Annotated in this window: 43 protein-coding genes; 33 read left to right on the top strand and 10 right to left on the bottom strand. The window is 30.1% G+C overall.

From position 1 onward, the window contains the following. The 3 genes from HMPREF2578_RS01500 to HMPREF2578_RS01490 all read left to right on the top strand — a co-directional run. Positions 1-1,541 (top strand): 3'-5' exonuclease (locus HMPREF2578_RS01500; protein ID WP_070508218.1); only part of this gene is annotated, 1,541 nt, incomplete at its 5' end. Positions 1,542-1,544: 3 nt separating this feature from the next. After that, on the top strand, positions 1,545-3,548 hold the full coding sequence (ligA, locus tag HMPREF2578_RS01495; RefSeq protein ID WP_017175244.1) for an NAD-dependent DNA ligase LigA: 2,004 nt from the start codon (positions 1,545-1,547) through the stop codon (positions 3,546-3,548). Between the two features lie 11 nt (positions 3,549-3,559). After that, positions 3,560-4,759, top strand: coding sequence for a CamS family sex pheromone protein (locus HMPREF2578_RS01490; RefSeq protein WP_017175243.1), 1,200 nt, complete (start codon positions 3,560-3,562; stop codon positions 4,757-4,759). A gap of 59 nt (positions 4,760-4,818) precedes the next feature. On the opposite strand, the gene putP is transcribed toward HMPREF2578_RS01490, so the two are convergent. Next, positions 4,819-6,357, bottom strand: a complete 1,539-nt coding sequence (gene putP / locus HMPREF2578_RS01485; protein ID WP_049379620.1) for a sodium/proline symporter PutP — start codon at positions 6,355-6,357, stop codon at positions 4,819-4,821. Positions 6,358-6,778: 421 nt separating this feature from the next. On the opposite strand from putP, the gene gatC reads away from it, so the two are divergent. The 7 genes from gatC (at position 6,779) to dinB (ending at position 14,571) form a co-directional block, all read left to right on the top strand. Then, the gene (gene gatC, locus HMPREF2578_RS01480) at positions 6,779-7,081 is read left to right on the top strand and encodes an Asp-tRNA(Asn)/Glu-tRNA(Gln) amidotransferase subunit GatC (RefSeq protein WP_002450027.1); all 303 of its coding nucleotides are present in this window, start codon (positions 6,779-6,781) and stop codon (positions 7,079-7,081) included. Position 7,082: 1 nt separating this feature from the next. Then, positions 7,083-8,540 (top strand): Asp-tRNA(Asn)/Glu-tRNA(Gln) amidotransferase subunit GatA, encoded by a 1,458-nt coding sequence (gene gatA, locus HMPREF2578_RS01475; protein ID WP_048761656.1) that lies wholly within the window; start codon positions 7,083-7,085, stop codon positions 8,538-8,540. Positions 8,541-8,552: 12 nt separating this feature from the next. Beyond that, positions 8,553-9,980: an Asp-tRNA(Asn)/Glu-tRNA(Gln) amidotransferase subunit GatB gene (gene gatB, locus HMPREF2578_RS01470; protein WP_017175240.1), complete on the top strand. Its 1,428-nt coding sequence runs from the start codon at positions 8,553-8,555 to the stop codon at positions 9,978-9,980. 313 nt (positions 9,981-10,293) lie between these two features. Then, on the top strand, positions 10,294-11,214 hold the full coding sequence (locus HMPREF2578_RS01465; protein ID WP_048761651.1) for a diacylglycerol kinase: 921 nt from the start codon (positions 10,294-10,296) through the stop codon (positions 11,212-11,214). 131 nt (positions 11,215-11,345) lie between these two features. Further along, entirely contained in the window at positions 11,346-12,707 is a 1,362-nt protein-coding gene (rlmD, locus tag HMPREF2578_RS01460; RefSeq protein WP_070468361.1) for a 23S rRNA (uracil(1939)-C(5))-methyltransferase RlmD, read from the top strand. 136 nt (positions 12,708-12,843) lie between these two features. Continuing rightward, positions 12,844-13,392 (top strand): DUF3267 domain-containing protein, encoded by a 549-nt coding sequence (locus tag HMPREF2578_RS01455; protein ID WP_017175237.1) that lies wholly within the window; start codon positions 12,844-12,846, stop codon positions 13,390-13,392. Positions 13,393-13,500: 108 nt separating this feature from the next. Then, positions 13,501-14,571, top strand: coding sequence for a DNA polymerase IV (dinB, locus tag HMPREF2578_RS01450; RefSeq protein WP_049382581.1), 1,071 nt, complete (start codon positions 13,501-13,503; stop codon positions 14,569-14,571). 27 nt (positions 14,572-14,598) lie between these two features. Here dinB and HMPREF2578_RS01445 read toward each other — a convergent pair whose 3' ends face one another. Continuing rightward, the gene (locus tag HMPREF2578_RS01445; protein WP_017175235.1) at positions 14,599-15,156 is read right to left on the bottom strand and encodes a 3'-5' exonuclease; all 558 of its coding nucleotides are present in this window, start codon (positions 15,154-15,156) and stop codon (positions 14,599-14,601) included. A gap of 239 nt (positions 15,157-15,395) precedes the next feature. Here HMPREF2578_RS01445 and HMPREF2578_RS01440 point away from each other — a divergent pair, with 239 nt between their 5' ends. Together HMPREF2578_RS01440 and HMPREF2578_RS01435 are read left to right on the top strand one after the other, a co-directional pair. Then, on the top strand, positions 15,396-16,706 hold the full coding sequence (locus HMPREF2578_RS01440) for a lipid II isoglutaminyl synthase subunit MurT (protein ID WP_049415628.1): 1,311 nt from the start codon (positions 15,396-15,398) through the stop codon (positions 16,704-16,706). Between the two features lie 2 nt (positions 16,707-16,708). Then, a complete protein-coding gene (locus HMPREF2578_RS01435; protein ID WP_070508217.1) occupies positions 16,709-17,425 on the top strand; it encodes a lipid II isoglutaminyl synthase subunit GatD in 717 nt (238 codons plus the stop codon). A gap of 48 nt (positions 17,426-17,473) precedes the next feature. On the opposite strand, the gene HMPREF2578_RS01430 is transcribed toward HMPREF2578_RS01435, so the two are convergent. Continuing rightward, positions 17,474-18,463: an FUSC family protein gene (locus HMPREF2578_RS01430; protein ID WP_048761636.1), complete on the bottom strand. Its 990-nt coding sequence runs from the start codon at positions 18,461-18,463 to the stop codon at positions 17,474-17,476. Between the two features lie 173 nt (positions 18,464-18,636). Between HMPREF2578_RS01430 and map the strand changes: the two genes are divergently transcribed. From map to vraR, 5 genes are all read left to right on the top strand, one after another. Further along, positions 18,637-19,389, top strand: coding sequence for a type I methionyl aminopeptidase (map, locus tag HMPREF2578_RS01425; protein WP_017175231.1), 753 nt, complete (start codon positions 18,637-18,639; stop codon positions 19,387-19,389). Positions 19,390-20,065: 676 nt separating this feature from the next. Then, positions 20,066-20,452 (top strand): hypothetical protein, encoded by a 387-nt coding sequence (locus HMPREF2578_RS01420; protein ID WP_017175230.1) that lies wholly within the window; start codon positions 20,066-20,068, stop codon positions 20,450-20,452. 21 nt (positions 20,453-20,473) lie between these two features. After that, positions 20,474-21,175, top strand: coding sequence for a cell wall-active antibiotics response protein VraT (gene liaF / locus HMPREF2578_RS01415; protein WP_017175229.1), 702 nt, complete (start codon positions 20,474-20,476; stop codon positions 21,173-21,175). Next, on the top strand, positions 21,172-22,206 hold the full coding sequence (locus tag HMPREF2578_RS01410; protein ID WP_017175228.1) for a sensor histidine kinase VraS: 1,035 nt from the start codon (positions 21,172-21,174) through the stop codon (positions 22,204-22,206). The genes liaF and HMPREF2578_RS01410 overlap by 4 nt, the downstream gene beginning before the upstream one ends. A gap of 1 nt (position 22,207) precedes the next feature. Continuing rightward, positions 22,208-22,837, top strand: a complete 630-nt coding sequence (vraR, locus tag HMPREF2578_RS01405; protein WP_002450048.1) for a response regulator transcription factor VraR — start codon at positions 22,208-22,210, stop codon at positions 22,835-22,837. A 78-nt stretch (positions 22,838-22,915) separates the two neighbouring features. Here the strand turns inward: vraR and HMPREF2578_RS01400 are convergent, their stop codons facing one another. The 3 genes from HMPREF2578_RS01400 to HMPREF2578_RS01390 form a co-directional block, all read right to left on the bottom strand. Next, positions 22,916-24,076 (bottom strand): YihY/virulence factor BrkB family protein, encoded by a 1,161-nt coding sequence (locus HMPREF2578_RS01400; protein WP_070508216.1) that lies wholly within the window; start codon positions 24,074-24,076, stop codon positions 22,916-22,918. A 134-nt stretch (positions 24,077-24,210) separates the two neighbouring features. Continuing rightward, positions 24,211-24,492, bottom strand: coding sequence for a hypothetical protein (locus tag HMPREF2578_RS01395; protein WP_002450075.1), 282 nt, complete (start codon positions 24,490-24,492; stop codon positions 24,211-24,213). Positions 24,493-24,497: 5 nt separating this feature from the next. Further along, positions 24,498-24,962 (bottom strand): low molecular weight protein-tyrosine-phosphatase, encoded by a 465-nt coding sequence (locus HMPREF2578_RS01390; protein ID WP_017175226.1) that lies wholly within the window; start codon positions 24,960-24,962, stop codon positions 24,498-24,500. A gap of 141 nt (positions 24,963-25,103) precedes the next feature. Between HMPREF2578_RS01390 and HMPREF2578_RS01385 the strand changes: the two genes are divergently transcribed. Genes HMPREF2578_RS01385 through HMPREF2578_RS01375 form a run of 3 tightly spaced genes read left to right on the top strand, consistent with a single transcriptional unit; the run spans position 25,104 to position 27,135 of the window. Beyond that, positions 25,104-25,310 carry a DUF1128 domain-containing protein gene (locus tag HMPREF2578_RS01385; protein WP_002450082.1) on the top strand — a complete coding sequence of 69 codons (207 nt, stop codon included), beginning with the start codon at positions 25,104-25,106 and terminating at the stop codon, positions 25,308-25,310. Positions 25,311-25,321: 11 nt separating this feature from the next. Beyond that, a complete protein-coding gene (locus HMPREF2578_RS01380) occupies positions 25,322-26,569 on the top strand; it encodes an aminopeptidase (protein WP_017175225.1) in 1,248 nt (415 codons plus the stop codon). 32 nt (positions 26,570-26,601) lie between these two features. Continuing rightward, a complete protein-coding gene (locus HMPREF2578_RS01375; protein ID WP_017175224.1) occupies positions 26,602-27,135 on the top strand; it encodes an acyl-CoA thioesterase in 534 nt (177 codons plus the stop codon). Between the two features lie 302 nt (positions 27,136-27,437). Here HMPREF2578_RS01375 and yfkAB read toward each other — a convergent pair whose 3' ends face one another. Next, positions 27,438-28,583 (bottom strand): radical SAM/CxCxxxxC motif protein YfkAB, encoded by a 1,146-nt coding sequence (gene yfkAB, locus HMPREF2578_RS01370; RefSeq protein WP_017175223.1) that lies wholly within the window; start codon positions 28,581-28,583, stop codon positions 27,438-27,440. Positions 28,584-28,726: 143 nt separating this feature from the next. Here yfkAB and HMPREF2578_RS10950 point away from each other — a divergent pair, with 143 nt between their 5' ends. From HMPREF2578_RS10950 to HMPREF2578_RS01340, 7 genes are all read left to right on the top strand, one after another. Continuing rightward, positions 28,727-28,888, top strand: coding sequence for an SE1561 family protein (locus tag HMPREF2578_RS10950; protein WP_002450046.1), 162 nt, complete (start codon positions 28,727-28,729; stop codon positions 28,886-28,888). Between the two features lie 108 nt (positions 28,889-28,996). Next, positions 28,997-29,515: a type 1 glutamine amidotransferase domain-containing protein gene (locus tag HMPREF2578_RS01365; protein ID WP_017175222.1), complete on the top strand. Its 519-nt coding sequence runs from the start codon at positions 28,997-28,999 to the stop codon at positions 29,513-29,515. 451 nt (positions 29,516-29,966) lie between these two features. Next, positions 29,967-30,779, top strand: a complete 813-nt coding sequence (sgtB, locus tag HMPREF2578_RS01360) for a monofunctional peptidoglycan glycosyltransferase SgtB (RefSeq protein WP_017175221.1) — start codon at positions 29,967-29,969, stop codon at positions 30,777-30,779. Positions 30,780-30,947: 168 nt separating this feature from the next. After that, positions 30,948-31,751 carry a recombination regulator RecX gene (recX, locus tag HMPREF2578_RS01355; protein ID WP_017175220.1) on the top strand — a complete coding sequence of 268 codons (804 nt, stop codon included), beginning with the start codon at positions 30,948-30,950 and terminating at the stop codon, positions 31,749-31,751. Continuing rightward, complete coding sequence (locus HMPREF2578_RS01350) at positions 31,744-32,058, top strand: YfhH family protein (protein ID WP_002455132.1); 315 nt, start codon at positions 31,744-31,746, stop codon at positions 32,056-32,058. The genes recX and HMPREF2578_RS01350 overlap by 8 nt, the downstream gene beginning before the upstream one ends. A 15-nt stretch (positions 32,059-32,073) precedes the next feature. Next, complete coding sequence (locus HMPREF2578_RS01345) at positions 32,074-33,591, top strand: ATP-binding cassette domain-containing protein (RefSeq protein ID WP_017175219.1); 1,518 nt, start codon at positions 32,074-32,076, stop codon at positions 33,589-33,591. Further along, complete coding sequence (locus tag HMPREF2578_RS01340) at positions 33,570-34,364, top strand: hypothetical protein (RefSeq protein WP_017175218.1); 795 nt, start codon at positions 33,570-33,572, stop codon at positions 34,362-34,364. The genes HMPREF2578_RS01345 and HMPREF2578_RS01340 overlap by 22 nt, the downstream gene beginning before the upstream one ends. A gap of 117 nt (positions 34,365-34,481) precedes the next feature. Here the strand turns inward: HMPREF2578_RS01340 and HMPREF2578_RS01335 are convergent, their stop codons facing one another. Next, positions 34,482-35,459: a metal-dependent hydrolase gene (locus HMPREF2578_RS01335; RefSeq protein ID WP_017175217.1), complete on the bottom strand. Its 978-nt coding sequence runs from the start codon at positions 35,457-35,459 to the stop codon at positions 34,482-34,484. A 135-nt stretch (positions 35,460-35,594) separates the two neighbouring features. On the opposite strand from HMPREF2578_RS01335, the gene mutY reads away from it, so the two are divergent. The 3 genes from mutY (at position 35,595) to HMPREF2578_RS01320 (ending at position 39,167) form a co-directional block, all read left to right on the top strand. Further along, positions 35,595-36,641 carry an A/G-specific adenine glycosylase gene (mutY, locus tag HMPREF2578_RS01330; protein ID WP_017175216.1) on the top strand — a complete coding sequence of 349 codons (1,047 nt, stop codon included), beginning with the start codon at positions 35,595-35,597 and terminating at the stop codon, positions 36,639-36,641. Between the two features lie 92 nt (positions 36,642-36,733). Beyond that, positions 36,734-37,276, top strand: a complete 543-nt coding sequence (locus HMPREF2578_RS01325; RefSeq protein WP_017175215.1) for a nucleoside tri-diphosphate phosphatase — start codon at positions 36,734-36,736, stop codon at positions 37,274-37,276. A 154-nt stretch (positions 37,277-37,430) separates the two neighbouring features. Further along, positions 37,431-39,167, top strand: coding sequence for an ABC transporter ATP-binding protein (locus HMPREF2578_RS01320; protein WP_017175214.1), 1,737 nt, complete (start codon positions 37,431-37,433; stop codon positions 39,165-39,167). 77 nt (positions 39,168-39,244) lie between these two features. Here HMPREF2578_RS01320 and HMPREF2578_RS01315 read toward each other — a convergent pair whose 3' ends face one another. Next, entirely contained in the window at positions 39,245-40,339 is a 1,095-nt protein-coding gene (locus tag HMPREF2578_RS01315) for an FUSC family protein (protein ID WP_017175213.1), read from the bottom strand. Positions 40,340-40,493: 154 nt separating this feature from the next. Next, entirely contained in the window at positions 40,494-41,783 is a 1,290-nt protein-coding gene (locus HMPREF2578_RS01310) for a glutamate-1-semialdehyde 2,1-aminomutase (RefSeq protein ID WP_017175212.1), read from the bottom strand. A gap of 80 nt (positions 41,784-41,863) precedes the next feature. On the opposite strand from HMPREF2578_RS01310, the gene HMPREF2578_RS01305 reads away from it, so the two are divergent. The 3 genes from HMPREF2578_RS01305 to perR all read left to right on the top strand — a co-directional run bounded on the left by HMPREF2578_RS01305 (position 41,864) and on the right by perR (position 43,820). Further along, a complete protein-coding gene (locus tag HMPREF2578_RS01305) occupies positions 41,864-42,319 on the top strand; it encodes a peroxiredoxin (RefSeq protein WP_017175211.1) in 456 nt (151 codons plus the stop codon). 5 nt (positions 42,320-42,324) lie between these two features. After that, positions 42,325-43,275 carry a phosphoglycerate dehydrogenase gene (locus HMPREF2578_RS01300; RefSeq protein WP_017175210.1) on the top strand — a complete coding sequence of 317 codons (951 nt, stop codon included), beginning with the start codon at positions 42,325-42,327 and terminating at the stop codon, positions 43,273-43,275. Positions 43,276-43,370: 95 nt separating this feature from the next. After that, a complete protein-coding gene (gene perR / locus HMPREF2578_RS01295) occupies positions 43,371-43,820 on the top strand; it encodes a peroxide-responsive transcriptional repressor PerR (RefSeq protein WP_017175209.1) in 450 nt (149 codons plus the stop codon). Positions 43,821-44,301 lie beyond the last annotated feature (481 nt).

Below are 44,301 nucleotides of genomic sequence, written 5' to 3'. Positions count from 1 at the left end.
TAGATGAGTATCAAGATACAAATAAAGCACAATATACACTTGTTAAATTACTTGCAAGTAAATTTAAAAATTTATGTGTTGTAGGTGATTCTGATCAATCAATATATGGATGGCGTGGTGCAGATATTCAAAATATATTATCTTTCGAGGAAGACTATCCTGAAGCAAAGACCATTTTCCTAGAACAAAATTATCGATCAACAAAAACCATTTTAACAGCTGCAAATGAAGTGATTAAACATAATACTGAACGGAAGCCTAAAGGGTTATGGACTGCAAATAATGGTGGAGAAAAGATTAAATATTATGAAGCGATGACTGAACGTGACGAAGCAGAATATGTAGTTCGTGAAATTATTAAACATCGTAAGTCTGGAAAAGACTATAATGATATGGCAATTTTGTATCGAACAAATGCACAATCACGTGTGTTAGAAGAAACATTTATGAAATCAAATATTCCTTATACGATGGTTGGAGGCCAAAAGTTCTATGATCGTAAAGAAATCAAAGATCTATTAAGTTATTTAAGAATAGTAGCAAATAGTAATGATGATATTAGTCTTCAAAGAATTATTAATGTTCCTAAAAGAGGGATAGGACCATCATCAGTTGATAAAATTCAACGATATGCACTAGATAACAATATTAGTATGTTTGATGCATTAGGAGAAGTGGATTTTATAGGGCTCTCTAAAAAAGTAACTCAAGAATGTATACAATTTTATGAAATGGTTCAAAACTTAATTAAAGAACAAGAATTTTTAGAAATTAGTGAGATTGTTGAGGAAATACTTGAAAAATCAGGATATCGTCAAATGTTAGAACATGAACAAACAATTGAATCACGTAGTCGTCTTGAAAATATTGATGAATTTATGTCTGTACCTAAAGACTATGAAAAAGATACACCTTTAGAAGAACAATCATTGATTAACTTTTTAACTGATTTATCACTTGTCGCAGATATTGATGAAGCACAAATTGATAGTGGTGTAACGTTAATGACCATGCATTCTGCAAAGGGATTAGAGTTCCCAATTGTATTCTTAATGGGTATGGAAGAATCACTTTTCCCTCATATTAGAGCAATTAAAAGTGATGACGAACATGAGATGGAAGAAGAAAGACGAATTTGTTATGTAGCCATCACACGTGCAGAAGAAGTGTTATATATTACACATGCAACTTCTCGTATGTTATTTGGACGTTCACAAGCAAATCTACCATCACGCTTCTTAAAAGAAATTCCTGAAGAATTATTAGAAACACCAGCAAAATCAAAACGACAAACAATCACTTCTAAGTCAACTACATCGTCAAAACGTGGTTTTAGTAAACGTACGACTTCTACTAAAAAACAAGTATCTGCTTCAGATTGGAAGGTAGGAGATAAAGTGACACATAAATCATGGGGCGAAGGTATGGTGAGTAATGTAAGTGAAAAAAATGGCTCTGTTGAATTAGATATTATATTTAAATCTGAAGGTCCTAAGCGTTTATTAGCTCAATTTGCGCCTATCGAAAAAAAGGAGGATTAGTAAATGGATAACATTCAAAATCGTGTCAATGAACTGCATGATTTATTAAATCAATATAGTTACGAATATTATATAAAAGATAATCCTTCTGTACCTGATAGTGAATATGACAAATTATTACGTGAATTAATTGACATTGAAAATGCACATCCTGAACTAAAAACTGACGATTCTCCAACAGTTAGGGTTGGTGGAGAAGCTCAATCATCATTTGAAAAAGTAAATCACGAAACACCTATGCTTAGTTTAGGTAATGCTTTTAATGAAGAAGAACTAAGACGTTTTGATGAACGTATTCGAGAACATATTGGTAAAGTGGAATATATGTGTGAGCTAAAAATTGATGGTTTAGCAGTTTCTTTAAAGTATGAAGATGGACGATTTGTGCAGGGATTAACGCGAGGAGATGGTACCACAGGAGAAGATATTACAGAAAATCTACGTACTATTCATGCGATTCCTCTTAAAATTAAAGAACCTTTAAATGTCGAAGTTCGTGGAGAAGCATATATGCCACGTCGTTCCTTTATGAGATTGAATGATGAGAGAGAAAAAAATGAAGAACAACCATTTGCTAATCCACGTAATGCAGCAGCAGGTTCTTTAAGACAATTAGATCCTAAATTAGCTGCTAAACGTAAACTAAGTGTCTTTTTATATAGTGTAAATGATTTTACAGATTTTAACGCTACTACTCAAAGTGATGCATTAGATGAATTAGATCGTTTAGGTTTTAAAACTAATCATGAACGTGCACGCGTAGAAGATATAGAGGGTGTACTAGAATATATTAAAAAGTGGACTAAACAACGTGAACAGTTATCTTATGATATTGATGGAATTGTTATTAAAGTGAATGATCTTGATCAACAAGACGAAATGGGATTTACTCAAAAATCTCCACGTTGGGCAATAGCTTATAAGTTTCCAGCCGAAGAAGTTGTCACAGAACTTAAAGATATTGAATTAAGTATAGGACGTACTGGCGTCGTTACACCGACAGCCATTTTAGAACCTATTCGTGTTGCGGGTACTACAGTTTCAAGAGCATCGCTTCATAATGAAGATTTAATTAAAGAACGTGATATTAGAATCGGTGATAGCGTTATAGTGAAAAAAGCTGGAGATATTATTCCTGAAGTCGTAAGAAGTATTATTGACCGTCGTCCAAATGATGCAAAACCATACCGTATGCCAACGCATTGTCCAAGTTGTGGTCATGAATTAGTGCGTATTGAAGGAGAGGTTGCGCTTAGATGTATCAATCCAAAATGCCAAGCTCAACTTGTGGAAGGATTGATTCATTTTGTTTCTCGACAAGCGATGAATATAGACGGACTAGGAAATAAAATTATTCAGCAACTGTATCATCATCAACTTATTAAAGATGTAGGTGATATTTTCTATTTAACTAAAGAAGATTTATTGCCTTTAGAACGAATGGGTACAAAAAAAGTAGAAAACTTATTAAGCGCTATTGAACATGCAAAACAAAATTCTTTAGAACATTTATTATTTGGTTTAGGTATACGACATCTTGGCGCCAAAGCAAGTCAAATTTTAGCAGAGAAATTTGAAACCATGGATCGTTTACTTAAAGTAACAGAAGAAGAACTGATAGCGATTCATGATATTGGAGATAAATTAGCACAATCTGTAGTAACGTATCTAGATAATGAGGATATTAAAGCACTTATTGAAAAATTAAAAGATAAAAATGTCAACATGACATATAAAGGTGTTAAATCCTCTGAAATTGAAGGACATCCAGAATTTCAAAATAAGACTATTGTTCTTACTGGAAAATTACAACAAATGACACGTAAAGAAGCAACAACATGGTTAGAAATGCAAGGTGCTAAAGTAACAAGTAGTGTAACTAAAAGTACAGATTTAGTAATAGCTGGTGAAGATGCTGGCTCAAAATTGTCTAAAGCTGAACAATTTGGTACAGAAATATGGTCCGAATCACAATTTATTGAAAAACAAAATGAAATATCAGAATAGAGGAGAACGTAATGAAGCGGTTATTATTATTAGTTATAACGTCGCTTATGATATTGACAGCGTGTGGCAATGGGAATGATAAAAATAGTCAGTCAAATAATAAGCAACAAGAACAAAATTCAAATAATGTAAAAACAGTTGCCACTGATCAAGAAGTTCAAGGAGATAATTATCGTACAATCTTACCATTTAAAGAAAGCCAAGCTCGTGGAGTATTACAAGATAATATGGCTAATAGCTATAACGGTGAAGATTTCGAAAATGGTTTATTACATCTAAGTAAGTCTGTATTTCCAACTGATAATTTTTTATATCAAGATGGGCAGTATTTAGACAAAAATACAGTTAACGCATATTTAAATCCCAAGTATTCTAAAGACGAAATTGATAATATGAGTGAAAGTGAAAAGGAATCAAAAAAAGCTACTGAAAATTTAGGTCTTAATCCATCACATGATGGAGAAACTAAACCAGAAAAAATAGCAGAAAGTTCTCCTGCTTATTTATCTAATATCTTAGAACAAGATTTTTATGATACAAATGATACAAAAGGAAAAACAATTAAAGGCATAACAATTGGTCTTGCTATGAATAGTGTCTATTATTATCAAAAAGAAAAAGATGGAGAAACATATAGCAAATCGCTAGATAATAAAGAAATTGAAAAACAAGGTAAAGCAATGGCTCAAGAGTTACTTACACGCCTTAGAGCAAATAAAGATTTGAAAAATATTCCAATTCACTTTGCAATATATGTTCAATCGAGTCAAGATGCAATTACGCCAGGACACTTTATTGCTAATACTACTGTTGATGACAAACAAACTAAAATTAATAAATGGAATAAAATTGATGAGATTTCAGCACTTTTACCTTCAACAGAAGCAGAAAAATATGACAAAAATCTAAATAATAATTTTAAGCAATTTAATGATGATCTTCAATCTTATTTCTCTAATTTTACTCAAGCAATTGGAAAAGTGAAATTTGTAGATAAGAAACCTAATAAACTAGTGATTGATTTGCCAATCGATTACTATGGTCAAGCTGAAACAATAGGAATTACACAATATGTAACAGAACAAGCTAAGAAATATTTTGATAATATAGATAGTTACGAAATTCGTATAAAAGATGGTAACAATTCAAGAGCACTTATTAGTAAAACAAAAGATGACAAAGACCCACAAGTCCATATTTATAGTAATTAATCAAAAAGAGGTTGTGACACGTCGTGTCACAGCCTCTTTTTGATATTCAATAAATTAATTTATTTTTCGCGAACAATGGTTTTAACTTGATTTAACTGTTGTTCAATAGAATAGTTTGATTTATAGGTGAAGATGCTAACAAGGTATGTAACGATTACACTACTAATAAAACCAGGTATAATTTCATACATACCAAATAGTTCATTAATATTAGCAAGTGGTTTAACCCAGACAATCCAAATAATGACTACGAGAGCTCCAGCAATCATACCACTTATCGCACCCGCACGTGTTAGTTTTTTCCAATATAAAGAAAAAAGAACAAGTGGACTAAACGCTGCACCAAAACCAGCCCAAGCATTTCCGACTAGGTTTAATATAGTGTCATTAGGAGACCAAGCAATAGCAAGAGCTACAATGGCCACAGCTAACACAGATAATCTGCCTACAAGTACAAATTCTTTTTGATGTGACTGAGCATGTTCTTCACCGCGAATGAGCTTATAGAAATCTTCTGTAAGTGAGCTTGAAGTCACTAATAATTGTGAAGAAATTGTACTCATAATAGCAGCTAGAATGGCAGCAAGTAAGAATCCACCTACTAAAGGATGGAAAAGAACTTGGCTCATTATAATAAATAATGTTTCTGGATCGTCCATTTTAATATGATTTTTCGAAATAAAAGCAATTCCAGTTAACCCTACACCCACAGCTCCAAGTAAACCTACAATCATCCAACTTATTCCTAAGCGTCGTGCTTTAGGTAAAAGTTTGTGAGATTTAATAGACATAAATCGTACAATAATATGAGGCTGACCAAAATAACCTAATCCCCATGCAAATAATGAAATCATACCTAAAAAAGTAGTGCCTCTAAATAAATCCATATTAGTTGGTTTCATTTCAGCTACTTGATGGAATGTATCCCATCCACTAAGTTGCATCAAAGCAACTATTGGTACCATTACCATTGCGATAAGCATAATAACCCCTTGGAAAAAGTCAGTAATAGAAACAGCTAAATATCCTCCGAAAAAGGTATATAAAATGACAATAATTGCGACTGAAATAAGTCCCCAATGATAATTTAATCCAAATGCGCTTTCGAATAATTTACCTCCAGAAACGAAGCCAGAGTGCGTATATAAAGTGAAAAAAATAACAATAATAAGACCAGAAATAATTTTAATGATATTATGTTTATCATTAAGACGATTTTTGAAAAAATCAGGGAGCGTAATTGCATCTCCAGCAACTTCTGTATATACTCTAAGCCTTGGTGCAACAACTAGATAGTTAACATAGGCACCAATAGTTAAACCAATCGTAATCCATATTGCCGATAAACCTGTGCTATAAACTGACCCTGGAAGTCCCATAATCATCCAACCACTCATATCTGAAGCACCGGCTGATAAAGCAGTAATATATGGGCCTATATTTCTCCCACCTAACATATACTCACTTAAATTGCCGGTTGCCTGTTTATAACCATAGTAACCAATCACTAGCAGAATAATAAAATAGATTGCAATCATAATATAAGTCTGCCAGCTTGTGTTAGCATGAGTACCTAAATTTGCACCTAATACAAACATTGTAATTACCCCCTTTAAAACTTTTAAATTTATATTTTTCAACAACATTGTACTGAAAAAAGAAATGACGATTTTTAAATTAGTTACATGTAATATTATACAATGATATTTATAGATTAGAGAAGTAAAATTTTATCTATAAATAACAGTTTATTTCAATATAATGATAAGCGTTAACAAGAATTATAGTATAGATAAAAAATAATTCATTTTATTATATAACGTTAATATTAATAAATTATTAATAGAAATTAATGTATATTTATAGATAACTATATAAATGAGTTACATAAGAAAGTTATTTTAATACTTAACTTTGCTAAGAATAGTTAATACACTGAGTATAATAAATATTTAGATTTTTAACTGAAAATTTGATACAATTTTATGATGAATGAGTAATAAGGAGGCTTTTTTAATAATGACTAAAGTTACACGCGAAGAAGTTGAACATATAGCACATTTAGCAAGACTTCAAATTTCTCCTGAAGAAACTGAAGAAATGGCTAATACACTTGAAAGTATCTTAGATTTTGCAAAGCAAAATGATTCAGCAGATACTGAAGGTGTGGAACCAACATATCATGTCTTAGATTTACAAAATGTGTTACGTGATGATAAAGCAATCGAGGGTATTCCTCAAGAACTTGCATTAAAAAATGCGAAAGAAACAGAAGACGGTCAATTTAAAGTACCAGCTATCATGAATGAGGAGGACGCTTAAGATGAGTATTCGTTATGAATCTGTTGAAACACTTTCAGAAATGATTAAGAGTAAAAAAATTAAACCTTCTGAAGTAGTTAAAGATATTTATGATGCTATTGAAGAAACAGATCCAACAATTAAATCATTTTTAGCTTTGGATAAAGAAAATGCAATTAAAAAAGCTAAAGAATTAGATGAGTTACAAGCTAAAGATCAATTTGAAGGTAAATTATTTGGAATCCCAATGGGAATTAAAGATAATATTATCACTAAAGATGTCGAAACAACTTGTGCAAGTAAAATGTTAGAAGGTTTTGTACCGATTTATGAATCAACAGTGATGAATAAATTACATCAAGAAAATGCAGTGTTAATCGGCAAATTAAATATGGATGAATTTGCAATGGGTGGTTCTACAGAAACATCTTATTTCAAAAAAACTGTCAATCCATTCGATCATCAAGCAGTTCCAGGAGGATCTTCTGGAGGTTCAGCTGCAGCAGTAGCAGCAGGACTAGTACCATTTAGTTTAGGGTCTGATACTGGTGGATCAATCAGACAACCAGCTGCATATTGTGGTGTAGTAGGTATGAAACCTACATATGGCCGTGTATCACGTTTTGGTTTAGTTGCTTTTGCATCTTCATTAGATCAAATTGGGCCAATCACTCGTAATGTTAAAGATAATGCGATGGTATTAGAAGCAATTGCAGGTGCAGACAAAAATGACTCTACAAGTGCACCGGTTGAAGACGTTGATTTTACTTCTGAAATTGGTAAAGATATCAAAGGTCTTAAAATTGCACTTCCTAAAGAATACTTAGGAGAAGGTGTTAGTGAGGAAGTAAAAACCTCTGTAAAACAAGCAGTAGAAACATTAAAGTCACTTGGTGCAGAAGTTGATGAAGTATCATTACCAAACACTAAATATGGTATTCCTTCTTATTATGTAATTGCATCATCTGAAGCATCTGCAAACTTAGCACGTTTCGATGGTATTCGTTATGGCTATCATTCAAAAGAAGCGCAAACATTAGAAGAATTATACAAAATGTCTCGTTCTGAAGGCTTTGGAGACGAAGTTAAACGTCGTATCTTCTTAGGTACATTCGCATTAAGTTCTGGTTATTATGATGCATTTTATAATAAATCTCAAAAAGTTAGAACATTAATTAAAAATGACTTCGATAAAGTATTCGAAAATTATGATGTTGTTGTAGGACCTACAGCTCCAACAACAGCGTTTAATTTAGGCGAAGAAATTGATGATCCTTTAACAATGTATGCAAATGACTTATTAACTACGCCTGTTAACTTAGCTGGTTTACCTGGCATTTCTGTGCCATGTGGCCAATCAAACGGACGTCCAATAGGTTTACAATTTATTGGTAAACCATTTGATGAGAAAACATTATATCGTGTGGCATATCAATATGAAACACAATTTAACTTACACGACGCATACGAAAAATTATAAGGAGTGGAAATAATGCATTTTGAAACAGTTATCGGACTTGAAGTTCACGTTGAATTAAAAACAGACTCAAAAATGTTCTCTCCATCACCAGCGCATTTTGGGGCTGAACCTAACTCAAACACTAATGTTATTGATTTAGCTTATCCGGGTGTCTTACCTGTTGTAAATAGAAGAGCAGTAGATTGGGCGATGCGTGCGTCAATGGCTCTAAACATGGACATTGCTACAAATTCTAAATTTGATCGCAAAAACTATTTTTATCCAGATAATCCGAAAGCATATCAAATTTCTCAATTTGATCAACCAATCGGTGAAAATGGATATATTGATATTGAAGTTGATGGTGAAACGAAACGTATTGGTATTACTCGTCTTCATATGGAAGAAGATGCTGGTAAATCAACTCATAAAGATGGTTACTCTTTAGTAGACTTAAACCGTCAAGGTACACCATTAATAGAGATTGTATCTGAACCAGATATTCGTTCTCCTAAAGAAGCATATGCTTATTTAGAAAAATTACGTTCAATTATCCAATATACTGGTGTATCTGATTGTAAAATGGAAGAAGGTTCACTACGTTGTGACGCTAATATCTCATTACGTCCTTACGGTCAAAAAGAATTCGGTACTAAAACTGAATTGAAAAATCTAAACTCATTTAACTATGTTAGAAAAGGTTTAGAATACGAAGAAAAACGTCAAGAAGAAGAATTATTAAACGGTGGTACGATTGGTCAAGAAACACGTCGTTTTGATGAATCTACTGGTAAAACTATTTTAATGCGAGTTAAAGAAGGTTCTGATGATTATCGTTACTTCCCAGAACCAGATATTGTACCTTTATATGTCGATGATGAGTGGAAAGAACGTGTGCGACAAACCATTCCAGAATTGCCTGACGAACGTAAAGCTAAATATGTTAATGAACTAGGCTTACCTGAATATGATGCACATGTATTAACCCTTACTAAAGAAATGTCTGATTTCTTTGAAGGTGCGATTGAACATGGCGCAGATGTTAAACTAACATCTAACTGGTTGATGGGTGGCGTTAATGAATATCTTAATAAAAATCAAGTAGATTTAGAAGATACAAAATTAACTCCTGAAAATCTTGCTGGAATGATTAAGCTTATTGAAGATGGAACAATGAGTAGTAAAATTGCCAAAAAAGTATTCCCAGAATTAGCTGAAAATGGTGGAGATGCTAAACAAATTATGGAAGATAAAGGTTTAGTTCAAATCTCAGATGAAGCTACACTATTAAAATTTGTTAATGAAGCTTTAGATAATAATCCACAATCTGTTGAAGATTATAAAAATGGTAAAGGCAAAGCTATGGGCTTCTTAGTGGGTCAAATTATGAAAGCTTCAAAAGGTCAAGCTAATCCTCAAAAAGTCAATCAATTATTAAAACAAGAATTGGATAAAAGATAATAGCTCATCTCATATGAGGTATTAAATATAAGTTTAAGATAAACTGTTCACAAAGTGTTTGAGATTGTGAACAGTTTTTTATTCATATTTCTAAAGAAAAGGATATTGGATTTCAATAGGATAGATAAGCAAAGTATTTAGTTTGTTCCTAGTGTCAAAAGAATGAGATATTCTTTACTTCGGTTAGTTTATTACAACAATTGTACAACAAAATGATACCTACAAAAATTTAAAAGAATGGGTATAAATACTTTTAACTCATTCATAAATCATTTAATATAGTGTTATGTAATAAAAAGTAGAGGGATAACTTATGAGAAAACGAGCAAGAATCATTTATAATCCAACTTCTGGAAAGGAGCTATTTAAACGCACTTTACCAGATGTTTTAATAAAATTAGAACGTGCAGGTTATGAAACAAGTGCTTATGCAACTGAACGAGAAGGAGATGCTACACTTGAAGCGGAACGTGCACTTGAACAAAACTATGATATTATTATAGCCGCTGGCGGTGATGGCACTTTAAATGAAGTTGTAAATGGAATTGCTGAACAACCCAATAGACCTAAATTAGGTATTATACCTATGGGTACAGTGAATGATTTTGGACGAGCTTTACATTTACCAAATGATATTATGGGTGCAGTAGATGTTATTATTAAAGGTCATACGACAAAAGTAGATATTGGAAAAATGAATAACCGATATTTTATAAATTTAGCTGCTGGAGGTAAGCTCACGCAAGTATCCTATGAAACACCTAGTCGCTTAAAATCTATTGTTGGACCTTTTGCATATTATATAAAAGGTTTCGAAATGTTGCCGCAAATGAAGGCAGTCGATTTGAGAATTGAATATGATAATGAGGTATTCCAAGGAGAAGCACTATTATTCTTACTAGGGCTTACCAATTCAATGGCAGGCTTTGAAAAACTTGTACCTGATGCTAAGTTAGATGATGGGTATTATACTTTAATTATCGTTGAGAAAGCAAACTTAGCTGAATTAGGCCATATCATGACATTAGCTTCTAGAGGTGAACATACCAAACATCCTAAAGTAATATATAAAAAAGCAAAATCAATTAATATTTCATCATTTACAGATATGCAATTAAATGTAGATGGAGAATATGGTGGTAAATTACCTGCAAACTTTTTAAATTTAAAACAGCATATTGAAGTTTGTACGCCTAAAGATATTTATAATGATGAGCTATCTGAAAATCATTAAAGTATTTAAGAATTAAACGAATTAGGGAAAATGAAATAAGAAGTTAAAAAGAGGTTATCTATAATTTCTGGTTTGAAAAGGTAAGAAGTTATACGTACCTCTTTTTCATATGGAGTGAAAAAATAATAGTGATGATTAATAAAAATGATGTAATAAAAGGAAAAGTGATAGATTTAACGCATGAAGGACATGGTGTGATTAAATTAGATCGTTATCCTATTTTTGTTCCTAATGTGTTAATTGATGAAGAAGTAGAGTTTAAGGTAATTAAAGTAAAGAAAAACTTTGCTATTGGTAAACTATTAAAAGTACTAAAACAAAGTGAGCAAAGAGTAACACCTCCTTGTATATATTATGAGAAATGTGGAGGATGCCAGTTACAACATATGTCTTATGAATCTCAGCTAAAAATGAAAAAACAACAAGTTGTTAATTTATTTCATAAAAAGGCGAAATTAGAGGAAACAGTGATTCACGATACTATTGGTATGAATCATCCATGGCGGTATAGAAATAAATCCCAGCTTCCTGTAGGTAAAGATAAAAATAATAAAACGATAATGGGATATTATCGTCAAAGAAGTCATGACATCATTGATATGGATAGTTGCTTAATTCAAGATGAAAAACAACAAGAACTAATGAATGATATAAAACAGTGGTTAAATGAATTGAATGTAAGCATTTATAATGAAAAAAATAAAAAAGGGTTATTACGTCATGTAGTCATTCGAACAAGTCATTATACAAATGAAGTTATGATTATATTTGTAACAAATGGTTCTAAATTTAAAGAAGCTGAAACGCTAGTACATAGACTAACAGAGGTATATCCTGACATAACAAGTATTAAACAAAATATTAATAATTCACATTCAAATGTCATAATGGGTAAGCAATCGATGACTTTATATGGAAAAGATAAAATTACAGATAAGTTAAGTGAAACTATTTTTGAAATTAGTGATCAATCGTTTTATCAAATTAATTCTGTTCAAACAGAAAAATTATATCAGAAAGCTATTGACTATGCTCAATTAAGTGGAAATGAAATTGTTTTAGATACATATTGTGGTATAGGAACGATTGGGCTTTACATGGCACCAGTGACTAAACATGTATATGGTGTCGAAATTGTGCCATCAGCTATTGAAGATGCCAAGCAAAATGCTTTAATTAATCATTTTGATAATACAACGTTCGAATGTGGTAAAGCAGAAGAAGTGATAATTGAATGGAAACAAAAAGGAATAGAACCTGATGTTATCATGGTCGATCCTCCACGAAAAGGATGCGATCAAGTCTTTATAGAAACATTATTAGAGTTAGCCCCTAAGCGCATTATCTATATTTCATGTAATCCTTCAACACAACAAAGAGATGCTCAACTTTTAGCTAATCTATATCATTTAAAAGAAATAACACCAGTCGATATGTTTCCACATACAACACATATTGAAACTGTGGCCTTATTCGAAAGAAAAACAGTGTAATTAAATTAAAGTAAATGAGGAGAAGTTTATTAAAATAAGATTACAAAGGGTTTAAGTTATTTATAATCGCTTTCATTCTAACACTTCTACATGTATACTATGAAAGAGTTTTAGTGAAATGAGTGGAGGTTGACAGATGCACAAAATTGATTTATCACACAATCGAATCAAAATATCAAAATTACTTACCATTCAAGTTGTTATGATGTTATTTGCAATTTTATTTACATATAAGTGGGCAGTTAATTATGTTGATATTATTGAACAACGTTTTTTGACAAATGTCATTTATGGAATACTTGGTTTTATTGGAGTATTAATTATTCACGAATTAATACATAAATGTTTATTTTTTATCTTTTCTAAAGGACAGAAACCACAATTTAAATATAAAAATGGAATTTTGCTCATTTATTTGTCATCTAAATACTTTAATAAATGGCAATTTTGTGCAGTCATGCTTGCACCATTAGTAATCATTACAATAGGGTTAATGATTTCATTTTACCACTTTGCTTACTCTTCTATTATATTTATATCAAGCATACACATCGGATATTGTTTGATTGATATATATCTAGCAGGTATAACAATTATTAACAAATTTAAATATATTCGTTCTACTGATGAAGGTATCTTTATGTATCATCATTTGCCTATATCTATAAATAATGACTATGAATAAACATCTGCATAAGTCTTAATATTATTATAAATGCATTTATAAAGTGTTTTCTTTTAGGGTGCAGTATAATAGTATTGAGGCTTATTTTATTTAAAAAGGAGTGAGACAATGACAGAAAGGAGAATCGTTCATATTGATATGGATTGTTTCTACGCTCAGGTAGAAATGAGAGATAATCCTAAATTACAAGGAAAACCTGTCATTGTAGGTGGAAAAGCAAGTCATCGAGGAGTCGTTTCAACCGCTTCATATGAAGCACGTAAATATGGTGTTCATTCAGCAATGCCTATGTCGCAAGCACATAAACTATGTCCAAATGGGTACTATGTTAGAGCAAGATTTGATGTATATCGTGAAGTTTCAAGTAAGATAATGGAAATTTTTAAACAGTATACTGAAATTGTAGAACCTTTAGCACTAGATGAAGCGTATTTAGATATTACTCATTTAGTTAAACCTCATCGATCAGCATCAAAAATTGCTTCAAACATACGTAAAGATATCTTCAATAAAACAGGTTTAACGTCTTCTGCTGGTGTTTCTTATAATAAATATTTAGCTAAATTAGCTAGTGGAATGAATAAGCCTAATGGAATGATGGTTATTCATTATCAGAATGTGCATGACATACTAATGAACTTAGATATAGGTGATTTTCCAGGCGTTGGAAAAGCTTCTAAAAAAATCATGCATGAACATGATATTTATACTGGTAAAGATTTATATAGCAAATCGGAATTTGAATTGATTCGCTGGTTTGGAAAAAAAGGACGAGGACTTTATCAAAAAGCAAGAGGCATTGATGATAGTGAAGTAAAAGTAAGTAGGATTCGTAAGTCAGTAGGAACCGAACGTACTTTTTCAACAGATATTAATGATGATAAAGAGATTCTACAAAAAATATGGGAACTTTCTCGTAAAACATCTGAACGATTAACTCAATTGCAAAAGTCTGGCACAACAGTTACTGTCAAAATTAAAACGCATCGCTTTGAAACTTATTCTAAACAAAGAAGTTTGAGAGAAGCGGTAAGTAAAGACATTGATATTTATAATATAGCTTATGATTTATATCATGAATTAAAAGACCCTGATGTACCTATCAGATTAATTGGTGTTACAGTAGGTCATCTAGAGCAATCAACATATCAAAATATGACCATTTATGATTTCATTTAAAGATAGAAATAGATAAGATGTTTTAAATTATCTATTTCTATCTTTTAAATTTTTACCATGAAATTGAAGCACACTTTGTAAGCTATCATAGTGTTTTAATAATCTATAAGTAATCATTGCGCAAGCTTTTGCGTCATTCAGGGCATCATGATGGCCATGAAAATTTAAGTTGTAATGGTTCATTAGATGTTTTAATCCATATCGATAAGCTTTGATCGTACGTCTAGCAAGTTGATATGAGCAGAAATAGGTAAGTGAGGGAACAGCTATGTTTAAATGTTTTAAGCTTTGATGTAATACACCCATATCAAAAGCAGCATTATGTGCCACTACGGGTAATTGATTTATAAATTGCAACATATATGGAAAGACTTCTTTAAAATCTGGCGCACCTTTAACATCCTCAGGATGAATACCATGAACATGAATATTTGTTTCCGAAAAATAGTCATGAGGATTAACAAGCGTGTAAAACGTTTCGACTATTTCGTTATCTACTACTTTTACCATGCCAACAGAACAAATACTTGTTCTTTTTTTATTTGCAGTTTCAAAATCCAAAGCTATAAATGAATTTTTAAGCATTCTATATTCCTTTCTAAATATTTAAAATGAATTATTCACAGTTTAACAGAAAGTACGATTTAAATATAAATAATTGCTTTTTTCATAATCTATAGATAACAGAGTAAAAAATAGATACGGAATTTAAAGGGAAAAAGTTATAATTAGAAGTGTATTTTGTTACTTTTAATTAAGAATATTTTTTGTTACTTTAGATACATGATATAATTACTCGAGTGAATTATGCGAGGAGGAAAGACATGAGACAATGGACAGCAACACACTTGGCTAAACTAGCACGCAAGATAAGTATCGCAGCAGGAAAAAAAGGAACTGATTTACCAGGTCAAATTGCTCGCAAAGTAGATCAAAATATTTTACGAAAGTTAGCTTCACAAGTTGATGATATTGTTTTTATCAGTGGAACAAATGGTAAAACAACAACTTCTAATTTGATTGGGCACACTTTAAAAGCAAATAATATTGAAATTATACATAATAATGAAGGTGCTAACATGGCTGCTGGAATTACTTCGGCATTCATCATGAAAAATGTAAAAGATATTAAAGTAGCGGTCATTGAAATTGATGAGGGTTCAATTCCAAAAGTATTAAAAGAAGTTACACCTTCAATGATGGTATTTACTAATTTCTTTCGTGACCAAATGGATCGATTTGGTGAAATTGATATTATGGTTAATAATATTGCAAAATCAATTAGTAATAAAGGGATTAAATTAATTTTAAATGCCGATGATCCATTTGTAAGTCGTTTGAAAATAGCGAGTGATACAATTGTATATTACGGAATGAAAGCCCATGCACATGAATTTGAACAAAGTACTATGAATGAAAGTAAATATTGTCCGAATTGTGGTAGATTATTAACTTATGATTATACCCATTATAATCAATTAGGACATTATCATTGTGAATGTGGATTTAAGCGTGAAACACCTAAATATGAAGTTTCACAATTTGAGGTGCAACCATTTATTGATATGGATGTGAACGATGCGCACTTTGAAATGAAAATTGCTGGTGATTTTAATGCTTTTAATGCACTTGCTGCATATTCAGTATTAAAAGAGTTAGGCTTAAATAATGATGCAATTCGTAAAGGATTTAAAACATACACTTCAAATAATGGTCGAATGCAATACTTTAAGCGTGGTCAAAAAGAAGCAATGATTAATTTAGCTAAAAATCCTGCTGGCATGAATGTGAGTCTATCAGTCGGAGATCAACTTAAAGAAAAAAAAGTATATGTTATCAGTCTGAATGATAATGCTGCTGATGGCAGAGATACATCTTGGATTTACGATGCGGATTTTGAAAAGTTACGTAATCAAAATATAGAAAAAATTATTGTAACGGGTACAAGAGCAGAAGAATTACAACTTAGACTGAAATTAGCTGAAGTAGATGTTCCAATTATTTTAGAGAAAGATATTTATAAAGCTACAGCTTTAACTATGAATTATGCAGGCTTTACAGTAGCGATTCCAAATTATACGTCACTTTCACCTATGTTAGAACAACTTAATCGCTCATTTGCAGGAGGACGTTAGATATGTACGAATTAACAGTTTTTCATTTTATGTCGGACAAATTAAATTTATATAGTGATATAGGAAATATTATTGCTTTAAAACAGAGAGCAAAAAAACGCAATATTAATTTAAAAGTTATCGAAATTAATGAAACTGAGGGAGTTACATTAGAAAATTGCGATATTTTCTTTATTGGTGGGGGTAGTGATAGAGAACAAAGTATCGCTACTAAAGAGTTAAGTAAAATTAAAACAATATTAAAAGATGCAATAGAAGATGGAATGCCAGGTTTAACCATTTGTGGTGGATATCAATTTTTAGGTACTAAATATATTACTCCTGATGGTACAGAGTTAGAAGGACTTGGAATTTTAGACTTTTATACAAAATCAAAAACAGATCGTTTAACAGGGGATATCGTAATTAAAAGTGATACATTTGGAACAATAGTAGGTTTTGAAAATCACGGTGGTCGTACATATCATAACTTTGATACATTAGGTCATGTGGTAACTGGGTATGGAAATAATGATGATGATAAAAAAGAAGGTATTCATTATAAAAACTTATTAGGAACTTACCTGCATGGCCCTATATTACCGAAAAATCATGAACTTACTGATTATTTATTAGAGAAGGCATGTGAACGTAAAGGGATTCCATTTACACCTAAACAGTTAGATAATCCTGAAGAAGAAGCTGCGAAATATGTTATTATTGAACGTTCAGAAAAATAAAAAAACGTTGGATGACTTGAATTATTTCAATTCATCCAACGTTTTTTTTTATGCTTTAACAAATCGATTATCTAGTAAATTATAGATAAGTAAAATTTCATAAATAACATGACTCTTAATTTGATTCTTATCGAATTCTTCTAATATTTTGACTGAAGATTTTAAAGTAGATACAGACTTAGATTCTCTTTTAAAAACTCCATCTAAAGGAATATTGTTGATACTATTACTAATTTTTATAATTGCCATTTTTTCCTCAGTAGTAAAACAAATATTTACGTTTTTTGGTAAATAAATAATATTTGATAAATGTGTAGCAAGAAGTCTATCAATATATGCTCTATTTGACATATCTTTTAATTGTTTCCATTTATCTTCGTTATTTTTATGATAGCGTAATTCATCTCGTTGATAATTCATTAAAGTATCTGTTTTTTTATTCATATCAGATAAGGTTGCTAATGATGTATTACTATTATCTGAATCAAATTTTCCTAATAATAATTCATGACATCTAGAAGCGAATAGTTCATACAAATTATTTTCTGAATGAATTAAGTTCTCTTCGATTTGATGATAATATTTAGGCGGTAATACGAAAAAATTTACTAATCCAGCAGTTACTAGACCAATTAAAGCTGTTAAGAGTCTTGAGAAAAAATTAAAAAGATAGGCTTCATGAATACCAGGTATCATAGCAACTGAAGTTAATACTGCAACAGTTGTACCAACTTGGAGATTTAATTTTGTACACGCTAAAATAGTAAAAATAGCACTAAAGGTGTAAGTAAATGGAGATTGATCGCCGAAGATATAAGTAAAAATAACTGCAAACAATGCACCTATGACGGTAGCAGGAAGTCGACGATAACCTTTTCGTAAAGAAGCTTTAGCAGTTGGTTCAATCGAAACAATTGCTGTTAAAATAGCAAATATAGGAGTTAAGTTTAATAGTAAACAAAATAAAGTTGTTAGAAAAGTAGCTAGACCCGTTTTTATTGTTCTAGCGCCTATAATATGTTTATACCATTGATTCATATTGTTAAATCCTCTCAAAGAACGAACGTGATGATTATAATGTTAGAATAAGTTTAATATCAAGTTTGATGTAGTGAGACATCAAGTCAGTAGATATTACATTTCTTATTTAGTATATCAAAAAATTTTTGGTATAATAAGGTGGAATATTTTTTAAAAAGGAACGGGATAATATGATTGTAAAAACAGATGAAGAATTACAAGCGTTAAAAGAAATAGGATATATATGTGCAAAAGTGCGAGATACAATGCAAGAAGCAACTAAACCTGGTATTACTACAAAAGAATTAGACAATATCGCTAAAGAATTATTTGAAGAACATGGTGCAATCTCAGCACCTATTCATGATGAAAAATTCCCAGGTCAAACTTGTATTAGTGTTAATGAAGAAGTCGCTCATGGAATACCTGGTAAACGTGTTATTCGTGAAGGGGACTTAGTTAATATAGATGTTTCAGCATTAAAAAATGGATATTATGCAGATACTGGCATTTCTTTTGTAGTAGGAGAAGCGGATAACCCTTTAAAACAAAAAGTATGTGATGTAGCACTTGAAGCATTTGATGCAGCAATGGCTAAAGTAAAACCAGGTACAAAACTAAGTAATATTGGTAAAGCGGTACATGCTACAGCACGTAAAAATGATTTAACTGTTATTAAAAATTTAACAGGTCATGGTGTAGGACAATCTTTACATGAAGCGCCAAGTCATGTTATGAATTATTATGATCCTAAAGATAAGACGCTTTTAAAAGAAGGCGTAGTCATTGCAGTAGAACCTTTTATTTCATCTAAAGCAACATTTGTTACTGAAGGCAAAAATGACTGGGCATTTGAAACTAAAGATAAAAGCTTTGTGGCCCAAATTGAGCATACTGTCATTGTTACGAAAGATGGTCCGATGTTAACAACAAAAATTGATTAAGAAAAATGAAGTTGAAAAGAAGTCATTTTGATGTCGTCGTCCCATACTGATAATGATTCCACAACATAGAGATGTTCCATAAAGAACGTCTCTATGTTGGGATTCAGCGTCTCTGATGATGTTGAAAAAACTTGTGATAAAATGTATTTTCAAGAATTATTAGTATATTAAAAAGAGTCCGGAACATAAAGTTTCTGGATAAATGAAAAAAGACAATTTCTATGCCTAAGACAACAATGATGTCTTAGGCTTTTTTATGACCAACGTTGTTCTACTTTGCCAAATTTCCAAATAAGAGTGGACATAAAACATGTAATCAAAAATAAAGCTACCAAAAAATAGCTTAATTAGTCAAAGCGAATCGACTGAACAATATTACAAAATACACATTTTACTGAAACACCTAAAAGAATAGACTTTAAAAACACAACACCAAATAATAAATAGTTAGTATCAGCGATAAATGAAAAACTAAATTTGAACATGTGAAGTAAAAAATGTTTAAGATATATGGATACCACCTTAAATCACTCTTTTCAATAGTATTCAACTCATATCCTTATTTTTAAATTAAAATTAATCGTACTTAAGTATGAGAAGAAAATGGTTCCTAGGACTATATTAAGTAAGATTCCACTCATTTATAATAAAGTTTAGTAAACAACGAGGTGGTTCTATGAATTATTTAGATTTATATTTACAACACTTTTTAAAAATAATTATAAAAAATAATATTAATGATTATCGTTCATTATTAGATGATAAGCTTCAGAGTATGGAACGATATATAAAATATTTAAAAAATAAAAAAGAAAAAATCAATACTTTAATTGACAGTTTATCTGCTACACTAGAGAATAAGTATATTGATATGATAAATATGTACAATATAAAGAATGCTCAGGAAGTTCATAATAATGAAATAGATTTATTAAAACAACGATTAGATAAATTTGAAGCATATTATGCCAAAATTGAAGCTAGTATTCATCGTTGTACGAAAGAACGTATTGCTGCAGAAGAACAATATGCAATAATTGAACAAATGAGTTATGTAGCTTAATTAAAATCAGGAGGCGACACATTGACACGTAAATATATATCTACTGAATTATTAATTATTTTTACAGCGCTAATGATTATCGCTAACTTTTATTACATCTTTTTTGAAAAAATTGGATATTTATTTATTTTATTATTAGGATGTATATTAATTTATGTAGGGTACCTTTACTTTCATAAAGTAAGAGGGTTATTGGCGTTTTGGATAGGAGCACTACTCATAGCGTTTACCTTGTTATCCAACAAATATACGATTATTATTTTATTTATATTTTTAGTAATAATCATTATTAGATACTTAGTTTTTAAATTTAAACCTTTGAAGATTGTGGCCTCGGAAGAAGAAGTGACCTCTCCTCAATTTATTAAACAACGTTGGCTAGGTGAACAACGTACTCCAGTATATGTATATAAATGGGAAGATGTGCAAATTCAACATGGGGTTGGAGATATTCATATTGATATGACAAAAGCAGCAAACATCAAAGAAAATAATACGATTGTAGTTAGACATATTTTAGGTAAAGTACAACTGATTGTTCCAGTTAATTATAATATTAATCTTCACATGGCATCATTTTATGGTACCGCTTATATAAATGGAGAAGCATATAAAGTAGAAAATAATCATGTCCAAGTAGAAGAAAAACCGAAAGAAGAAAATTATAGTGTAAATATATATGTATCAACATTTATTGGTGATGTTGAGGTGATTTATCGATGAATCACTATTTAAGAGCAATAGGATCCATGCTTATTTTAGTGTATAGCATGCTAACTGCGTTTTTATTTATAGATAAAGTTTTTGTAAATATTATATATTTTCAAGGAATGTTCTATACTCAAATATTTGGTATACCTGTGTTTCTATTTCTTAATTTAGTGATTATTTTACTTTGTATTATCGTTGGCTCTGTATTAGCTTATAAAATAAATCAGCAAAATGATTGGATAAAGAATCAAATTGAACACGCCATTGAAGGTGAAACGGTAGGTATTAATGATAAAAACATAGAACTATATAATGAAACAATTGATATTTATCAAATGTTAGTGCCTTTAAATCAAGAATTACAGCGATTAAGAATCAAAACTCAAAATTTAACAAATGAAAACTACAATATGAATGACATTAAAGTAAAAAAAATTATAGAAGATGAGCGTCAGCGTTTAGCAAGGGAATTACACGATTCAGTAAGTCAACAACTTTTCGCAGCAAGTATGATGTTATCAGCGATAAAAGAAACAGAACTAGAACCACCCCTTAACCAACAAATTCCAGTACTTGAGAAAATGATACAAGAATCTCAATTAGAGATGCGAGCGCTGTTACTACATTTGCGACCTTTAGGACTCAAGGATAAATCATTAGGGGAAGGTATTAAAGATTTAGTCATTGATTTACAAAAGAAAGTACCTATGAAAGTCATTTATGATATACAAGATTTTAAAGTGCCTAAAGGAATTGAAGATCATCTATTTCGAATTACACAAGAGGCAATTTCAAATACATTAAGACATTCTGATGGAACTAAAGTGACAGTCGAATTATTTAATCATCAAGATTATTTATTATTAAGAATTCAAGATAATGGTAAAGGCTTTAACGTAGATGAAAAAGTAGAACAAAGTTATGGATTGAAAAATATGAGAGAACGTGCATTAGAAATAGGTGCAACGTTTCATATCGTATCTCTACCAGATTCAGGAACTAGAATAGAGGTAAAAGCACCTTTAACGAAAGAGGAGGGTTAATATGACGATTAAAGTATTATTTGTAGACGATCATGAAATGGTTAGAATTGGTATTTCAAGTTATTTATCTACTCAATCTGATATTGAAGTAGTAGGAGAAGGATCATCAGGAAAAGAGGCAATTGAAAAAGCACATACGTTAAATCCTGATTTAATTTTAATGGATTTGTTAATGAATGATATGGACGGTGTAGAAGCGACGACACAAATAAAAAAAGATTTGCCTCATATCAAAGTAGTCATGTTAACAAGTTTTATAGAAGATAAAGAAGTATATAGAGCACTTGATGCAGGGGTGGATAGTTATATATTAAAAACGACAAGTGCCAGTGATATTGCAGAAGCAGTTAGAAAAACATATCGTGGAGAATCTGTATTCGAGCCAGAAGTTTTAGTAAAAATGAGAAATAGAATGAAGAAGAAAGCAGAATTATATGAAATGCTCACTGAACGTGAAATGGAAATATTGTTATTAATTGCTAAAGGCTATTCTAATCAAGAAATTGCCAGTGCTTCACATATTACAATTAAAACAGTAAAAACACATGTGAGTAATATTTTAAGTAAACTAGAGGTACAAGATAGAACACAAGCGGTTATTTATGCATTCCAACATAATTTAATTCAATAATAAAAAGCTCCTTATAAAGAAGTCAAAAAATGACTATCTCATAAGGAGGTTTTTCGTTAAAAGTTTTCTTTTCTATAGCTATTTATCTTTATCAAATTTATCTTTAATTTTATCAACAAAAGAGTCTTGTTCACTATGTTTATCATTGGGTGTAGGATCCACATCATAATTTTTTTCATATTTAGATGATGCTGTAGAATCGTATTCATATTTTGTATTCTCATTGTAATGATTTTCATTATTATCATCATGTTTTAAGGCAGCTTCTTCAGGTGTAGAACCTTTAATGACATGTCTTTGATGAATAATTGCATTAATTTCAGCACCAATAATGATAATGAAACATGTAATGTAAATCCATAGTAATAAAATGATGATTCCAGCAAGACTACCATATGTTTTAGAATAGTTGCCAAAGTTAGATAAATACCAACCAAATGCAAATGATCCTAATAACCATACAATAGAAGTAAAGATTGCACCAGGATATACAGATTTAAACTTAGTTTTAACGTTAGGTGCTACTGAATATAATGTTAAGAATAAAATAATAATAACAATAAGTGGTAACAATATACGCACTAAATCAAATATCCAAGCGACTTGTTGATCTAAACCTAACGGACCAAATAGATGATCTTTAATAAAATTACCAAATGTAGGTAATGTTAGAGCGATAGCTAATACAATAGCCATAACAATTGTAAACAAAATGCTTAATAATTTAAGAACAATAGGATTACGAGCATCTTCAACATCATAAGCAACATTAAATGAATTCATAATTGCTGTCATACCATTTGATGCTGACCAAATAGCTAAAATCAAACCAACTGATAATAAGCTACCACTAGAGTTACTTGTAATATCTTTAAAAATTTTAGTAACAACGTCAGCAGTCTCAGCAGGAGCATTTTGACTAACTAAGTCTTTAATTTGCTGAGGATCAATTTGGAATAATGGTAATAAAGTTAATAAAAAGATTAACATTGGGAATAAAGCTAATACAAAGTGATACGTCATTTGAGCCGCTAAACCTGAAGCATCATCTTTACCAATACGATAAATAAGATAAGATAAAAAATTAGAATTTTTAGTGTATTTTGCAGGTTTATTCAACCTAGAAACGAAAAAAACTTGTTTATCTTTTTTAGGCTTCTTTGATTGAAATTCCTGAGGTTCTACGTATGTACGATCAACCTTTATTTTCTCTTTATTTTCTGTCTCTTTTTCCTTAATAGAGTTAAGGTACTTAGAGTTTGATTGATTTTTTTTTTGACATAGGCGTCTCCTTAAAAATTAATTCTAAAATAAAGGCAAAACTACCTAAGTAAAAAGGAATTTTGCCTTTATTTTCTGTCAATTATATTTGATTAGCTAAGACGATTGTTTTTACGATTTACAAATGTATCTTTAGCATCTTTAATTGATTTTTCTAATTCTGGATTATTACGACGAATTTCTTCGATCGTATCTTTCCAATACAATACTTCATTTTTAATTGAAGTAATTTTAGAAGGTTTACGAGAACGATTACCTTCTTTAATGTCTTTGAATGATTGTACTAATGCATTACGTGTTGATTTATCTGCTAAAGTAGCAGCTCCACCAACGATAGCACCAATAATAATACCTGGAACAAATTTGTTTTCCATTTTAGTTACCCCTCTTTCAAATTAGTATCTTTAACGATGAAATCTATTAAATTGTCACAAGATGATTGTACCATGTCATATACACCTTCAAAATTATTTGTGTAATAAGGATCAGGCACATCAGTCTCTTCCATGTTACTAAATTCTAGCAATTTGAACAATTGACCTTTAAGATTGGGATTAATTGATTTAATATTATCCACATTACTTTGGTCCATAGCGATAATATAATCAAAATCATCATCAGGTTCAAATAATTCACTAACAATACCATCAAAAGGTATATGGTGTTGTTTCAGAATTTTTTGAGTACCTTGATGAGGAGGTTCACCTAAATTCCAACGTCCAGTACCCCTAGAATGTACAATAACATCAGAAATACCGCGTTCTTTTAATCGTTGACGCATGATTGCTTCAGCCATTGTAGAACGACAAATATTTCCAAGACATACAAAAGCTACATCTACCATCTTGTACTCCTCCAAACTTTAATATATAAACTATTTTATAGTTATTTTTAACATTTATAAAGCCATAATTTTACTAATTTCTATAAAAGTTTAATAAATTTTTATACTTTGATAAAATATGATAATAAAGAGGTGAAACAAATGGCACAGAATAATGAACAAATGATTAAAAATATTCGAAAAAAATTAAATATTGTAAATCAATCTTTAATTAATCCAGAAAAATTTAAAGATACAGATACAAAGGATATTAAAGACATTCATGATTTTGTTATGTCTAAAGATTCATTTTCACCAAGTGAAATTACAGCAATTGCTGATGAATTAGGTAATTTACGTCACGAGTAAGGAGAATTTAAATGGCCAATCAAGATTATCAAGACAAATTAAAACAATATGCAGAATTATTAGTAAAGGTAGGTATGAACGTTCAACAAAATCAACCTGTGTTTATAAGAACTTCTGTAGAAACTATAGAATTAACGCGCTTAATTGTCGAAGTAGCCTATAAAGAAGGCGCTTCAGATGTAAGAGTGGTATATACAGATCCTATTTTAGAACGCTTAAAATATGAAAATGAAGCTGTTGATTATTTTGAAAATCATGCTGTTAAAGCTTATGATGTTGAAGAGCGTATGGATTATGCTCGTAGAGGAGCAGCGAATTTAGCACTTATTTCCGGTGATCCAGATTTATTAAATGGCATTGATGCAGAAAAATTAAAAGCGTCTCAGTTTAATTATGGACAAGCATTCAAAGGGTATATGGAAGGTAGCCAAAAAAATGCATTTCCATGGGTAGTAGCTGCATTTCCATCTAAAGCATGGGCAAAACGTGTATATCCTAATTTGCCTGAAGAAGAAGCATACAGTCAATTTATCGATGAAGTATTCGAAATTGTACGTGTGGATGGAAATGACCCAATAACAAATTGGGAGCAACATGTGAAATCTCTAAGTGTACATGCAAATAAACTTCAAGAAAAAAATTATAAGGCATTACATTATATGTCTGAAGGCACTGATTTAACAGTAGGACTACCAAAAGGACATATTTGGGAAGATGCAACAAGCTATGTAAATGGAAATCAACAACCATTTATTGCTAACATCCCAACGGAAGAAGTATTTACTGCACCAGATAGAAATCATGTAGATGGCTATGTAACTAATAAATTACCATTAAGTTATAATGGTAATATTATTGATGGATTCACTTTAACATTTAAAAATGGTGAAATTATCGATGTTAAAGCAGAAAAAGGTGAAGAAGTTTTAAAAGATTTAATTAGCACAGATGAAGGCTCTAAGCGATTAGGAGAAGTTGCTCTAGTTCCAGATGATTCGCCAATTTCAAATCGTAATACTATCTTTTATAATACTCTATTTGATGAAAATGCATCTTGTCATCTTGCTATTGGTTCAGCCTACGGGTTTAATATTAAAGGTGGCACAGAAATGTCTACTGAAGAAAAAATAGCAAGTGGGTTAAATGATTCTAATGTTCATGTGGATTTTATGATTGGAAGTTCAGATCTAACGATATATGGTATTTTACAAGACGGCTCTAAAGAATTAGTTTTCGAAAATGGGAATTGGGCACAATAACTCATTTAAATTAGGAATAGGAGAAATAAAGTATGTCAAATTCTCAAGTTAATAAAAAATCTATGTCTGAATCAAAAAGTATTAAAACACGACAAGTATTTCCTCAAGATACCAATCATCACCATACAATGTTTGGTGGATCATTGATGGCTAATATTGATGAAATAGCTGCAATTACAGCTATGAAACATGCGAATGCACAAGTGGTTACTGCTTCTACTGACTCGGTGGATTTTTTAAGACCTATAAAAACAGGGGATATTACGTCTTATGAAGCAATGGTAAGTTACGCAGGATCAAGTTCAATGGAAATTTGTGTGCAAATTATTATTGAAGATGTGCTAAATAAGGAAAGACATTTAGCAGCATTGAGCTTTTTAACATTTGTTGCCCTAGATGAAAATGGAAAACCAACACGTATTCCTAAAGTGTACCCTGAAACTAAAATAGAAAAGTGGTTCTATGAAGGAGCACCAAAACGTGTTCAACGAAGAAAAGAACGACGTGAAGAAAGTAAAAAAACCATTGAATTTTTATCTGAAGCACAGCACATAGAAGATATTTAAGATTTATAATAAAAGTCAATACATATGATATAAATTATATGTATTGACTTTAAATTATACGAAAGGGTTTTAGGGCCTTGTTTTTTAAAAATAATTCAATGTAAAATTACATATAAATACAAAGTGTTTTGGTGAGACTCTTGAGGCAATAGGATATGCTAAAGACTACAGGCTGAAGTTGTGCCCTAAGAAAGCGAGTCAACAATACGCAGTATTGTAAATAAAATAGCCAGTAAATGAGTTTACAATAAACTCATTTACTGGCTATTTTGCTAGGAATTATGTCCCAGTTTCTTTTAATTTTATTGAAAACTATGTTCAGTGTGCATTGTGATTTCATTTTCTCTAAAGTTTGTATTTGGATAATACATATTTTTAACTAATACATTTGGTCCTAAACATTGGAAAGCTTCACAATGACAATTTAAAGATTTTGCTAAATCTGTTGATAACCAAGCATCAAATACATCTGTGAGCTTATCATTTTTAATATTAGAAATTGTTCCGTTTTCATCACCAAAATCTGTTACAATAACGTCCCCACTAAATACATTTACATTTAAGCGACTACGGCCATCTGGGTCATTTCGAACAGTAACATTTTTTTCATTTCTTAATCGTTCAAGTAAAAGTTGGTCATTTTCATCGTTTATGCAAGGATAGATTGGGAGAGTACCAAATAACATCCAAGTATTTTTATCACGAATGTCTAATAAATGATGAATAGCTTGCTTCATGTCTTTTAATGATAATACATTGAGTTGACTTGCAAAATCTGCTGGATACATAGGATGAACTTCATGACGACTACACTTCATATCATTAACAATTTCTTTATGTATGTTTTCTAAATGTGGTAGGGTATTTTGATTTAACATTGTTTCTGCTGAAACAAACATCCCTTGGTCAGATAATGTACTAGCATTATCTAGCATTTGTTCATATAATTTTAACTTTGCTTTTAAAGGAGGTTGTTTTTTCATTGCGCCAAAGCCCACCTCTGCAAATTCTTGGATGGTACCCCAATTATGAGAAATGTGCATGACATCAATATACTCAGCAATTTCTAGATATCGATCTTGAGGTAACGTTAAATTAGAATTCATTTGCACATATATGCCTCTTTGATGCGCATATTTTAATAATGGTTTAACAACATTATTTATAGATTTCTTTGAAAACATAGGTTCTCCACCTGTAATCGACATAGTACGTAAATTGGGAATTTCATCTAAACGTTGATAAATAAGATTCATAGGTAATGGATCAGGATCTTTTGTTTGTAATGTATAACCAACTGCACAGTGACTACATCTCATATTACATAAATTTGTTGTGGTAAATTCTACATTACTCAAAGTGAGTTGATCGAATTGTTTAATATCATTATAAGCTTCCCACGGATCATTATAAATTGAGATTGCTTGTTTAATTTTTGATGTTGTCATTATAAAAACTCCTAAACTTTTAAAACATTCTTCTTTATAAAATTACAATAAATATTATTAGAATTATATCTCTTTTTGTCAAATTTTGTTAGGATAGTTATGAATAAAAGCTAAAAATATTATATATAAGGAGTTAAATTCCGATGGATGAAAAACAAACTATTGAACAAATTAAAACAAGATTGTCTAAATTTTTAGAAGATATTGACCACGTTAATCCTGATGAAGTAAGTGTAAAAGATATTGATGAATGGATTGGATTATTAGATCAATTAGAAGAAAAAGTTAAGTTAGTTTCTAAGTAATTGTGGAGTATGAAAAAGTTTTTAACTAAATTTAATATTTATGTTTAAACCATCTTAAATTTGTCTATAATTAAATATAATAAAACGAAAGAAAAGGTGATTTTGGTTATGACTAAAAAAGTAGCAATTATTTTAGCTGATGAATTTGAAGATATAGAATTAACAAGTCCTAAAGAAGCATTAGAAGAAGCAGGATTTGAAACTGAAGTTATTGGAGATACTGCGAACGCTGAAGTTGTTGGGAAACATGGCGAAAAAGTTACAGTAAATGTAAGTATTGCTGATGCTAAACCAGAAAATTATGATGCAATATTAATTCCTGGTGGTTTCTCTCCAGATAATTTACGTGGAGATGCAGAAGGACGTTATGGAACATTTGCAAAATACTTTACTAAAAATGATGTTCCAACATTTGCTATTTGTCACGGACCTCAAGTTTTAATTGATACTGATGATTTAAATGGTCGCACTTTAACTGCAGTATTAAATGTTCGTAAAGATTTATCAAATGCAGGTGCCAATGTTGTTGATGAATCAGTAGTAGTTGATAATAATATTGTAACAAGTCGTGTACCTGATGATTTAGATGATTTCAATAGAGAAATCGTTAAAAAATTAAATGATTAATTTAAAATAACTTTTTGAAAGTTATATTTGAGCCTGAGACATGTGTAATTGTCTCAGGCATTTTTAATGTGTTGATAGTCGATGATTGAATTACAATGTAACTGTATTCTGGATAGGCTCCAATGAAACTGAGAATGTATCATTACAAGTCGTGTCAATTCATAAGCGTCTGATTGATTTGTTTTCCTTGTTTTCTAGAAATGGAGAAAATACGTTTTAAATGTTACTTTTAAAAATTCATATATTTATGAACTTAATATCGTTTTTTAAATCCGCTTATCCATCTTTAAAAAATCCTTCTCTATCTTCTTCAAAGTAACTTGAAAATTTGAGCGATATAAAAACCAATGATACACCTTGAGACTGATTTTTGATTGTTTATATAGATAAAAATAATACTTACTGTTAAACTCTCAATTATAGAGTGACCTTTAAGTAAAGGAGCAATCCCATGAAAAGAAGACAAAGAGATAACTATCCAAAAGAGAAAACAACTTATTATCAAAATGAGCCTTATTATAATACCTATTATCAACCTGTGGGTTCACCACCGAAAAAGAAGAAAAGTAAACGGCTCTTTCTAAGAATGTTTATTATATTTCTGATTATATTTGCTTTGTTTACTGGATTAATGTATTTTTTATCATCTAGAGCGAATGTCGATGATTTACAAACGATTGAAAATAAGAGTAATTTTGTATCATCAGACAATATGCCGAATTATGTTAAGGGCGCATTTATATCTATGGAAGATGAACGTTTTTCTAAACATCATGGATTCGATATCAAAGGGACAACACGTGCATTATTTTCAACGATTGGTGAACGTGAGGTACAAGGCGGGAGCACCATTACTCAACAAACTGTAAAAAATTATTATTACAATAATGAACGTTCATTTACACGTAAACTAAAAGAATTATTTGTCGCGCATAAAGTTGAACAGCAATACAGTAAAAATCAGATATTAAGTTTTTATTTGAATAATATTTACTATGGTAATAATCAATATGATATTGAAAGTGCAGCAAATTACTATTTTGGTGCAACTACAAATCAAAATAATAGTAGTTATCCGATTATTACTGTATTACAAAGTGCAATGCTAGCAAGTAAAGTTAATGCCCCAAGTGTATATGATATTAATAACGTATCAAATAATTTCAAGAATCGAATTAAAGTGAATTTAGAAAAAATGAGACAACAGAATTATATTTCTGACAGTCAATATCAAGAAGCCTTATCGCAACTTAATAATTATTAATATAGTAATATAACAATTTAATTAAATATAAACTAAGAGTGAGAATGAGAATAAATAAACTTCCATTTCGCTCTTTTTTAATATCAAATACTATATGTGTTAGATTTTCTGTTATAAAATAAATATATTATTAAAATACAATTTTTAATTAGTATGAGGAGAATAATGATGCCGAAAATTACTAAAATAGAAGTTCAAAAAAATAATAAAGAACGATTTAATCTCTTTCTTGACGAAGCATTTGAAATGGGAATTGATATAGATACACTCGTTAAATTCAATTTGAAAAAGAATCAAATGATAGATGCTGCAGAAATGGAAAAAATTCAAAAATACGAACACTATCGTCTAGGAGTTAATATGGCAATACAATATTTATCATATAAAAAACGAACTGAAAAAGAAGTTAGTGATTATTTGAAAAAGAATGATATTAATGAAATGGCAGTAGAAAAAGTGATTGAATATTGTTATAAAGAGCAATATATTAATCATGAAGATTATGCTGAAAGTTTAAAAAATACAATGATCAACACAACAGATAAAGGACCTGAAGTATTTAAACAAAAACTATACCAAGTTGGAGTAGAACCTAATATTATAGATAGATATGTTAAACGATATGAAGAAGAGCAACCTATAGAATCTATCATTCATGTTGCTAAAAAAATAATGAAAACTAAAAAAGGTCCTGTTGTTAAAGTAAAGCAAAAAGTAATGCATAGCTTAATCCAAAAAGGATATACAATAGAAACTGCACAATATGTACTTAATGAGTTAGACTTTGCTCAAGACGAAGAAGTGCTAGATGACTTATTACAAAAGGATTTAGAAAAAGTTTATAATAAACAATGTCGTAAATATGATGGTAATACATTAAAAATGAAAACAATAGAAGCACTTATGAGAAAAGGATATAATTATGATAAAATAAAAATTAAATTAGCAGAAAGTGGTATTTTAGATGAGTGACAAAAGATTAAGTGAAATGTCTGAACAGGAATTGAGACATGAAATACAATTATGTAAAGAAAAAATGCGTAAAGCTGAAATGAATGGCATAATGAATGAATATGATGTTTATGAAAGTAAAGTCATTGTAGCTGAGAGTTATTTAGTCGATCGTTCTAAAATTAATATAGGCAGAATGTATAAATTAAATGATGGTAGTGAACAATACTTTAAAGTTGAACGTTTAAAAGGGGTTTTTGCTTGGGGTTATAGAATAAATAGTACGAATCCTGAAGAGGGTTTACCCATTGCATTATTAAAAATTTAGAAGGATGTAACACAAATGGGAAGTTCAATCGTTTTAAAATTATTAAATGTTACACAATACTATAGAAACCAAAAGAATAGAAAGTGGTATTTGCCGTTTGGATATGGCGCGGAAGACATAGAATTAAATAAAATAACTTTACACATTTATCAAGGAGAAGCTCTTGCACTCATAGGAGAACCTGGTTCATCCAAAACATTGATTGGAAGAATTATGGCACAAGATATTGCACCTGATAGAGGGAAAGTTGTACAATCAGCAAGTATTTATTATGGAGATATAAAAAACAAACATTTATTAAATATGTCTGTTAAAAGTTATATTGAAGAAACACAATGCTTATTTAATTACGAGACGTCTTCACATATTGTCGATCAAATTATTAAATATGCGCATTTAGATGATAAATCTTCGATTCAAGTGAATAAACTTAGTCACTCTGAGTATGCGCAATTGATTTTAAGTGTTGCAAGAGTTTGTAAAACAGAAATTATTATTTTAAGTCATATTCTCGAATATCTTGATGAAGCTTTTTTAAATAAGGCGAAACAACTTTCAAAAGACTATGTGTCTAATGACTTATCAATTATATTTGTAGACGATGATATTTCTAAAATATCTCAAGTAAGTAACTATGTTACATGGATTTCTCACGGACAAGTGCGTATGGAAGGGTCTTTAAATGACGTTTTACCAGTATTTAATGATCATGAAAGAGATAGATTAAGTATCGAAGATGAAGAAACACTTAAGAATTTTGATTTGGATTGGAAGAAAAGTAGAAGTAGATTGCCGGAAATGAGTTATAACTTTAAAAGAGTCGAACGATACAAACATGTTAAAGTTCCGGATTTTATAGTTAAATTTTGGACGCTTTTAGTTTCAACGTTAATCGTCTTAGTGTTACTTGGCGCACTGGTAGTGAATAATATAGGGAAAATTGAAATTCCTATCAACGAATCTCAGAAGAAAGTTCAAAATCAAGACACGGATTCTTTTGAAAATAAATTGTCTTATGGAATTGTTCTACATGATGAAGTGACATTATCAAATCATCAAGATATTGAAATGCCAAAATATTCTTTTGTGACGATTACTGGAGAAAGTGCTTCAAAATACCGCTTAATTGTCGATGATGATACATATGAAGTAGGTAAGAACAAAATTTATTATTTTAATCCTGCTGCATTATATGAAACGCATAAATTTAGTACTTTAGCGCCTTATATGAAGTCAAACTACAGTAAGTATGTTGATTATTTTAATACTCAATTACATAAACCACATAAGCAAGTGAAAAAGACGCTTGTTCCTGAAAAAGATCAACGATTTGTGGTGCCTATTACACAACAACCTATTAAAATGTTATTTAATGATGAGGATAAGTTAACTGGTTTTGTATTTCCTATAGTAGATAAATCAAAATTAGAGCGTAAATTTAATATTAAAAGTAATGTATGGATTTCAAAATTAAATAATGGATATTTAATTGCAGATATGAAAAATAGTAAATGGATTTATATCGAATTGTAGGTGTAAACATGATAGATAAGTTAATATTATATTTTAAACATTTTCCATCTCTTTTACATTTGGCTAAAGCAAAAGTAAAAGAGACTTGGAAATATGATGTGATTTTATTTTTAATACAATTAATTATCATTAGTATCATAATTGGAGTGATGTATTTATTTAATACAGAAGAAATTGAAAAGGCCCAATGGATATATCGAATGATTGCGTTCTATACTTTTGTAACCATTGCTTATATTATATATAAATCATTCAAATTATATAAGTATGATTATCTTATTGCTAAATCATTTCAACTCACACCTATTATTACGCCCATCCTTAATGCACTGATAGGGGCTATCATCATCTGTGTTTTATCATTGATTACATCAATCTTTAAGCCAGTAAACCTTGAAACATCGGTGATATCTTTTGTTTATTTTATACTAATGTCGATTATATTTATTGTTTTTATATCAATAACATTAAGTTTATTGACTTTAATAAGTAAAAAAGTATTTAAATTTTATGTGGTAGCAACAATTGTGTTATTCTTTTTAGTACCTATCATTTTTATACCTAACAATAAGGCAAATATGATTGATCAAATATTAAAAATTAATCCATTATATTATTTGATTGACGGATTATCATCTTCAATTGTTTTTGGAGCTGTAAATATGTACAATATTGTGTATCATATTTATTTTATTGCTTTTTTAGTATTAATTGGAGTTATCAATTTTATTTTAACTCGACTTGTTGCCCATAAGAAATATGAATATATTTAATATATGAGTGAATCGTTATAAATAACATATATTTTTTATAATTTTATAATAATAACCCCTAAATGACTGTCAATAAGTCATCTAGGGGTTGTTTAAATTATAGTTAAAGTTAATAGATTAATGAGAGTACAATTTTTTTTGAAGTTTTTCTTCTGTAAATACCCATCCAATATAGGAATGGTCAATTTTTTGATCTTGAGTAAGATGTGCAATTGCTGCAAAAGAATAATGTCCTTTATTTAGATAACGTAAATCTATCAATCTTATCTCAGTTGTTTGATCATCAAGTTTACGTATTTGCCAACGATAGATAGAAGAGAATTTTAAAAACGTTCTTATTTCAGGATTACTTTTTATTTGCCATAAAAGTGTATCAGATGAGAATTGTTGACGTTTTACTTTATCACTAAACGTTATATTACGACCATAAGCTCTACCTACATAATCATAGCTTTCAGTTTGAATAGCTACACGCCATTCCATAAATTTCATAGTAGGTGCAACAAAAATTTTCACAGGATGATGTTCATCATGAATGAGTTTCAACGCTTGAGATTTGATTATTGATTGCATTTTAAATCTAACGATATAATAAATAATTAAAACGCCAATAATTGGAAAGAACACTAGATATGGATGAATGCCTAATAACCATAGCGTGATTCCAATACATAATATTAAAAAAATAATTGGATCGAATGTATTGATTACACCGAGTTGTATCCACTTATTTGATATAGGTCTAAGTGCTTGTGTACCATATGAATTAAAGATATCTACAAAAACATGTAAAAAGACCGCTAACTGAGCCCACATCCATATATGAGTCACATCTACATGTGGAAAGATAACGTATATTATAAAAGCAAGTAATATTGGCCATAAAATCGTAAAGGGTATGGAATGTGTAATACCACGATGATGTGAAATATAAGTTGCATTATTTTTTAATTTTAAAACCGTATCGCCATCAGGTATTAAAGAACCCGCAATTAAAGTTGTTGCAGTAGCTGTCATAGAATGTGACATTGCTGGGTCTTGTGTAGCTAAAGCAGTTAGTCCAATGCCGATAGCAATATGAGTGGCTGTATCCATAAAAGTTCACTCTTTTCATCTTGATTTAATATATATTATAATCTAAAAATTAGAATAACAAAATTAAGATACTTATCAAATATTAGAAAGTATTATAACTTATAAATTTTTTTATGTAAGAGAAAGGATAATTTAATGTTAAATGAAACGACATTTAAAAATAATATTGTGACATGGTTTGAGAAAAATCAACGAGAAATGCCTTGGAGAGAAACAACTAATCCATATTATATATGGCTAAGTGAAGTTATGCTTCAACAAACACAAGTTAAAACGGTCATTGATTATTACAATAAATTTATTCATCGATTTCCTACAGTTAAAGCGTTAAGTGAAGCAGAAGAAGATGAAGTATTAAAGTATTGGGAAGGTCTTGGATATTATAGCCGTGCCCGCAATTTTCATACAGCAATTAAAGAAGTACATCATAATTATAATGGTGAAGTGCCATCATCCCCTAAAGTTTTTGGTGAATTAAAGGGAGTAGGTCCATATACTCAAGCAGCTGTAATGAGTATTGCTTTTAATCGCCCTTTAGCTACTGTAGATGGAAATGTGTTTAGAGTATGGACTCGACTTAATAATGACTATCGTGATATCAAATTACAATCTACTAGAAAATCATTTGAAAAAGAGCTTCAACCTTTTGTACAAGAAGAAGCGGGTACGTTTAATCAATCAATGATGGAATTAGGTGCAACAATATGTACACCTAAGAATCCGTTATGCCTATTTTGTCCAGTGCAGGAAAATTGTGAAGCATTTCGAAAAGGAACTACGTTAGAGTTACCTATCAAGACTAAAAAGCAAGCTAAGAAAATAATTAATCAGGAGGTTTTTTTAGTCAGAAATCAGAAAGGTCAATATCTGATTGAAAAACGTCAAGAAAAGCTACTTAATGGTATGTGGCAATTTCCGATGTTTGAAAGTCCTAATGGGATTCAAAAACTAGAATATAAGTTAAACCAGTCATTAACTTTAGCTGAGAACGCAATATTTCAATTAAAGCATCAATTTACACATAAAACTTGGAATTTAAATGTTTATAGTGTGATTGAAGATATAAATATTGACTCAGCACAATTACCAGACTTTATGGAATGGTTTGATTTAGAAAATCGAGACGATTATTCTTTCCCAGTATCAATGAGTAAAATATATGAGTTTATTGTTGGTAAATAGAAAAACATATTATCTCTCTATATCTCTTTAAAGAAGTTTAAAAAAATATGGTATAATTCGAATTGTAAAAACTTTAAAAGGTGGTGTGGAGTATGGTTAAAGAATCCATACCTAAAGAAGGCGAAAATATAAAAATCCAAAGCTATAAACATGATGGAAATATTCATAGAGTATGGTCTGAAACAACGATTTTAAAAGGAACAGATCACGTCATCATTGGTGGGAATGATCATACCTTAGTAACTGAAAGTGATGGACGTACATGGATTACTAGAGAGCCTGCAATCGTGTACTTTCATTCTGAGTATTGGTTTAATGTAATTTGCATGTTTAGAGAAGATGGTATTTACTATTACTGTAATTTATCTTCGCCTTTTGTATGTGATGAAGAAGCTTTAAAATATATTGATTATGATTTAGATATTAAAGTTTATCCAAATGGTAAATATCATTTATTAGATGAGGATGAATATGAACAACATATGAAACAAATGAATTATCCTCATGAAATAGACGTAATACTCAGAAGAAATGTAGACATTTTACAACAATGGATAGAACAGAAAAAAGGTCCTTTCGCTCCTGACTTTATAAAAGTTTGGAAACAAAGATATAAAAAAATTCGTAATTACTAAGCATAATTGAGGCAAATAGTAATTAATTAGTTTATAGTACTTGAGTAATAAATAAGAGGTTGAAACTACTTGCCTATTCTTAAATAAATGAGTTTATGAATAGAGGGTTCAACCTCTATTCATTTTTTGATAATAAAATTAAGGAGGAGTCAGTGTGATTCGACGATATTTAGAATTTGTTAAACCATATAAATATCGTATTTTCGCAACGATTATTATTGGAATTATAAAATTTGGTATTCCAATGTTAATTCCATTATTAATTAAATATGCGATTGATGGTGTCATTAATAATGGTACATTAACTACCAATGAAAAATTCCATCATCTTGCTATAGCGATAGGTATTACTCTATTTATATTTTTAATTGTGCGCCCGCCAATTGAATACCTTCGACAATATTTAGCACAATGGACGAGTAATAAAATTTTATATGATATTCGTAAGCAATTGTATGACCATTTACAAGCTTTAAGTGCTCGATTTTATGCAAATAATCAAGTGGGACAAGTTATATCGAGAGTAATTAATGACGTAGAACAAACGAAAGACTTTATTTTAACTGGGTTAATGAATATTTGGTTAGACTGTGTAACGATTATTATTGCGCTTTCTATTATGTTCTTCTTAGATATTAAATTAACACTTGCAGCAATTATTATTTTTCCTTTTTATATCTTTACAGTATATTTTTTCTTTGGACGTTTAAGAAAATTAACACGTAAACGTTCACAAGCATTAGCGGAAGTACAAGGATTTTTACATGAACGTGTTCAAGGTATGTCTGTAATAAAAAGCTTTGCAATTGAAGATAATGAAGCGAAAAACTTTGATAAAAAAAATAAAAACTTTTTAAGTAGAGCGTTTCAACATACTTCATGGAATGCCTATTCATTTGCAGCTATTAATACAGTCACAGATTTAGGTCCTATCATTGTTATTGGAGTAGGGTCATATTTAGCAATCACTGGTTCAATTACAGTAGGTACCTTAGCAGCTTTTGTAGGATATTTAGAACAATTATTCGGACCATTAAGACGTTTAGTTTCTTCATTCACAACTTTAACGCAAAGTTTCGCCTCTATGGATCGTATTTTTCAATTAATGGATGAAGACTATGACATTAAAAATAAAAAAGGTGCACAACCTATTGAAATAAAAGAAGGACATATTGAATTAAAAAATGTAAGCTTTAAATATAATGAAGATGAATCTTTAGTTTTAAAAAATATAAATTTAAATATAAACAAAGGTGAAACAGTAGCATTCGTCGGTATGAGCGGGGGAGGTAAATCTACGCTTATTAATCTTATTCCACGTTTTTATGATGTAAGTGAAGGTGAAATTTTGATCGATAGTCATAATATTAAAGATTATTTAACAGGAAGCTTGAGAAATCAAATTGGACTTGTTCAACAAGACAATATTTTATTTTCTGATACTGTAAGAGAGAATATTTTATTAGGACGTCCTGATGCTACTGAAGAAGAAATAATCGAAGCAGCTAAAATGGCAAATGCGCACGACTTTATTATGAATTTACCGAATGGCTATGATACTGAAGTTGGAGAACGTGGCGTAAAATTATCTGGTGGCCAAAAGCAACGTTTATCTATTGCGCGTATTTTCTTAAATAATCCACCTATATTAATTTTAGATGAAGCGACAAGTGCACTTGATTTAGAAAGTGAAGCAATTATTCAAGACGCATTAGATGTTTTAAGTAAAGATAGAACTACACTTATTGTAGCTCATAGATTATCAACAATCACACACGCAGATAAAATTATTGTTATGCAGCATGGCCAAATCGTTGAAACGGGTACACATAAAGAGCTGATTGCTAAAAAAGGTGAATATGAACATTTGTATAGCATTCAAGATTTATAACTAAATAATGAATACTAAAAAAGACAAACTCAACTTTGATAGTTAAGTTTGTCTTTTTTAGTATTGATATTTAATTTTTATAAATCAAAATCTTCATCTTGAATTTCAATATCCGTGTCATTACGATGATACGTAAAGAAACTTAATCTTAGTCTATCTAAATGCTCTAAATAATATCGATATTCTTCAATAGCTGCGATAATTTGCATGATATTCGAATATGAATATTCTACTTGATATGGATTTTGAATTAATTGATATTGAAAAGCATCCATAAGATTTTTCTTTTGAGGATTTAAAATTTGATTATCAAAATCATCTACATTATAACGCGCCTTTTTTGATAAACTTTTTAAAATTTGTTCATGATACGCTGTTAATGAATCTAACTCTAATTTAATTTGAAATAATAAATTATGATTCGTATTATGCAAATCATTTTGATATCTAGCCATACGATTTAATACTTCGTAAGCTTGTCGAGTTGTTCCAACGACCTCTTTAAATAATATCTTTTTACGATTTTGTTGGAAAGCAGCTTTTCTTGTAAACGTACGTTCTTCGTGATAATAGTTATAGATTTGTTCTAATTTTATGATGCGAGATTCTAACTGTTCACCATCTTCTTTTATCTGATGATATTCAGAAGTATCATTAATCACAAGTTTAAACCATATAAATATGTCGGAAGAAATATTAACCGCATTATGATAAATTTTAGTTTCGAATTTTGGAGGTAAGAATACTAGGTTTACAAGTGAAGCACTTAAAACTCCAATCATTACTAAAATAAATCTAAATGTAGCTGCAAGATAAAACGATCCTGTATGTTGCCCCATAATGATTAACGCAGTGACACCTGCTAATGTTGCTACATGCGCCAAGTTTAATTTGTATAAAATGGCGATTAATAGAATGACTGTGATACCCATAATCACAATGTTTTTACCAAAAATGGTTACCATAATCACTGCTAATATAGCACCGATTAAATTACCTGTAGCTTGTTCAGATATCGTTTTCATTGAACGATATATATTAGGTTGCATTGCAAAAATAGCACTTATTCCTGCTACAGATTTCAAACCAACATTATCAGGTAAAAAAGAAGCGATAAAAAGGGCGAGAATGATAGCAATTCCAGTTTTAAGTATACGTGCGCCTAATTTCAAATACAACGCTCCTTTAAATAACAAGTTTATAGTTTAATGTATTTTTAAATTAGTATACACTCAACAAATAAAACTATACAAGTATACGCATATATAAAAACCCAAGAATGTATATTTACGATATGACATTCTTAGGTCCGTTAAATTTTAAATATTATTTCATTTGACTGAAGGCATAGTCAGCCGCTTCTAATGTTCGATCAATATCTTCTTCAGTGTGTTCAGTAGTTAAGAACCATGCTTCAAATTTAGAAGGTGCTAAATTAATACCTTGGTTAAGCATAAGTTTAAAGAATTTTGCAAATGCCTCACCATCAGAATTTTCTACTTGTTCGTAGTGTGTTACTTTTTCATCTGTAAAATAGAGTGTTAGCGATCCATAAATACGATTAATTGTTGCAGTAATATGATGTTTTTCGATAAGTTTATTTAAACCATCTTCTAAACGTTTACCCAAATTATCTAATTTCTCATATACACCATCTTGCTCTAAAACTTCAAGTAATGCAATACCTGCTCTCATTGAAAGTGGGTTACCTGCCATTGTTCCTGCTTGGTATGCTGGGCCTAATGGAGCAACATGTTCCATGATATCTTGACGGCCACCGTAGCCACCGATTGGTAATCCACCACCAACAATTTTACCAAATGCTGTTAAATCTGGATAAACATTTAATAAATCTTGTGCAGCGCCATAATGGAAGCGGAAAGCAGTGATGACTTCATCGTAAATCACTAAAGCCCCATGTTCATGAGTGATGTTGTTAACTTCTTCTAAAAAGCCTGGTTGAGGTTTTACCATACCAAAATTACCTACAATAGGTTCTACTAATACAGCTGCTACTTCATCTCCCCAATGTGACATGGCTTCTTTATAAGATTCAATGTCATTGAAAGGTACAGTAATGACTTCTCTAGCGACACTTTCAGGTACACCAGCTGAATCTGGAGAACCTAATTGAGAAGGTCCGCTTCCTGCAGCAACTAATACTAAATCAGAATGGCCATGATAAGACCCCGCAAATTTAATAATCTTATTTCTTTTAGTATAAGCTCTAGCAACTCGAATTGTAGTCATTACTGCTTCTGTTCCAGAATTAACAAAACGAATTTTTTCTAATGAAGGAATAGCTGCTCGTAATTTTTTACTAAAATCAATTTCAAGTTCAGTCGGTGTACCATATAACACACCTTTAGCCGCTTGATCTTGGATAGCTTCAGTAATATGAGGATGAGCATGACCAGTGATTATAGGACCATATGCTTGTAAATAATCAATGTACTTATTTCCATCGACATCGTAAAGATAAGCGCCATGACCTTCACGCATAACTACGGGAGCACCTCCGCCAACAGCTTTATAAGAGCGTGAAGGAGAATTAACTCCACCTAAAATATATTCATTTGATAACTTTTGAAGACGTTCACTTTCAGTGAAATTCATAGAGTATCAACCTTTCTTATTTAATAATATTCATTACTATCGTAACATAATAATTATAATATGAAGAAATGAGTGATACGATGTTAAAAATAGGAGATCTTTTTCCAAAATTTGAATTAGAGAATCAAAATGGTGAATTAATTACTAATGAAAAAATTATGGGAGAAAAAACAATATTATATTTCTACCCACGAGATAACACACCAACGTGTACAACAGAAGCATGTGACTTTAGAGATAATATACAATACTTTAATGATATGAAAGTTAAAGTTTATGGTATTAGCGGGGATTCTAGAAAAAAACACGAAAACTTTATTAATAAGCATCATTTGAATTTTGATTTGTTAGTTGATGATGAATTTAAGTTATCGAAGGCAGTAGGAATATATCGTTTGAAGAAAAGTTTTGGAAAAGAAAATATGGGAATAGTGAGAACAACGTTTGTAATAGATGAAGCGGGATATATTACAAATATCATTGAAAAAGTAAAAGTTAAAACACAAATAGATGAATTAAAACAAATGCTGGAGTGAGATAAATGAAAATCGTAAGCTTGAAACGTTTAGGTAATATAGAAAATGAATTAATAGAAAAGTATCCTGATATTTCATTTTTGTTTTATGATAAAGCAGATAATATTCCAGATAATGAAAAAAAAGAACTCGAGGTATTGATAGGGTATGACGGGGAGATTAATGAAAGATTTATAAAGTCTTGCCCGAATTTAAAGTGGATTGCATGGTATGCAACAGGCGTAAACAATCTACCATTAGAGTATATTAAGAATAAAGGAATTATTTTAACCAATACTAGAGGAATACAATCAAAGCAACTTTCAGAATATATACTAACTTTTATATTAGATGATCATAAAAAAATGAAAACATCATTTATTAATCAACAAAAGCATATTTATGATAGTACTTTGACAGGTAAACGTTTAAAGGATGAAACAATTTTATTTTTAGGTACTGGAGCTATTGCTCAAGATACTGTAAAGTTATTGACACCTTTCGAATTGAAAATAATAGGTGTAAGTAAAACAGGAAAACAAAAAGAAGGATTTAATCAAACATATGAGATAAATGAATTAGACGAACTATTAGGAGAAGCGGATATAATAATTAATACGTTACCAGAAACCAAAGAAACATATCATTTATTAAACAAACATCACTTCCAATTAATGAAGGAAGATACCTTATTTATTAATGTAGGAAGAGGAACTATAGTAGAAGAAGACGATTTAATTGAAATACTTAAAGAAAAATTAATACGTCATGCTTACTTGGATGTATTCGAAAATGAACCACTAGAATCAGAACATCCACTTTATGATTTAGATAACGTGACAATTACTGCACATATAACTGGTAATGATAAAGAAAATAAAAAGGAAGCAACGAAAATATTTGAAAGAAATCTATCTCATTTTCTCAATAAAGAAGAAATAAGTGAGAACGTAGTAGACTTAAAAGATGGCTATTAATATAAAACTTATGGAATAATTGACAATGCCGTATGAAAGTAGTTATATTATTAATAAGATAATAATAATTATAAAGTAGAAAGATGGTGAAAATGATGAGTGCAGAAATAGAATCAATTGAACATGAGCTTGAACAAGCTATAATAGCATTAAGAAAGTCAGGCGTTCGTATCACGCCTCAAAGACAAGCTATTGTTAGATTTTTAATTAGCTCACATACACATCCTACAGCGGATGAAATTTATCAAGCACTTTCACCTGATTTTCCTAATATAAGTGTTGCGACAATTTACAACAATTTAAGAGTATTTAAGAAGATAGGTATTGTAAAAGAATTGACTTATGGAGATGCATCAAGTAGGTTCGACTTTAATACTCATAATCATTATCATGTTATTTGTGAACGATGCGGTAAAATAGTAGATTTCCACTATCCTCAATTGGATGAAATTGAACAATTAGCTCAACACGTTACAAACTTTGACGTAACACATCATCGAATGGAAATTTATGGATTGTGTGAAGAATGTAAAAATAAAGAATAAAGTTAGGCAATGACTTTAATGTCATTGCTTTTTTTGTTTATAAGTAATCAAAGAATTTAAAAGATAAATATTAAATAAAAAATACCATAGAGTTTTAGTATAAAAAATACTCATTAAAGATAATGAATACATTTAGTGTGAAATATTAAACAATTTTATATTATAAAATTCATTGACGTTCAATAATAAACTTGCTATTATATAAAAGTCGTCAAAAACAAAAGATATTGTTTGAAAACGCAAAGTAAATTAGTTTAAAACAATGTTAAGAAAGTGTAATTTTGACTATTGATTATAAAAACAATTTATTATAAGATATTATTTGTTGAAATATTAATTAACTTCAAGAAAAGAAAAATTAAAAAAGTTCTTGACAAAAATAATTAGTATTTGATACAATTAATAAATGTAATTGTTAAAACGAACATTGAAAACTGAATGACAATATATCAACGTTAATTCCAATAAAGTAACTTAAATG

It is taken from the genome of Staphylococcus sp. HMSC072H03 (assembly GCF_001809305.1).
GTDB classification, from domain to species: domain Bacteria; phylum Bacillota; class Bacilli; order Staphylococcales; family Staphylococcaceae; genus Staphylococcus; species Staphylococcus hominis.
This window is presented reverse-complemented; position numbering and strand designations above follow the sequence as displayed.

Bases quoted from the DNA above. Each gene is read 5' to 3' on its own strand.
- ligA (WP_017175244.1), top strand. From the start codon at position 1,545: ATGGATAACATTCAAAATCGTGTCAATGAACTGCATGATTTATTAAAT.
- HMPREF2578_RS01490 (WP_017175243.1), top strand. From the start codon at position 3,560: ATGAAGCGGTTATTATTATTAGTTATAACGTCGCTTATGATATTGACA.
- putP (WP_049379620.1), bottom strand. From the start codon at position 6,357: ATGTTTGTATTAGGTGCAAATTTAGGTACTCATGCTAACACAAGCTGG.
- gatC (WP_002450027.1), top strand. From the start codon at position 6,779: ATGACTAAAGTTACACGCGAAGAAGTTGAACATATAGCACATTTAGCA.
- gatA (WP_048761656.1), top strand. From the start codon at position 7,083: ATGAGTATTCGTTATGAATCTGTTGAAACACTTTCAGAAATGATTAAG.
- gatB (WP_017175240.1), top strand. From the start codon at position 8,553: ATGCATTTTGAAACAGTTATCGGACTTGAAGTTCACGTTGAATTAAAA.
- HMPREF2578_RS01465 (WP_048761651.1), top strand. From the start codon at position 10,294: ATGAGAAAACGAGCAAGAATCATTTATAATCCAACTTCTGGAAAGGAG.
- rlmD (WP_070468361.1), top strand. From the start codon at position 11,346: ATGATTAATAAAAATGATGTAATAAAAGGAAAAGTGATAGATTTAACG.
- HMPREF2578_RS01455 (WP_017175237.1), top strand. From the start codon at position 12,844: ATGCACAAAATTGATTTATCACACAATCGAATCAAAATATCAAAATTA.
- dinB (WP_049382581.1), top strand. From the start codon at position 13,501: ATGACAGAAAGGAGAATCGTTCATATTGATATGGATTGTTTCTACGCT.
- HMPREF2578_RS01445 (WP_017175235.1), bottom strand. From the start codon at position 15,156: ATGCTTAAAAATTCATTTATAGCTTTGGATTTTGAAACTGCAAATAAA.
- HMPREF2578_RS01440 (WP_049415628.1), top strand. From the start codon at position 15,396: ATGAGACAATGGACAGCAACACACTTGGCTAAACTAGCACGCAAGATA.
- HMPREF2578_RS01435 (WP_070508217.1), top strand. From the start codon at position 16,709: ATGTACGAATTAACAGTTTTTCATTTTATGTCGGACAAATTAAATTTA.
- HMPREF2578_RS01430 (WP_048761636.1), bottom strand. From the start codon at position 18,463: ATGAATCAATGGTATAAACATATTATAGGCGCTAGAACAATAAAAACG.
- map (WP_017175231.1), top strand. From the start codon at position 18,637: ATGATTGTAAAAACAGATGAAGAATTACAAGCGTTAAAAGAAATAGGA.
- HMPREF2578_RS01420 (WP_017175230.1), top strand. From the start codon at position 20,066: ATGAATTATTTAGATTTATATTTACAACACTTTTTAAAAATAATTATA.
- HMPREF2578_RS01410 (WP_017175228.1), top strand. From the start codon at position 21,172: ATGAATCACTATTTAAGAGCAATAGGATCCATGCTTATTTTAGTGTAT.
- vraR (WP_002450048.1), top strand. From the start codon at position 22,208: ATGACGATTAAAGTATTATTTGTAGACGATCATGAAATGGTTAGAATT.
- HMPREF2578_RS01395 (WP_002450075.1), bottom strand. From the start codon at position 24,492: ATGGAAAACAAATTTGTTCCAGGTATTATTATTGGTGCTATCGTTGGT.
- HMPREF2578_RS01390 (WP_017175226.1), bottom strand. From the start codon at position 24,962: ATGGTAGATGTAGCTTTTGTATGTCTTGGAAATATTTGTCGTTCTACA.
- HMPREF2578_RS01385 (WP_002450082.1), top strand. From the start codon at position 25,104: ATGGCACAGAATAATGAACAAATGATTAAAAATATTCGAAAAAAATTA.
- HMPREF2578_RS01380 (WP_017175225.1), top strand. From the start codon at position 25,322: ATGGCCAATCAAGATTATCAAGACAAATTAAAACAATATGCAGAATTA.
- HMPREF2578_RS01375 (WP_017175224.1), top strand. From the start codon at position 26,602: ATGTCAAATTCTCAAGTTAATAAAAAATCTATGTCTGAATCAAAAAGT.
- yfkAB (WP_017175223.1), bottom strand. From the start codon at position 28,583: ATGACAACATCAAAAATTAAACAAGCAATCTCAATTTATAATGATCCG.
- HMPREF2578_RS10950 (WP_002450046.1), top strand. From the start codon at position 28,727: ATGGATGAAAAACAAACTATTGAACAAATTAAAACAAGATTGTCTAAA.
- HMPREF2578_RS01365 (WP_017175222.1), top strand. From the start codon at position 28,997: ATGACTAAAAAAGTAGCAATTATTTTAGCTGATGAATTTGAAGATATA.
- sgtB (WP_017175221.1), top strand. From the start codon at position 29,967: ATGAAAAGAAGACAAAGAGATAACTATCCAAAAGAGAAAACAACTTAT.
- recX (WP_017175220.1), top strand. From the start codon at position 30,948: ATGCCGAAAATTACTAAAATAGAAGTTCAAAAAAATAATAAAGAACGA.
- HMPREF2578_RS01350 (WP_002455132.1), top strand. From the start codon at position 31,744: ATGAGTGACAAAAGATTAAGTGAAATGTCTGAACAGGAATTGAGACAT.
- HMPREF2578_RS01345 (WP_017175219.1), top strand. From the start codon at position 32,074: ATGGGAAGTTCAATCGTTTTAAAATTATTAAATGTTACACAATACTAT.
- HMPREF2578_RS01340 (WP_017175218.1), top strand. From the start codon at position 33,570: ATGGATTTATATCGAATTGTAGGTGTAAACATGATAGATAAGTTAATA.
- HMPREF2578_RS01335 (WP_017175217.1), bottom strand. From the start codon at position 35,459: ATGGATACAGCCACTCATATTGCTATCGGCATTGGACTAACTGCTTTA.
- mutY (WP_017175216.1), top strand. From the start codon at position 35,595: ATGTTAAATGAAACGACATTTAAAAATAATATTGTGACATGGTTTGAG.
- HMPREF2578_RS01325 (WP_017175215.1), top strand. From the start codon at position 36,734: ATGGTTAAAGAATCCATACCTAAAGAAGGCGAAAATATAAAAATCCAA.
- HMPREF2578_RS01310 (WP_017175212.1), bottom strand. From the start codon at position 41,783: ATGAATTTCACTGAAAGTGAACGTCTTCAAAAGTTATCAAATGAATAT.
- HMPREF2578_RS01305 (WP_017175211.1), top strand. From the start codon at position 41,864: ATGTTAAAAATAGGAGATCTTTTTCCAAAATTTGAATTAGAGAATCAA.
- HMPREF2578_RS01300 (WP_017175210.1), top strand. From the start codon at position 42,325: ATGAAAATCGTAAGCTTGAAACGTTTAGGTAATATAGAAAATGAATTA.
- perR (WP_017175209.1), top strand. From the start codon at position 43,371: ATGAGTGCAGAAATAGAATCAATTGAACATGAGCTTGAACAAGCTATA.